Source organism: Frigoribacterium sp. UYMn621, from assembly GCF_040549525.1.
GTDB lineage: Bacteria > Actinomycetota > Actinomycetes > Actinomycetales > Microbacteriaceae > Lacisediminihabitans.
The window spans coordinates 609,519-666,552 of the sequence record NZ_JBEPTM010000001.1; the positions used below are offsets into that span (position 1 = coordinate 609,519).

The 57,034-nt window shown below is 64.3% G+C and carries 53 protein-coding genes (2 of these 53 only partly in view); 31 read left to right on the top strand and 22 right to left on the bottom strand.

The window, feature by feature from the left end; genetic code table 11:
* Together ABIB54_RS03230 and ABIB54_RS03235 are read left to right on the top strand one after the other, a co-directional pair.
* A protein-coding gene (locus tag ABIB54_RS03230; RefSeq protein WP_354574071.1) for a thymidine phosphorylase crosses the window boundary here: on the top strand, positions 1–779 show its 3' portion. 520 nt of this gene lie to the left of the window's left edge; the window shows 779 of its 1,299 coding nt (coding positions 521–1,299); its start codon lies beyond the left edge, outside the window; the stop codon is at positions 777–779.
* Positions 779–1,072 (top strand): hypothetical protein, encoded by a 294-nt coding sequence (locus ABIB54_RS03235; protein WP_354574072.1) that lies wholly within the window; start codon positions 779–781, stop codon positions 1,070–1,072. The genes ABIB54_RS03230 and ABIB54_RS03235 overlap by 1 nt, the downstream gene beginning before the upstream one ends.
* A 312-nt stretch (positions 1,073–1,384) precedes the next feature.
* Here ABIB54_RS03235 and uriH read toward each other — a convergent pair whose 3' ends face one another.
* The gene (gene uriH, locus ABIB54_RS03240) at positions 1,385–2,332 is read right to left on the bottom strand and encodes a uridine-preferring nucleoside hydrolase UriH (protein WP_354574073.1); all 948 of its coding nucleotides are present in this window, start codon (positions 2,330–2,332) and stop codon (positions 1,385–1,387) included.
* Positions 2,333–2,374: 42 nt separating this feature from the next.
* Between uriH and ABIB54_RS03245 the strand changes: the two genes are divergently transcribed.
* From ABIB54_RS03245 to ABIB54_RS03265, 5 genes are all read left to right on the top strand, one after another.
* On the top strand, positions 2,375–3,490 hold the full coding sequence (locus tag ABIB54_RS03245; protein ID WP_354574074.1) for an adenosine deaminase: 1,116 nt from the start codon (positions 2,375–2,377) through the stop codon (positions 3,488–3,490).
* On the top strand, positions 3,490–3,936 hold the full coding sequence (locus ABIB54_RS03250; RefSeq protein WP_354574075.1) for a PTS sugar transporter subunit IIA: 447 nt from the start codon (positions 3,490–3,492) through the stop codon (positions 3,934–3,936). The genes ABIB54_RS03245 and ABIB54_RS03250 overlap by 1 nt, the downstream gene beginning before the upstream one ends.
* Entirely contained in the window at positions 3,933–4,205 is a 273-nt protein-coding gene (locus ABIB54_RS03255) for a PTS sugar transporter subunit IIB (RefSeq protein ID WP_354574076.1), read from the top strand. The genes ABIB54_RS03250 and ABIB54_RS03255 overlap by 4 nt, the downstream gene beginning before the upstream one ends.
* Positions 4,206–4,278: 73 nt before the next feature.
* Entirely contained in the window at positions 4,279–5,457 is a 1,179-nt protein-coding gene (locus ABIB54_RS03260) for an adenosylhomocysteinase (RefSeq protein WP_354574077.1), read from the top strand.
* The gene (locus ABIB54_RS03265) at positions 5,454–6,242 is read left to right on the top strand and encodes an IclR family transcriptional regulator (protein WP_354574078.1); all 789 of its coding nucleotides are present in this window, start codon (positions 5,454–5,456) and stop codon (positions 6,240–6,242) included. Before ABIB54_RS03260 ends, ABIB54_RS03265 begins: the two co-directional genes overlap by 4 nt.
* Here the strand turns inward: ABIB54_RS03265 and ABIB54_RS03270 are convergent.
* On the bottom strand, positions 6,222–7,889 hold the full coding sequence (locus ABIB54_RS03270; protein WP_354574079.1) for a phospho-sugar mutase: 1,668 nt from the start codon (positions 7,887–7,889) through the stop codon (positions 6,222–6,224). The two genes, ABIB54_RS03265 and ABIB54_RS03270, sit on opposite strands and share 21 nt — an antisense overlap.
* Positions 7,889–8,710, bottom strand: coding sequence for a purine-nucleoside phosphorylase (locus tag ABIB54_RS03275; protein ID WP_354574080.1), 822 nt, complete (start codon positions 8,708–8,710; stop codon positions 7,889–7,891). Before ABIB54_RS03275 ends, ABIB54_RS03270 begins: the two co-directional genes overlap by 1 nt.
* 96 nt (positions 8,711–8,806) lie before the next feature.
* Here ABIB54_RS03275 and ABIB54_RS03280 point away from each other — a divergent pair, with 96 nt between their 5' ends.
* Together ABIB54_RS03280 and ABIB54_RS03285 are read left to right on the top strand one after the other, a co-directional pair.
* On the top strand, positions 8,807–10,243 hold the full coding sequence (locus tag ABIB54_RS03280; protein ID WP_354574081.1) for an NAD(P)H-quinone dehydrogenase: 1,437 nt from the start codon (positions 8,807–8,809) through the stop codon (positions 10,241–10,243).
* A gap of 211 nt (positions 10,244–10,454) precedes the next feature.
* Complete coding sequence (locus ABIB54_RS03285) at positions 10,455–11,348, top strand: DUF559 domain-containing protein (RefSeq protein ID WP_354574082.1); 894 nt, start codon at positions 10,455–10,457, stop codon at positions 11,346–11,348.
* A 224-nt stretch (positions 11,349–11,572) separates the two neighbouring features.
* Here the strand turns inward: ABIB54_RS03285 and ABIB54_RS03290 are convergent, their stop codons facing one another.
* Positions 11,573–13,333: an acetyl/propionyl/methylcrotonyl-CoA carboxylase subunit alpha gene (locus ABIB54_RS03290; RefSeq protein ID WP_354574083.1), complete on the bottom strand. Its 1,761-nt coding sequence runs from the start codon at positions 13,331–13,333 to the stop codon at positions 11,573–11,575.
* Between the two features lie 87 nt (positions 13,334–13,420).
* Positions 13,421–14,062 carry a Maf family protein gene (locus ABIB54_RS03295; RefSeq protein WP_354574084.1) on the bottom strand — a complete coding sequence of 214 codons (642 nt, stop codon included), beginning with the start codon at positions 14,060–14,062 and terminating at the stop codon, positions 13,421–13,423.
* Positions 14,063–14,088: 26 nt separating this feature from the next.
* On the opposite strand from ABIB54_RS03295, the gene ABIB54_RS03300 reads away from it, so the two are divergent.
* The 4 genes from ABIB54_RS03300 (at position 14,089) to ABIB54_RS03315 (ending at position 18,678) form a co-directional block, all read left to right on the top strand.
* Positions 14,089–15,363: a class I SAM-dependent RNA methyltransferase gene (locus tag ABIB54_RS03300; RefSeq protein WP_354574085.1), complete on the top strand. Its 1,275-nt coding sequence runs from the start codon at positions 14,089–14,091 to the stop codon at positions 15,361–15,363.
* A 201-nt stretch (positions 15,364–15,564) separates the two neighbouring features.
* On the top strand, positions 15,565–16,269 hold the full coding sequence (locus ABIB54_RS03305; RefSeq protein WP_502917046.1) for a response regulator transcription factor: 705 nt from the start codon (positions 15,565–15,567) through the stop codon (positions 16,267–16,269).
* On the top strand, positions 16,259–17,632 hold the full coding sequence (locus ABIB54_RS03310) for a sensor histidine kinase (protein ID WP_354574087.1): 1,374 nt from the start codon (positions 16,259–16,261) through the stop codon (positions 17,630–17,632). Before ABIB54_RS03305 ends, ABIB54_RS03310 begins: the two co-directional genes overlap by 11 nt.
* Complete coding sequence (locus ABIB54_RS03315) at positions 17,629–18,678, top strand: DUF8320 family protein (RefSeq protein WP_354574088.1); 1,050 nt, start codon at positions 17,629–17,631, stop codon at positions 18,676–18,678. The genes ABIB54_RS03310 and ABIB54_RS03315 overlap by 4 nt, the downstream gene beginning before the upstream one ends.
* Before the next feature lie 623 nt (positions 18,679–19,301).
* On the opposite strand, the gene ABIB54_RS03320 is transcribed toward ABIB54_RS03315, so the two are convergent.
* Positions 19,302–19,559: an acyl-CoA carboxylase subunit epsilon gene (locus tag ABIB54_RS03320; protein WP_354574089.1), complete on the bottom strand. Its 258-nt coding sequence runs from the start codon at positions 19,557–19,559 to the stop codon at positions 19,302–19,304.
* Positions 19,556–21,157 (bottom strand): acyl-CoA carboxylase subunit beta, encoded by a 1,602-nt coding sequence (locus tag ABIB54_RS03325; RefSeq protein ID WP_354574090.1) that lies wholly within the window; start codon positions 21,155–21,157, stop codon positions 19,556–19,558. The genes ABIB54_RS03320 and ABIB54_RS03325 overlap by 4 nt, the downstream gene beginning before the upstream one ends.
* 83 nt (positions 21,158–21,240) lie before the next feature.
* Between ABIB54_RS03325 and ABIB54_RS03330 the strand changes: the two genes are divergently transcribed.
* The 3 genes from ABIB54_RS03330 (at position 21,241) to ABIB54_RS03340 (ending at position 23,986) form a co-directional block, all read left to right on the top strand.
* Positions 21,241–22,053, top strand: coding sequence for a biotin--[acetyl-CoA-carboxylase] ligase (locus tag ABIB54_RS03330; protein WP_354574091.1), 813 nt, complete (start codon positions 21,241–21,243; stop codon positions 22,051–22,053).
* A gap of 3 nt (positions 22,054–22,056) precedes the next feature.
* Positions 22,057–22,608 carry a PH domain-containing protein gene (locus ABIB54_RS03335; protein WP_354574092.1) on the top strand — a complete coding sequence of 184 codons (552 nt, stop codon included), beginning with the start codon at positions 22,057–22,059 and terminating at the stop codon, positions 22,606–22,608.
* A 70-nt stretch (positions 22,609–22,678) separates the two neighbouring features.
* Positions 22,679–23,986 carry a UDP-glucose dehydrogenase family protein gene (locus tag ABIB54_RS03340; protein ID WP_354574093.1) on the top strand — a complete coding sequence of 436 codons (1,308 nt, stop codon included), beginning with the start codon at positions 22,679–22,681 and terminating at the stop codon, positions 23,984–23,986.
* A 2-nt stretch (positions 23,987–23,988) separates the two neighbouring features.
* On the opposite strand, the gene ABIB54_RS03345 is transcribed toward ABIB54_RS03340, so the two are convergent.
* The gene (locus tag ABIB54_RS03345; RefSeq protein ID WP_354574094.1) at positions 23,989–24,531 is read right to left on the bottom strand and encodes a GtrA family protein; all 543 of its coding nucleotides are present in this window, start codon (positions 24,529–24,531) and stop codon (positions 23,989–23,991) included.
* A gap of 91 nt (positions 24,532–24,622) precedes the next feature.
* Between ABIB54_RS03345 and ABIB54_RS03350 the strand changes: the two genes are divergently transcribed.
* Genes ABIB54_RS03350 through ABIB54_RS03360 form a run of 3 tightly spaced genes read left to right on the top strand, consistent with a single transcriptional unit; the run spans position 24,623 to position 27,611 of the window.
* The gene (locus tag ABIB54_RS03350) at positions 24,623–25,741 is read left to right on the top strand and encodes a 5-(carboxyamino)imidazole ribonucleotide synthase (protein ID WP_354574095.1); all 1,119 of its coding nucleotides are present in this window, start codon (positions 24,623–24,625) and stop codon (positions 25,739–25,741) included.
* A 17-nt stretch (positions 25,742–25,758) separates the two neighbouring features.
* Entirely contained in the window at positions 25,759–26,271 is a 513-nt protein-coding gene (purE, locus tag ABIB54_RS03355; protein ID WP_354574096.1) for a 5-(carboxyamino)imidazole ribonucleotide mutase, read from the top strand.
* A 5-nt stretch (positions 26,272–26,276) separates the two neighbouring features.
* Positions 26,277–27,611: an LCP family protein gene (locus ABIB54_RS03360; RefSeq protein WP_354574097.1), complete on the top strand. Its 1,335-nt coding sequence runs from the start codon at positions 26,277–26,279 to the stop codon at positions 27,609–27,611.
* 108 nt (positions 27,612–27,719) lie between these two features.
* Here the strand turns inward: ABIB54_RS03360 and ABIB54_RS03365 are convergent, their stop codons facing one another.
* Positions 27,720–28,862: a glycosyltransferase family 4 protein gene (locus ABIB54_RS03365; RefSeq protein ID WP_354574098.1), complete on the bottom strand. Its 1,143-nt coding sequence runs from the start codon at positions 28,860–28,862 to the stop codon at positions 27,720–27,722.
* Positions 28,863–29,052: 190 nt separating this feature from the next.
* Between ABIB54_RS03365 and ABIB54_RS03370 the strand changes: the two genes are divergently transcribed.
* Complete coding sequence (locus ABIB54_RS03370) at positions 29,053–29,796, top strand: class I SAM-dependent methyltransferase (RefSeq protein ID WP_354574099.1); 744 nt, start codon at positions 29,053–29,055, stop codon at positions 29,794–29,796.
* Between the two features lie 3 nt (positions 29,797–29,799).
* Here ABIB54_RS03370 and rfbD read toward each other — a convergent pair whose 3' ends face one another.
* From rfbD to ABIB54_RS03390, 4 genes are read right to left on the bottom strand one after another with little or no spacing between them, the layout of a single operon-like run.
* Positions 29,800–30,657, bottom strand: coding sequence for a dTDP-4-dehydrorhamnose reductase (rfbD, locus tag ABIB54_RS03375; protein ID WP_354574100.1), 858 nt, complete (start codon positions 30,655–30,657; stop codon positions 29,800–29,802).
* A complete protein-coding gene (gene rfbB / locus ABIB54_RS03380; protein WP_354574101.1) occupies positions 30,654–31,637 on the bottom strand; it encodes a dTDP-glucose 4,6-dehydratase in 984 nt (327 codons plus the stop codon). Before rfbB ends, rfbD begins: the two co-directional genes overlap by 4 nt.
* 35 nt (positions 31,638–31,672) lie before the next feature.
* Complete coding sequence (locus tag ABIB54_RS03385; RefSeq protein ID WP_354574102.1) at positions 31,673–32,575, bottom strand: glycosyltransferase family 2 protein; 903 nt, start codon at positions 32,573–32,575, stop codon at positions 31,673–31,675.
* Positions 32,576–32,602: 27 nt separating this feature from the next.
* Positions 32,603–33,094 carry a GtrA family protein gene (locus ABIB54_RS03390; protein WP_354574103.1) on the bottom strand — a complete coding sequence of 164 codons (492 nt, stop codon included), beginning with the start codon at positions 33,092–33,094 and terminating at the stop codon, positions 32,603–32,605.
* A 162-nt stretch (positions 33,095–33,256) separates the two neighbouring features.
* Here ABIB54_RS03390 and ABIB54_RS03395 point away from each other — a divergent pair, with 162 nt between their 5' ends.
* Together ABIB54_RS03395 and ABIB54_RS03400 are read left to right on the top strand one after the other, a co-directional pair.
* Complete coding sequence (locus ABIB54_RS03395; RefSeq protein WP_354574104.1) at positions 33,257–34,201, top strand: glycosyltransferase family 2 protein; 945 nt, start codon at positions 33,257–33,259, stop codon at positions 34,199–34,201.
* A gap of 96 nt (positions 34,202–34,297) precedes the next feature.
* On the top strand, positions 34,298–36,103 hold the full coding sequence (locus ABIB54_RS03400; protein ID WP_354574105.1) for a thiamine pyrophosphate-binding protein: 1,806 nt from the start codon (positions 34,298–34,300) through the stop codon (positions 36,101–36,103).
* Here ABIB54_RS03400 and ABIB54_RS03405 read toward each other — a convergent pair.
* Positions 36,087–37,049: an NAD-dependent epimerase/dehydratase family protein gene (locus tag ABIB54_RS03405; RefSeq protein WP_354574106.1), complete on the bottom strand. Its 963-nt coding sequence runs from the start codon at positions 37,047–37,049 to the stop codon at positions 36,087–36,089. The two genes, ABIB54_RS03400 and ABIB54_RS03405, sit on opposite strands and share 17 nt — an antisense overlap.
* A gap of 9 nt (positions 37,050–37,058) precedes the next feature.
* Positions 37,059–38,576: a hypothetical protein gene (locus ABIB54_RS03410; RefSeq protein WP_354574107.1), complete on the bottom strand. Its 1,518-nt coding sequence runs from the start codon at positions 38,574–38,576 to the stop codon at positions 37,059–37,061.
* A gap of 233 nt (positions 38,577–38,809) precedes the next feature.
* On the opposite strand from ABIB54_RS03410, the gene ABIB54_RS03415 reads away from it, so the two are divergent.
* The 6 genes from ABIB54_RS03415 (at position 38,810) to ABIB54_RS03440 (ending at position 45,418) form a co-directional block, all read left to right on the top strand.
* Positions 38,810–39,646: an ABC transporter permease gene (locus tag ABIB54_RS03415; protein WP_354574108.1), complete on the top strand. Its 837-nt coding sequence runs from the start codon at positions 38,810–38,812 to the stop codon at positions 39,644–39,646.
* Positions 39,643–40,380, top strand: a complete 738-nt coding sequence (locus tag ABIB54_RS03420; RefSeq protein ID WP_354574109.1) for an ABC transporter ATP-binding protein — start codon at positions 39,643–39,645, stop codon at positions 40,378–40,380. Before ABIB54_RS03415 ends, ABIB54_RS03420 begins: the two co-directional genes overlap by 4 nt.
* A 94-nt stretch (positions 40,381–40,474) precedes the next feature.
* A complete protein-coding gene (locus ABIB54_RS03425) occupies positions 40,475–41,083 on the top strand; it encodes a dTDP-4-dehydrorhamnose 3,5-epimerase family protein (protein ID WP_354574110.1) in 609 nt (202 codons plus the stop codon).
* The gene (gene rfbA, locus ABIB54_RS03430; RefSeq protein ID WP_354574111.1) at positions 41,083–41,946 is read left to right on the top strand and encodes a glucose-1-phosphate thymidylyltransferase RfbA; all 864 of its coding nucleotides are present in this window, start codon (positions 41,083–41,085) and stop codon (positions 41,944–41,946) included. Before ABIB54_RS03425 ends, rfbA begins: the two co-directional genes overlap by 1 nt.
* A 185-nt stretch (positions 41,947–42,131) precedes the next feature.
* Entirely contained in the window at positions 42,132–44,756 is a 2,625-nt protein-coding gene (locus ABIB54_RS03435) for a hypothetical protein (RefSeq protein WP_354574112.1), read from the top strand.
* Complete coding sequence (locus ABIB54_RS03440) at positions 44,753–45,418, top strand: LGFP repeat-containing protein (RefSeq protein WP_354574113.1); 666 nt, start codon at positions 44,753–44,755, stop codon at positions 45,416–45,418. Before ABIB54_RS03435 ends, ABIB54_RS03440 begins: the two co-directional genes overlap by 4 nt.
* Positions 45,419–45,467: 49 nt before the next feature.
* Here ABIB54_RS03440 and rfbG read toward each other — a convergent pair whose 3' ends face one another.
* Positions 45,468–46,484, bottom strand: coding sequence for a CDP-glucose 4,6-dehydratase (gene rfbG / locus ABIB54_RS03445; protein WP_354574114.1), 1,017 nt, complete (start codon positions 46,482–46,484; stop codon positions 45,468–45,470).
* A 3-nt stretch (positions 46,485–46,487) separates the two neighbouring features.
* Complete coding sequence (gene rfbH, locus ABIB54_RS03450) at positions 46,488–47,801, bottom strand: lipopolysaccharide biosynthesis protein RfbH (RefSeq protein WP_354574115.1); 1,314 nt, start codon at positions 47,799–47,801, stop codon at positions 46,488–46,490.
* A gap of 131 nt (positions 47,802–47,932) precedes the next feature.
* Between rfbH and rfbF the strand changes: the two genes are divergently transcribed.
* Complete coding sequence (gene rfbF, locus ABIB54_RS03455; RefSeq protein WP_354574116.1) at positions 47,933–48,703, top strand: glucose-1-phosphate cytidylyltransferase; 771 nt, start codon at positions 47,933–47,935, stop codon at positions 48,701–48,703.
* Positions 48,704–48,711: 8 nt separating this feature from the next.
* Here rfbF and ABIB54_RS03460 read toward each other — a convergent pair whose 3' ends face one another.
* From ABIB54_RS03460 to ABIB54_RS03480, 5 genes are all read right to left on the bottom strand, one after another.
* Positions 48,712–50,676, bottom strand: coding sequence for a glycosyltransferase family 61 protein (locus ABIB54_RS03460; protein ID WP_354574117.1), 1,965 nt, complete (start codon positions 50,674–50,676; stop codon positions 48,712–48,714).
* 266 nt (positions 50,677–50,942) lie between these two features.
* Entirely contained in the window at positions 50,943–52,784 is a 1,842-nt protein-coding gene (locus tag ABIB54_RS03465) for a glycosyltransferase family 61 protein (protein WP_354574118.1), read from the bottom strand.
* Positions 52,781–53,383: an acyltransferase gene (locus ABIB54_RS03470; RefSeq protein WP_354574119.1), complete on the bottom strand. Its 603-nt coding sequence runs from the start codon at positions 53,381–53,383 to the stop codon at positions 52,781–52,783. Before ABIB54_RS03470 ends, ABIB54_RS03465 begins: the two co-directional genes overlap by 4 nt.
* A complete protein-coding gene (locus ABIB54_RS03475; protein ID WP_354574120.1) occupies positions 53,380–54,423 on the bottom strand; it encodes a glycosyltransferase family 2 protein in 1,044 nt (347 codons plus the stop codon). The genes ABIB54_RS03470 and ABIB54_RS03475 overlap by 4 nt, the downstream gene beginning before the upstream one ends.
* Positions 54,423–55,862, bottom strand: coding sequence for a hypothetical protein (locus ABIB54_RS03480; protein WP_354574121.1), 1,440 nt, complete (start codon positions 55,860–55,862; stop codon positions 54,423–54,425). Before ABIB54_RS03480 ends, ABIB54_RS03475 begins: the two co-directional genes overlap by 1 nt.
* A gap of 120 nt (positions 55,863–55,982) precedes the next feature.
* Here ABIB54_RS03480 and ABIB54_RS03485 point away from each other — a divergent pair, with 120 nt between their 5' ends.
* Together ABIB54_RS03485 and ABIB54_RS03490 are read left to right on the top strand one after the other, a co-directional pair.
* Positions 55,983–56,393: a sugar 3,4-ketoisomerase gene (locus ABIB54_RS03485; RefSeq protein ID WP_354574122.1), complete on the top strand. Its 411-nt coding sequence runs from the start codon at positions 55,983–55,985 to the stop codon at positions 56,391–56,393.
* A protein-coding gene (locus tag ABIB54_RS03490; RefSeq protein ID WP_354574123.1) for a DegT/DnrJ/EryC1/StrS family aminotransferase crosses the window boundary here: on the top strand, positions 56,390–57,034 show its 5' portion. The gene runs 492 nt beyond the window's last position; 645 of the gene's 1,137 nt are visible here — the first part of the coding sequence; it begins with the start codon at positions 56,390–56,392; the stop codon falls past the right edge of the window. Before ABIB54_RS03485 ends, ABIB54_RS03490 begins: the two co-directional genes overlap by 4 nt.

The window sequence follows — 57,034 nt, forward strand, 5'->3', positions numbered from 1 at the left end:
ACATCACCGGAACCGTCGAGTCGATCCCCCTCATCGCATCGTCGATCATGTCCAAGAAGATCGCCGAAGGCACATCCGCACTCGTGCTCGATGTGAAGTTCGGCTCCGGGGCATTCCTCAAGGACATCGCCCAGTCGCGCGAGCTCGCCCAGACGATGGTGGCGCTCGGTGAGGATGCCGGGGTCGCGACATCCGCTCTTCTCACGAACATGAACGTGCCACTCGGTCTGGCCATCGGCAATGCCAACGAGGTGCGTGAATCGGTGGAGGTGCTCGCCGGTGGTGGCCCATCGGACATCGTCGCGCTCACCGTGGCACTCGCCCGCGAGATGCTCAGGCACGCCGGGCAGCCGGACGCCGATGTGGAAGCGGCACTCGCCGACGGACGCGCCATGGACAGCTGGAACCGGATGATCCGCGCGCAGGGTGGGGACCCAGCGGCCGCACTGCCGGTGGCGCGAGAGACTCATGTGGTGAGCGCAGAACGCGACGGCGTGCTCGTCGAGCAGCAGGCGCTTCCATTCGGAATCGCGGCCTGGCGGCTGGGAGCGGGGCGAGCGCGAAAGCAGGATCCGGTGCAGCACGCCGCAGGCATCGACCTTCACGCAAAGCCGGGAGACCGGGTCACCGCTGGGCAGCCGCTCTTCACCCTCAGTGCCGACGAGCCGGAGCGATTCGCCCGGGCGCTCGAGGCCCTGGAAGGGGCGTACCGTGTGGGAGAGGCGGGCGAGGAGATCCTTGATGGAGGCCCGCTGATCGCCGAACGAATTGGAGCCTGATGTCACGCCGTAAGGACCGCCTGGACTGGATGTTCCGCAGCCGCGAGAACGGCAGGATCACCATCGGCCAGGCCGCGAACCTCGAGCAGAAGATCTTCTCGGGGGCGACACTCGTTGGCGTGATGCTGCCCGCATCCAAGTTGCGCACCGGAGTCGGCGTCGTCGCGGTGCTCGCGCTGGTCGTCTGGGCGGTCGACGAAATCGCTCGAGGAGTCAACCCGTTCCGGCGCATCCTCGGCGGGGCGGCCCTCGGCGGGCTGACCTTGCTCGCCGTGCGTCGGCCCCGCGACTGAGGCATCCGTCCCGCCCTTCCGCGCGCCCGCCTGTTCGCCCTGTTCGCCCTGTTCATCATTCAGGAACATGCGGGGCGGGAGTGACTGGAGTTGCTGGAGTGACACTCATTGCTCCCGCTGGGCACTTCCGTCACAGAAGTTCCTGAATGATGAGGTTGCGCGCTCGTGATGGGACTGCGCGATCGTGGTTTTCATCATTCAGGAACACGTGGGGCTGGAGTGAATGGAGTGTCAGATCGATGCCTCACCGGTCTCGGTATTCACTCCCGTCCCGGATGTTCCTGAATGATGCGAACCGGAGGGCAACGGTCGCTACCGGGACGGGTCGCCGATGCGCACCAGGGCATCCACGATCAGGTCCCAGAAGCGCGGGACATCCAGTGCGGTCGCCGCATGGGTGGTGCACTCCTCCGGCGCCTCGGAGCGGAAGTCGGCGACCGTCATGCCGAGGGTCAGCATGCCGGCCAGCTCGATGTCCAGCGGAACGCGCACCACGGTCATCACGCTCGGGTCGATGACGAGGGCGACGGCGCAGGGATCGTGCACGGGCGGGTGCTCGAAGCCCTGGGCGTTGCGATAGGTGGTGCCGAAGAAGTCGAGCAGCTCGACGACGAACCGTGCCGGCGCGGTGTCGACGGCGGCGATGGCCGCGACGACCTCCGGGGTCGCGAGGGCCTGGTGCGTGACATCCAGCCCCACCATCGTGAGCTTCCACCTCTCGTTGAAGACGATGTGAGCCGCCTCCGGATCGATCACGATGTTGAACTCCGCCGCGGCGCTCCAGTTGCCGACGTGATAACCGCCGCCCATCAGCACGACCTCCTTCACGAGCGAGGCGATGCGCGGCTCCTTCCGCACGGCGAGGGCGATGTTGGTGAGCGCGCCGGTCGGCACGAGGGTGATGGTCTGGGCAGGCGCAGCCATGACCGTGTCGATGATGAGATCGACGGCGTGCCGTGGATCGGGCGCGAACAGGGGCTGCGGGAGCTCCGGTCCGTCGAGGCCGGATGCGCCGTGGATCGACTCTGCAACCTCCGCGGTGCGCACCAGGGGCCGGTGGGCGCCGGCGGCAAACGGGATACCGGTGATTCCGGCGATCCGGGCGATTGCGAGCGCGTTGCGGGTGACCTTCTCGATGGTCTGGTTTCCGTGCACCGTCGTCACCGCGACCAGCTCGATCTCGGGGCTACCGTGAGCAAGGATCAGAGCGATCGCGTCATCGTGCCCCGGGTCACAATCGAGAATGATCTTCTTGGCCATTCCGTCAGGTTAGCGGCCGGTGGCACCCGATAGATTTGGGGCATGACCTCCTCAGACTTCTTCATGCCCGGCGGCGGCGCGAACATCACCGCGCTGCCCAAGGTCTCACTCCACGACCACCTCGACGGGGGCCTCCGTCCACAGACCATCATCGAACTCGCCGGCGAGATCGGCTTCGAGCTTCCCGAGACGGATGCCGTGGCGCTCGCCGACTGGTTCGCCGAGAAGGCGGATTCCGGCTCACTCGTCGAGTACCTCAAGACCTTCGATATCACCACCGCCGTCATGCAGACGGCAGCGGGGCTCACGCGCGTCGCCCGCGAGTTCGTCGAGGACCTCGATGCCGACGGCGTGATCTACGGCGAGATCCGGTGGGCTCCCGAGCAGCACCTTTCCGGCGGTCTCACCCTCGACGAGGCCGTCGAGGCGGTGCAGGAAGGCATCGAGGAGGGCATCGACGCCGTCTCCGAGGCGGGACGCAGCATCCGGATCGGGCAGTTGGTCACTGCCATGCGTCACGCCGATCGCGGGCTCGAGATCGCCGAACTCGCTGTGCGACACCGCAACAACGGGGTCGTCGGCTTCGACATCGCGGGCGCCGAGGCCGGATTCCCTGCTGGCAACCACCGCGAGGCCTTCGACTACCTCGCGTCACACTACTTTCCCACGACGGTGCATGCGGGCGAGGCCGACGGCCTCGAGAGTATTCGTGGAGCGCTGTTCGACGGCCGTGCGCTGCGCCTCGGGCACGGCGTGCGCCTCGCCGAGGACATCACGGTGGACCGTTCCGACGACGAGAACACCTACGTCGAGCTCGGGCGGTTGTCGCAATGGGTGAAGGATCGGGAGATCGCCCTCGAGTTGAGTCCCTCGTCGAACCTCCAGACGGGCGCGATCGCGAAATGGGGCGACGAGCTCATCGATCACCCCTTCGACCTGCTCTACCAGCTCGGCTTCCGAGTGACGGTCAACACCGATAACCGCCTGATGAGCCGTACGTCGCTGAGTCGCGAGCTCGCACTGCTCGCGGAGACCTTCGACTACGACCTGACCGACCTCGAGGTGTTCCAACTCAATGCCGCCGGATCTACCTTCCTTCCGTTCGAAGAGCGTGAAGAGCTGGCCGATCGCATCAGCGCCGGTTTCGAGCGGGCCTGATGCCCCTTCCCCTTCTCGCCGAGTCGGCGATCATCGTGGGAGCCGAGGCCGGTGACTGGCGGGAGGCGGTGCGGCTGGCCGGCCGCGCCCTCACGGCCTCCGGTGCCACCCGACCGGGCTATGCCGATGAGATGATCCGCATGATCGACGAACACGGACCTTACGTCGTGATCGCGCCGGGGCTCGCGCTCGCGCACGCACGCCCCGGGCCGGATGTGCTCACCGACGGCCTCGCCGTGGTGACGCTCGCCACTCCGGTGTCCTTCGGGCATCCGCACAACGACCCGGTGAGTGTGGTGCTCGGCCTTGCGATCAAGTCGGCTGACACGCACATCGAGGCGGTCGCCGAGCTCGCGAACGTCTTCAACGACTCGAGCGCGATCGCCCAGCTGGCGGCCGCGACCTCAGCCTCCCAGGTGCTGCAGATCATGGGGAACCGCTCGTGAAGATCGTTGCGATCTGCGGGGCGGGGATCGGCAGCTCCGGCATCCTCAAGGTGAACGCGGAGCGGGTGCTCGCGCGGCTCGGCCTGGAGGCGGATGTCACGGCCGCCCATCTCTCGAGCCTCAGCGGCGATGCGGCGGACGCCCAGGTCATCCTCACCTCCGCCGAATTCGTGGACGCGATCGGACCGACGAACGCCGATGTGATCGTGATCGAGAACTACTTCGACACCGCGGAACTGGCTCGGAAGCTCGAAGTGGCACTCGGCTAAAGTTTCATATATAAAAACTGCTTTCATAGGCGTATGCTCGGCGGTAGTCATCCCGTCCGAGTGAGGAACGCCCATGTCCAGTGAACTCGTCGAACGCGGCCATCAGCGGCTGGAATGGATCCGGTCGCGGATGTCGCTGCTCGCGGCCGCACGGAAGGAATTCGCAGCTTCCCAGCCCTTCGCCGGGCGCCGGATCGGCGTCGCGATCCACCTCGATCCGAAGACCGCAGTGTTGCTCGAAGTGCTCGCTGCTGGCGGGGCGGAGGTCGTGGCGACCGGCAACCATGGATCGACCCAGGACGACATGGTTGCCGTCCTGCGCGAGCAGGGTCTCGTCGTGTTCGGCCGACGGGACGACACCATCGAACAGCACCGGTCCAATGTCGCGAGTGTGCTCGATGCGAACCCCGACATGATCCTCGACAACGGGGCGGACCTCATCGCGGGAGTGGTGGAGCGCGGTATCGCCACGCGCATCATCGGCGCGACCGAAGAGACGACATCGGGTGCCGACCGGCTGCGAGGCGAACTCGTCGAGCACATCCCCTTTCCCGTCATCGTCATCAACGACAGCCCCCTCAAGGCGATCGGCGAGAATCGGCACGCCGTCGGTCAGTCCGTCGTCGAGAGCCTCATGCGTATCACCGGGCTCATGCTGCCCGGTCGCCGCTTCGTCGTCGTGGGTTACGGCTGGTGCGGCCGCGGTATCGCCCAGTACCTTCGAGCGCTCGGCGGCCGGGTCGCGATCGCCGAAGTGGATGACCTCAAGGCATTCGAGGCGGCGTTGGACGGCTATCGGGTGGCACCGATCGCCGAACTCGCGGGATGGGCGCAGACGGTCATCACGGCCACCGGGCGCCCGGCGGTGATCGGAGCATCCGAGTTCCCCCTGCTCGAATCCGGCACCGTGCTCGCCAACAGCGGGCACTTCGACTGGGAGATCGACGTGCCGACCCTCACCGCCACCGCCAGTCGGGTCGTGCCGGTGGATGACGCGATCGAGCGGGTGGAATTCGCCGACGGGCGTCACGTCGTGCTTCTCGCCGGTGGGCGCATGGTCAACCTGGCCGGTCGCGAACCCCGTGGGAATTCGCTCGAATCGATGGACCTCGGCTTCCTCCTCCAGGCGCTCTCCCTCGAACGGATCGCCGGATCCGCCGCCGGGCTCCCGTCCGGCGCCCAGCCCGTGCCCGACGACCTCAATCGCCTCATCGCACGCCGGATGGTCGCGGCGATGTCGGCATCCCGATGAGCGGGCCAGCGCTACCGGGTTCCGGGGCTCAGACACTCGACTCCCGGAAGTCCGAGTCGCAGGCTCCCGAGTACTCGGTTCCCGCGCTGGACAAGGCCCTCGACATCCTCGAACTCCTGGCCGCACGATCCGGCGGGCTCAGCCAGGCTGCCATCGCCGAGGCCGTCGGTCGATCGGTCAGCCAGGTCTTCCGGGTGCTTCAGACGCTCGAGGCGCGTGGATACCTCGTGCGCGAGGAGGGATCGGGGCTCTATGCGTTGTCGGTCCAGATGTTCATGCTCGCCCATCGGCAGGAGCCGCTTCGCGGTCTCGAGGCCGCCGCGCTTCCGGCGATGCGGTCTTTCGTTGACGAGGTGCAGCAGTCCTGCAACCTCGGGGTTCTCTCGGCCGGCCGGGTTCTGGTGCTCGCGCAGGTGGAGAGTCCCGCGAACTTCGGGTTTCGCGTGCGGGTCGGATCGGACTTCCCGATCGAGGGCACCGCGACCGGTGCCGTCCTCGCGGCGTTCGGCGCTGAGTCGGTGATGGAGCCCTGGCTGCGCGGCCTTTCCGGCAGCGCTCGCGAGCGGGTCGAACGCGTGCGACTCCGGGGCTTCGAACGCGCGCACGACAGCCTCCAGCCGGGCATCACCGACATCGTCTTTCCGGTCTTCGCGCGTGGAGACTCGGCCGTGGCGGCACTCACCGTTCCCTACGTCGCCACGAGCTTCAGCGCGGCGCGCACCCAGGAGGTGGAGGACCGGGCGCGGGCGGCGTCCGAAAGGATCTCAGGCGCGCTCGGCCATTAACTGGCGCAGGGCAGATTCGAGCCGGTCGACAGCGCCCTGGGCGACCGCCTGCCGGTGCGCCGCGGTGCCATCGTCGCTCGACGCGTCGATGTAGACCTTCACCTTCGGTTCGGTGCCGCTCGGACGCACGATCACCCGCGATCCATCATCGAGCTGGTAGCGCAGGATGTCGCTGGCGGGCAGACCGGCGAAGCCGTCCACGAAATCGTCGACCTGTCGAACGGCCACCGCGCCGATCCGCTCCGGCGGGGACTGCCGGAGCGAGGACATCAGTCGGGGGATGTCGGCGAGATCCGTCATCCGGATCGAGACCTGCGACGAGGCGAACGCACCGAACCGCTCGGCGAAGTCGGTGAGGTGATCGGTGACGGTGCGGCCGACGGCCTTGAGGTCCGACACGAGCCCCAGGAACTCGACCGCCGCCGAGATGCCATCCTTGTCGCGCACCTTCTCGGGGTCGACGAGGTAGCCGAGGGCCTCTTCGTAGCCGTAGGAGAGGCCGGGCACACGCGACACCCACTTGAATCCCGTGAGCGTGTCGACATAGTCGAGTCCGTAGTGGCGCGCCACCTCGGCGAGGGCGGGGGAGGAGACGATCGACGCCGCGAGGGTGCCGGAGGTGCCCGCCGCGGCGAGCCGCTCGGCCGCGCGCCAGCCCAGTAGCGCTCCGACCTGATTGCCGCTCAGCCGCTGCCACTCGCCGTCCACGTCGGGGATCCCGATGGCGAGGCGGTCGGCATCCGGGTCGTTGGCGATCACCAGTTCGGCGTCGGCGGAGATGGCCGCATCGAACGCGAGATCCATCGCCCCCGGCTCCTCGGGGTTGGGAAAGGCGACGGTGGGGAAGGCCGCATCCGGCTCGATCTGCGCCGTCACGACTGTGGGTTCACCGAAACCGGCGTCGAGGAAGACGCGATGCGCCGTCTCCCAGCCGACCCCGTGCATCGCGGTGTACACGTAGCGCACCGCAGCCCGGGGACGACCAGCGATGGCTGCCGTGCGACGGACGTATTCGTCGATCACCCGTTCGTCTGCGGTCTCATACTCAGAGGAGCGGGGCAGGCGCAGGACGCTCGTTTCGGCCGCGATGGCCAGGATGTGCGCGGCGATCTCACCATCCAGTGGCGGGACGATCTGGGAGCCCTGGTCGGCGTCACCGAGGTAGACCTTGTAGCCGTTGTCCTGGGGCGGATTGTGGCTTGCCGTGACCATCACTCCGGCGCTGACGCCGAGCTCGCGCACGGCGAAGGCGAGCACGGGAGTGGGCAGCAATCGGGGCAGCAGCACCGCGCGAACTCCGGCGCCGGCCATCAACTCCGCCGTGTCGGTGGCGAAGACCCTCGAGTTCTTGCGCCCGTCGTATCCGATCACCACGCTCGGTGTGCCCCCGCGGGAGACCAGGAAGCTCGCGAATCCGGCGGCAGCCTGGCTGACCAGCACCCGGTTCATCCGGTTCGAGCCGGCTTCGATCCGGCCGCGAAGCCCCGCGGTGCCGAACTCGAGCCGGGTATCGAAGCGGTCGTGCAACTGCGCGATCGCGACCTTGGAACCAGCCTCGGCATCCGTCAGGAGCAGGGCGAGTTCGGTGCGGGTCTCGTCATCCGGGTCCTGATCGTGCCAGGCTCGTGCGACGTCGATGATGCTCACTACAGCTCCTGCACAATCCGTGCCAGCAGCGCCGAGATCACCGGTTCGGCATCCCGACCGGCTTCGAGCACCTCGGCGTGGCTCAATGGAGACTTCTGGATGCCCGCAGCGAGGTTGGTGATCAATGACAGTCCGAGGATCTCCATGCCGGCCTGGCGGGCCGCGATCGCCTCGAGCGCGGTGGACATCCCCACGATGTGGCCGCCGATGGTCTTCGCCATCTGCACCTCTGCGGGAGTCTCGTAGTGCGGCCCGCGGAACTGGGTGTACACGCCCTCGTCGAGGCTGGGATCGACGGTCTTCGCGATCGCGCGCAGGCGCGCGCTGTAGAGGTCCGTGAGGTCGATGAAGGTCGCGCCCTCGAGCGGTGAGTCAGCGGTGAGGTTGATGTGGTCGCTGATGAGCACCGGCGTGCCGGGCTTCCAGGTCTCGCGGATGCCACCGGCACCGTTGGTGAGGATCATGATCTTGGCGCCGGTGGCCGCCGCGGTCCGCACGCTGTGAACGACCCGACGCACGCCGTGGTTCTCGTAGTAGTGGGTGCGCGCCCCGATCACGAGGGCATTCCTGCCGTCGGCGAGACGGATGGATCGCAGCGTCCCCACGTGGCCTTCGAGCGCGGGAGCGCTGAACCCGGTGATCTCCGCCGCGGGAATCGTCGTGGTCGTCACACCGATGAGATCGGCCGCCTTGCCCCAGCCGCTACCGAGTGTCAGGGCGATGTCATGGTGGTCGACGCCGGTTCGTTCGGCGATCTCGGCGGCTGCGAGAGCGGCGATCTCGAAGGGGTCGGCAGCATTGTCGTCGAGAGGATTCGGCATCCGCCCAGCCTATGGGAGAGCCGCCTCGGTTGCGCGGATGCCGGCCGACGCCGCCCTGATTCGCCGCGTCACCGCTCTCTACGGGAGAATGGGCGCATGGCCTATGAATTCGAGCGAAAGCAACGTATCGCCGTCGTTGGGGGCGGTCCCGGGGGATACGAAGCTGCGATCACCGGAGCCCAGATGGGCGCCGAGGTCACGGTCGTCGAGCGCGTGGGTGTCGGCGGATCGGCCGTACTCACCGATGTCGTCCCCTCGAAGACGCTCATCGCGACAGCCGAGGCGGCGAATGCCATCGGCGAAGCGGCCGACCTCGGAGTGCAGTTCTTCGTGCGCGGAGAGTCCGGCAGACCCGTGCGGCCCGAAGTCACCGTCAATCTCGCCGCCGTCAACCAGCGCCTCTTGCGCCTGGCCCGCCAGCAATCGGAAGACATGAAGTCCCAGCTCATCAAGGCTGGCGTCACCGTGATCCAGGGGGACGGCCGCCTGGACGGACCGAATCGCGTCATCGTATCGACCGGCAAGGGAAAGACCAGCACCGACTTCGACGAGATCAACGCCGACACGATCGTCGTCTCGGTTGGCGCGAGTCCCCGCATCCTCCCTTCCGCCATTCCCGACGGGGAACGCATCTTCACGTGGACGCAGTTGTACACGCTGAAGGAGACGCCGGAGCACCTGATCGTGGTCGGATCCGGTGTCACCGGCGCGGAATTCGCCTCGGCTTTCACCGCGCTCGGCTCCAAAGTCACGCTAATCTCCTCCCGCGATCAGGTGCTTCCGGGCGAGGACGCCGATGCCGCCCGCGTGATCGAGGACGTCTTCAGACGCAACGGCATGACCGTGCTCTCCAAGTCCCGGGCCGATTCCATCCTGCGAACCGCGGATGGCGTCATCGCGACCCTCTCGGACGGCCGCACCGTTGAGGGCAGTCACTGCCTCATGGCGGTCGGTTCGGTGCCGAATACTTCCGGTATCGGGCTGGAGGAGGCGGGCGTTCAGCTCACCGACTCCGGGCACATCCGGGTAAACCGGGTGGCGCGCACGTCGATGCCCTCCATCTACGCGGCCGGCGACTGCTCGGACTTCCTGCCCCTGGCATCCGTCGCGTCCATGCAGGGCCGCACGGCAGTCTTCCACGCCATGGGTGATGCGGTGAACCCCACGGAGCTCCGCAACGTCACCTCGAACATCTTCACGCAGCCGGAGATCGCAACCGTCGGCTGGTCGCAGAAGCAGATCGAGGACGGCATCGCGCAGGGCGTCATCTACAAGCTCCCGCTGGCCTCGAATCCGCGCGCGAAGATGATGGGGATCAAGGACGGCTTCGTCAAGCTATTCGCCCGCACCGGCTCCGGTACCGTCATCGGCGGCGTGATCGTTGCACCCCGGGCATCCGAGCTCATCCTCCCGATCGCGATCGCGGTCGAACACCGGCTGACCGTCGATCAGGTGGCTCGCGCCTTCGCCGTCTACCCCTCGCTCTCCGACAGCATCACCGATGCTGCGCGCGCACTGCACATCGTCAACTAGCTCCGTCACCCGTCGCGCGTCACCCGTCCCGACTGCGGTTCGTGCGGCCTTCATCATTCAGGAAGGTTTGTGACGGGAGTGGCGGGAGTGCACGGTGGGGTGGTCTCGCGCCTCCATAGCCCCTTCCCTCACAGGGTTTCCTGAATGATGCTTCTCCACCGGGTGCTGAGGTGGGGGAGCGGGGCGGATGCTGGCAGCCCACGCTGGCGCGATGACAGACCTTGCTCACGCCATCGACATCCTCGGCGGCATCGCGACCAGGCAGCAGCTCCTCGCGATCGGCTTCACGGGCACCGAACTCACCCGTGCCGTGCGAGGCGGCGGGATAAGACGCGTCCGGCAAGCGCGCTATGCCTCACCCTCGGCCCACATCGACCGTGTCGCCGCTGCACGGGTCGGTGGCCTGCTCGCCGGGCTGAGTGCCGCTGCGACATACGGACTGTGGGCGGGCCTCGATCCCCGACTCCATATCAGCGTCGGCCGCAATTCGGCACGTCTGCGCACCAATGTCGCTCCCTCATTCAGCGACCGGATAACGCTCACTCCGGACTCGTCGGGACGACCGATCGCGCTGCATTGGATTGGCGGAGGGGCCGTTCCCGAACGCGGTCCGGAATGCTGGCGGACACCCTTCGACCGGTGCCTTCGCCAGACTGTCGCCTGGTGCGACACCGAGACCGCGGTCGCGTGCCTCGACACCGCCCTCGCCGTGGCGAACTACACGCCCGCCCGGATCGCCGAGATCTTCGCTTCCGCGTCGGCATCCGATCGGCTCACGGCATCTTGCTGCCGGTTGGGGAGCGATTCCGGCAGTGAGTCGCTCGTGCGCCAGCGGCTCGACCGACTCGGCATTCCCTACCGCCAGCAGGTGGAGATAGCCTCGGTCGGTCGGGTCGACTTCGGGCTGGTTGGCACGCGCATCGTCATCGAGGTCGACAGCTGGCTCTATCACGGCGACCGAATCGCGTTCGAACGCGACCGCCGGCGCGACGCCGAACTCGTGGCTCGCGGGTATACCGTCATCCGACTCACCTATCAGCGGATCATGAACGACTGGCCGTGGTGCGAGCGCATGATCCTCGCCGCGCTCGCTGCGGGGCGCTGACGATCCTCCGCCCGCTCGTCGGGCGACGATGCTGCCTCGCATCATTCAGGAACATGTGGGGCCAGTGAGGCTGAAGAGTCGCGTGTATGCCTCGGGCGTCACTCCTTCCCCGGGAATCACAGGAGTTCCTGAATGATGCGGGGGTGCGAAGATGCGGAGATGCGGCGGGGGTGCGGAGGCGGGGAGGCGGTAGGCGGGTTAGAGCGGCGGGGCGTCGTCGCCGCTCAGGACACGATGTCGAGCAGCAGGAAGCCCGACGACACAGTCTCGCCGACGGCAGCGCTCACGTTGGCGATGACCCCGTCTTTGTGGGCGGCGATCGGCTGCTCCATCTTCATCGCCTCGAGCACCAGGATGAGGTCGCCCTTCACCACGGAGTCACCCTCGGCGACGGCGAGTTTCACGATGGTCGCCTGCATCGGTGCCTTGACCGAGTCGCCGGTGGCTGTCACGACGGCTCCCGCGCCACCGCGGCGCTTGGGAGCGGCACCGAGCGTGGCAGAGGCGCCCCCGGATGCCGCGGCGAGGCGAGCCGGGAGCGACACCTCGATGCGCTTGCCGTCAACCTCGACGACGATGGTCTGGCGTGCGGCTGCTGCCGCCGCATCCGGGAGGGATCCGCTCCACGGCTCGATGTCGTTGACGAAGTCGGTCTCGATCCAGCGGGTGTAGATCGAGAAGGGCGACGACGTGAAGGCCGGGTCGCGCACGATCTTGCGGTGGAACGGCAACACGGTCGGCAGTCCGGCGATCTCGAACTCGTCGAGGGCGCGGCGGGAGCGTTCGAGGGCATCCTCGCGGGACGACCCGGTGACGATCAGCTTGGCGAGCAGCGAGTCGAATGCGCCGCTGATCACGTCGCCGGTGGTCACGCCGCTATCGACACGCACACCAGGACCGCCGGGGAAGCGCAACGCGTGCACGGGGCCCGGAGCAGGGAAGAAGTTGCGTCCGGGGTCTTCGCCGTTGATGCGGAACTCGAAGGAATGCCCCTCGGCGACCGGGTCGTCGTAGTCGAGGGCGCCCCCCTCGGCGAGGCGGAACTGCTCGCGAACGAGATCGATGCCGGTCACCTCTTCGGAGACGGGATGCTCGACCTGGAGGCGGGTGTTGACCTCGAGGAAGGAGATGGTGCCGTCCTTCGCGACGAGGAACTCGCAGGTGCCGGCGCCGAGGTAGCCGACCTCCTGCAGGATGGCCTTCGACGCCGAGTAGAGCAGCGCGTTCTGTTCTTCGGTGAGGAAGGGCGCGGGCGCCTCTTCCACGAGCTTCTGGTGACGTCGCTGCAGCGAGCAGTCCCGGGTGGAGATCACGACGACCTTGCCGAAGGCGTCGGCGAGGCACTGGGTCTCGACGTGTCGCGGCTGGTCGAGGTATTTCTCGACGAAGCACTCTCCCCGACCGAAGGCGGCGATCGCCTCGCGCGTCGCGGACTCGAACAGCTCCGGAATCTCTTCGCGGGTGCGCGCGACCTTGAGCCCGCGCCCTCCTCCACCGAAGGCCGCCTTGATGGCGACGGGAAGGCCGTGGATGTCGACGAAGTCCAGTACCTCCTGGGCGCCGGAGACGGGGTTGAGGGTCCCTGGTGCGAGCGGGGCGCCCACCTTCTCCGCGATGTGACGGGCGGAGACCTTGTCGCCGAGCTTCTCGATGGCATCCGGCGACGGCCCGATCCAGGTGAGTCCGGCATCGATGATGGCGCGGGCGAACTCGGCGTTCTCGGCCAGGAATCCGTATCCCGGGTGAACGGCATCCGCCCCGGAACGGCGGGCGATCGACAGCACCTTGTCGATGCGCAGGTAGGTGTCCGCGCTGGTCGCCCCGTCGAGGGCGTAGGCCTCATCGGCGAGCTTCACGTGGCGGGCATCCCGATCCTGGTCGGCGTAGACGGCCACGGAGGTGATTCCCGAGTCCTTCGCGGCCCGGATGACTCGAACGGCGATTTCGCCGCGATTGGCGACCAGGACCTTCGTGATGCGGGGCATAGTCCTTTAGCCTATGGGGCGAAGACGGGCACCCTTTGGTGGTGGGCTACAAAAAAGACCGATGACTCCGGAACGGGTTCCACAAGGTCACCGGTTCCACAGAGACGGCCAGCCCACGTCGAACTGGAGCAGCAGCGACCGCAGTGTCGACAGGGATAGCCCGACGACCGCGTGGGGATCACCGTCCACCGTGGTGATGAAGGGCGCACCGAGACTGTCGATCGTGAACGCGCCGGCGACTTCGAGCGGTTCTCCGGTGGCGACATAGGCATCGATCTCGTGATCGGAGATGTCGGCGGCGAAAGTCACCCCTGCCGTCGCGACCTCGCCGATCGCTCCCCGAAGTCGTCCGCCCCGGTGATCGATGAGCCAGTGTCCGGAGTGGAGGTGTCCGGTGCGTCCGCGCTGGAGCATCCAGCGTTCACGGGCCACCTCCGGCAGATGCGGCTTGCCATAGACGACACCGTCGAGCTCGAAGACCGAATCCCCGCCCAGCACGAACCCATCCACCTCCGGGCCGAGCACAGCGGATGCCTTGAGCCGGGCGAGCAGGAGGACCATATCGACCGGGGCGATCGGCGCTGCGGCCTCCACGGCGGCATCCTCGTCGACATGCGAGGGCATGACCACCGGCTCGATCCCCGCCGCGCGAAGCGTGGCCAACCGGGCCGGCGAAGTGGACGCGAGGTAGAGGCGCGTGGGTGATCGGGGCACGGATGAGTGGGGCACGGCGCCTCCTGTGGCAAGCTCGGGGGATGGGTGAATTGCTGGGCACAGAGGTCGAGATCGACGTAACCAACGTAGCCCACGGGGGTGTTGCGGTGGCGAGGCACGAGGGCCGCGTGATCTTCGTGAGCGACGCCATCCCCGGAGAGCGGGTGCTGGCCCGCATCACGGATGACTCTAAGAAGTCCTTCTGGCGGGCCGAGACGGTGGCCGTGGTGACGGCATCCGAGCACCGCCAGCCACACATCTGGGGCGCGGCATCCATCGATCGTGCACCGGAAGAGCGCGCCGGCGGTGCCGAGTTCGGCCACATCGAGATCGGTCACCAGCGCGAGCTCAAGCGCCAGGTGCTCGCCGATTCCCTGCAGCGCATGGCCGGTATCGAGAGCGACGTCACCGTCGACGCGATTCCCGGCACTCCGGATGGCACGGGATGGCGCACCCGCCTCAGACTGCACGTCGCGGCCGATGGCACGCCCGGCCCGTATGCCGCGCGCTCGCACCACGTCGTCGAGGTCACGGACCTTCCGCTCGCGACCGCAGAGGTCGCGGCGATCACTCCCCTCGATGAGCGGTTCCCCGGTTTCGACCACGTGGACGTGGTCGTGCCGAGCGTGGGCAATCCCTTCGTTCTCACCGGCAACGCCCCGAAGCCCAGCCGAGAGCGGGGAAAGGGCGAGAAGGCCGAGCGACCGAAGCCGCAACGCATTGTCGAGCGGGTGGGCGACCGGGAGTTCCGCCTGGATGCCCGCGGCTTCTGGCAGGTGCACCGTCACGCTGCGGAGACCCTCACTCTCGCCGTCCAGGAGGCGATCGATGCGAGCCTGTTCGATCCTCGTGCGGCCAACCTCGACCTCTACGGCGGAGTCGGACTGCTCGCGGCCGCCGTCGGGGACCGTTTCGGAAACCACCTGCGCATCACCACCGTGGAGAGCGACCCACTGGCGACCGACCACGCCGCCGAGAATCTCTCAGAGTGGGTGGGCGCCGCTGCCGTCACCGCACGGGTCGACAACTTCCTGCGGCAGCTTCGATCCACCGCGAGCCCGAGCGAACGCACCAGGCTCGGTGCCGGAACGGTGATCCTCGATCCGCCGCGTGCGGGGGCAGGCAAGGCCGTCGTCGACGAACTGCTCACCCTCGACCCGGCGCAGGTCGTCTACGTGGCGTGCGATCCGGTGGCCCTGGCGCGGGATGTCGCGCTGTTCGCCGCCGGAGGCTACGCGCTCACCCGGCTGCGGGCTTTCGACCTGTTCCCGAACACGCACCACGTCGAAGCGGTGGCGACCCTCACGAAGGCGTAGACACCGACCATCCCGCCGTGCGGAGAGGATGCGCCGCCGCATCCCTCATATCCGCAGGCGGAGGGCGTGAGCTCGTCGGCCAATTGCGACACACGTGCCCCGATGCCGCCTCTCTCGCCTCCGGGCGCCCTGGCGGCCGGTACCATGGTCTCCGGGGGAATGACTGAATGAGCAGCAACACGGGGGCAGACGGGATCGACCATGGCGCAGACCACAACTGAGGAACCCACACCCCGAATGCACCAGAGTGCAGTGCGGGTGTCGGTCGTAGACGACCATGAATCGGTGAGACTGGGGCTCAAGGCCGCCTGTATCGAAGCCGGATTCGACTTCATTCTCGCCGCGGCATCCGTGCAGGAATTCGTCGACAACCTCGCCGGTCGGGAGAACGACGTCGTCGTGCTCGACCTGTCGCTCGGCGATGGTTCGACGGTCACCGAGAACGTCAAGCGGGTGCAGGCCACCGGCTCGGCCGTGCTGATCCATTCGATCGCCGATCGGGTCGCCTCGGTTCGTGAGGCGCTTGCCGCCGGAGCGGCCGGAGTCATCCCCAAATCATCAGCGACGAAGACCGTCATGTCGGCGGTCGAGACCGTCGCGCGCGGCGAGGTGCTCAACAACCTCGAATGGGCGACAGCGATCGACGCGGACCGCGATTTCGCCAAGGCCCAGCTCGGGCGTCGCGAGCGCGAGATCCTGCACCTGTATGCGTCTGGCCTTCCTCTGAAGCTTGCGGCGCAGCAGCTGGGCATCGGGTACTCGACCGCTCGGGAATACCTCGACCGCATCCGCGTGAAGTACGTGGAGGTGGGTCGACCGGCGCCGACGAAGGTCGATCTGCTGCGTCGAGCCGTGGAAGACGGAATCCTGCCGGGTCTCGACCCGGATGGTGGTGATGGCCGCTAAGGGAGGTTCGCCGCCGCCCGGATCACTGGCCCGGCAACCACACAATCCGATCAGCCGACCGCAGATCGAGACCGTCGTGTCTCGATCCGTGGCCATCTTCGGGTTGGTGTTCGGCGCCCAGGCCGTGCCCTCTGCGCTTCAGCAGCTGCCGACCGCGTCGACAGTCTGGGCGATCGCCTTCGGTGTCGGCATCTACGGCGGCATCGTCGCGACGCTGGTGGCGTCCTTCGCGAAGCGATGGGTGCGCGGAGTCAATGCGTACGTCTCCTTCGCCTACCTCGTCGCCCTCGCGGGATGGCCATTCGTCGTCAACCAGCCGCTCACCGCAACGACCGAGCGACCGTGGCTCTGGCTCTTGTGCACGGTCGCCACGTCCACAGCGGCCATCGCCTTCACCACCTGGGAGGCGACCGCCTACCTCTTCGTCACACCGGTGATCTACGGCCTCGTGCGGATCACCCCGGCCGGTGGCGGCGCGAGCGTCGCCTCTGCGATCCTCGACATCGCCTACGCCATCATCCTTGGCGGTGCCGTTCTGATCCTGATCACCCTCTTGCGACAGGCCGCTGCCTCAGTGGACAACGCGCAGGGCACCGCCCTCGACCGCTACGCGCACGCCGTGAGGCAGCATGCGACGGAGGTAGAGCGGGTGCAGGTGGATTCCATCGTGCACGACAGCGTTCTCACCACCCTGCTGTCGGCAGCCCGCGCCTACACACCGGAGGCGAAGGAACTCGCCACGCGCATGGCCCGCAACGCCATGGGCCATCTGAAGGATGCCGCGGCCGCATCACCCGACGACGACGCGACGGTCACCCTCGATCAGCTCGCGGGGCGGATCGTGGATTCGATGAGCACCCTCTCCGGGCCCTTCGAGTTGCGGACGCGGCCCGTCGGGACGGCAACCATCCCGGTCCAGTCCTCGGAAGCCGTCCACTCGGCCGCGATGCAGGCGATGGTCAACAGCCTCCAGCACGCCGGCACCGGCGCCGACGTGCATCGCTGGCTCGTCGTCGAGGGGGCGGCGGAGGGAGGCATCCGGATCGGGGTCGGTGATGATGGAGCGGGATTCGTTTTCGACAGCGTTCCGAGCGAGCGCCTCGGGCTTCGGGTGTCGATCATCGAGCGTGTCGCGAACGCCGGCGGATCCGTCGAGGTGGATGCGGGCATCGACCGGGGCGCCGTGATCTGGATCACCTGGCCCCAGGTGAGTTCTCCCTCGGGCGGGCAGGGGCACCTGGATAGCGAGGCCTCGACGGTCGCGGGTGCCACTCTGGGAACCGGCGCCGTCACGACGGGTTCTGTCACGCCCGGTTCTGTCACGACCACTTCTGCGACGACCGGGGAAGGCCAGACCCCGTGATCGTCTCCGTGCCCCGCCTCCTCATCGTCTCCCTCGCGGCGATATTCTCCGCGTACCACCTCGTGCTCGCCGTGGTGTCAATCGATGTGCCCCACCAGAAGGCCCCCTACATCGCCGCGATGGTGCTGTTCGGGGTGGCGACCCTGCTCAGCCTCCTGCTCTCGCGCACCCAGCGGATGCCGACGTGGGTCGCCGCATTCAATGTCGCCGTCGCCGTCGTGGTGCCACTGCTCGTGACCAGCCAGTTCGACCAGGCTGAGGCGAAGGGCACGTATGCCGCCTGGCACACGGCCGCCATCGGCACGCTGATGGTCATCACGTCCACGCGGCGACGTCACACCTTCGCCTGGATCGGCACCGCCGCCCTCGTGGTGCAGACGGTGGCCTGGGCCGGCCCCGGGGGACTCGTCGCGTACGGAGTGATCGGCAGCGTCAGCTGGGTCGCCGTCTCGCAGGCGTTGTCCCTCTCGCTCGCGAAGGCGGGCAGGGACACCCGGCAGTATGCGCTCGCCGAGCGTGAGGCCGTGGAGTGGCGAGCGGCCCAGGAGGCTCATGTCTCCGAGAGGCAGTTCCGTCTCGGCCAGACGAGCCGGATGTCGCTGCCGATGTTGCGTCAGATCGTGGCGGTCGGAGGCGAACTCACCGATTCGCAGCGCCTCGAATGCCTCTACCTCGAGGGCGCGATCCGCGATGAGATCCGCGGCCGAAAGCTCTTGAACGACCGAGTGCGTGAGCAGATCATGATCGCCCGCCGCAACGGGACCATCGTCACCCTTCTCGACGAGGGAGGCATCGACGACCTCTCCGACGCGGACCTCGAACGGGTGCTGAATCGGCTGGCAGATGCGATCCGCGACACGAAGACCGGCAAGCTCATCGCGCGCACCGTGCCCGAGGGCTCCGACATCGCGGTGACCGTGGTGGGGCTCTCGTCGTTCGACGAGGGACATTCCAGTGCGCTCGGCAGCCAGGGAATCGATGATGAAGAGGATCGGGTGGATCTCTGGCTCGAGATTCCGCGCGCCGGGGCGGCAGTCCCGGCCTGAGTCGGCATCACCGGCAGCCCCATCGCGGCGCCGAGCGACGCCCGCCCTGCAAGCGCAGCCCTGAAAGCGCAGCCCGGAAAGCCCGGAGCGGCCCTGCAAACCCGGAGCGGCACAGGCGAGGTTGTGAACGCGGGGCTGCGAGAACTCGGCTGCGAAAACCGGTACCGCGGCCCCGGACATGGAAAACGGGACCGGCCCCCGAAGGCCGATCCCGTTTCAAGCTCCGGGTCAGGGCAATAACCCGAATATTGCCCTGACCCGCCCCCAAGCCATGAACCCGCTTACCCTAGTCGGTCCATGGTTGGCGGTGTAACTCGAAGAGCAACACCTAGCAAGATCAATACTGCGTCCCCGAGGTACTCCCGCAAAGTCGACACTTCGGGGGACATTCGGGGGACAGTTTTGTCCCCCGATTTATAAAAGGGCCCCGTCAGACGCAATATATCGTTGTCCCCCTCGACGGATCCCGGGGTACATGCGGTCATTCCGTGAGCTATAGAGCGGTGGCTGCGCTACAACGATGCTGATTCCGTCGCAAACACCGCGGAATCCGGATATTTCGCGCTCGGATTTGCGCGATACCGAAGTATCACCCCCGAAGGGGTCACAATATCGCCTGCGATCTATCCAGAGAAGGAGCGCCAGGCTCCCGCACCGCGAATGAGCGGTCTACGGATGCTGCGCTGGCTGCGCTGCCAGGCACTGACGGTGAGACCCTCGGCGCGCTGCCCGTCCTCGAGTTCCTCGATCATCGACGTGAGCACTGCGGTCACCGCGGCCAGCTCTGCCGGTGTGGGCCGCCCCGCGATCACCTCGAACCCCGGTCCCTCGTTCGACTCGAGAGGCTCCACATCGTCCCTCCCCGGCTGCTGGAGGGTCACAGCGGGATGTTCCCGTGCTTCTTGGGCGGCAGGGTGGCCCGCTTCGTCCTGAGCGCCCTGAGGGCCTTCACGACCACCACCCGGGTGGCGGCGGGTTCGATCACCCCGTCGAGCTCACCGCGCTCCGCAGCCAGGAAGGGAGATGCCACGTTGTAGGTGTACTCGTTGGCGAGCTTCGTGCGTACCGCCGCGACATCCTCTCCCGCCGCTTCGGCTGCCTTGATCTCGTTGCGGTAGAGGATGTTCACGGCCCCCTGCCCGCCCATGACCGCGATCTCGGCGGTCGGCCAGGCGTAGTTGAGGTCAGCTCCGAGCTGCTTGGAGCCCATCACGATGTAGGCCCCTCCGTAGGCCTTGCGGGTGATGACGGTCACGAGCGGCACGGTGGCCTCGGCGTAGGCGTAGAGCAGCTTCGCACCGCGGCGGATGACACCGGTCCATTCCTGGTCGGTGCCCGGCAGGTAACCGGGAACGTCGACGAGGGTCAGGATCGGGATCGAGAAGGCATCGCAGAACCGCACGAAGCGGCTCGCCTTCTCGCCGGCCTCGATGTTGAGGGTTCCCGCCATGGCGTTCGGCTGGTTAGCCACGACCCCCACCGCGCGCCCCTCGACCCGGCCGAAGCCGACGACGATGTTGGGGGCGAAGAGCGGCTGGGTCTCGAGGAAGTCGCCGTTATCGACGATGTGCTCGATGATCGTCTTCATGTCGTAGGGCTGGTTCGGGCTGTCCGGGATCACCGTGTTGAGCTTGCGGTCCGCATCCGTCGTCTCGAGTTCGACGTCGCTCTCGTAGACCGGATGCTCGGCGAGATTGTTGTCGGGCAGGAAGCTGAGCAGCGTGCGGGCGTAGTCGAGCGCGTCATCCTCATCGCTGGCGAGCCAGTGCGCGACGCCTGAGATCTTGTTGTGGGTGAGGGCTCCGCCGAGCTCCTCCATGCCGACGTCCTCGCCGGTGACGGTCTTGATCACGTCGGGCCCGGTCACGAACATCTGGCTGGTCTTGTCGACCATGATCACGAAGTCGGTGAGCGCGGGGGAGTAGACGGCGCCACCGGCTGCCGGTCCCATGATGATCGAGATCTGGGGGATGACACCGGAGGCGGCGGTGTTGCGGCGGAAGATCTCGCCGTACTTGCCGAGCGCGACGACGCCCTCCTGGATGCGAGCGCCTCCCGAGTCCAGCATTCCGATGATCGGCACGCCGGTCTTGAGGGCGAGATCCATCACCTTGATGATCTTCTCTCCGGCCACCTCGCCGAGCGATCCGCCGAAGATGGTGAAGTCCTGGCTGTAGACCGCGACCTGGCGGCCGTGGATCGTGCCGGTGCCGGTGACGACCGCGTCGCCGTAGGGCCGCTTCTTCTCCATGCCGAAGGCGTGGGTGCGGTGGCGCACAAACTCGTCGAGTTCGACGAAGGATCCGTGATCGAGAAGCTGCTCGATGCGCTCCCGCGCGGTCTTCTTGCCCTTGGAGTGTTGCTTCTCGATGGCCGCCTCACCGCTCGCGGTCACAGCTTCGTGATAACGAACCTTCAGGTCGGCGAGCTTGCCCGCGGTGGTGTACAGGTCATTCGTGGCGTTCGTATCAGCAGTCACGCGTTCACTTTACCGTCGGGCTTCCGCGCGACCCGGTGGTGGGATCCTACAAAGCTCATCGATGGTGCCCGTAGCCTTGGGGGATGCAGCTTCCCCGCAGCGCCGCATTCGCCTCCCGCCTCGAGATCCTCGACGAGTGCGGCTCGACCAACACCGAGCTGGCATCCCGGGCATCCGGTGCCGAGCGGGACGACTGGCCCGACTTCTCCGTTCTCGTCACAGGAAGCCAGACGGATGGACGGGGACGACTCGGCCGTGTCTGGGTCGCGCCGCCGGGCCAGACTCTCGCGATCTCCGTGCTGCTTCGGCCGCGACTTCCCGCCGGAGAGCCCCTCGAGATCGACCACTACGGGTGGTTGTCCCTCATCGCGGGGATCGCCATGACGAACGCGCTCGCGCCACTCGTTCCGGCGCATTCCGTGCGGTTGAAGTGGCCCAACGACGTGCAGATCGATGGGCGGAAGGTTTCGGGGCTGCTCGCCGAGCTGCTCCCCGGCGGGCGTTCCGTCGTGATGGGCGCCGGTCTCAACCTCAGCATCGGCGAGGCGGACCTGCCGACGCCGACCGCGACATCCCTGGGCCTCAACGATCCGGTCGTTCCGGATGCCGAACTCGCCGACCGCGCGCTCGCCGGCTATCTCGGCGAGCTGGGAAGGCTGTACGCCGAATTCCTGAAGTTCGGAGCCGACCCGGAGGCCAGCGGCATCGGGGAGCAGCTGCGCGAGCTGTGCAGCACTCTCGGTAGCCAGGTGCGGGTGCTCCTGCCCGGCGGTGATGAGCTTCTCGGCACCGCGGTCGGCATCGACGGCAGTGGTCGGCTGAGGGTGAAGAAGTCTTCGGATGGCCGGGTAGTGGCTGTCGCCGCCGGCGACGTGACCCATCTGCGGTATGAATAGGTGATGAGCGACGCACAGGACACCGAGCGGGTGGTGGCCCGGCTGAGGCCGCATGGCCGCGTCCTGTTCTGGCCGAGCGTGCTATTCATCGCGGTCGCGGCCGCCGTCGGCTACTTCCAGGGGAGTTTTGCCGAGTCCTGGCAGAACATCGCCCTGCTGGCCGGCGCCGCCCTCGTGGTCGTGCTCCTGTGGCTGCTCCCGCTCGTGGCCTGGCTGGGAAAGCGATACGTCATCACGACTCGCCGAATCATCCTGCGCACCGGCTTCTTCGTGCGCATCCGCCAGGAGCTGCTTCACAGCCGGGGCTACGACGTGACGGTGCGCCAGAACGGCTTGCAGACCATGTTCCGCAGCGGCAACATCCTCATCAACACCGGGCTCGACCAGCCCGTCGTACTTCGAGACGTGCCAGGGGCCGACCTCGTGCAGGCCGCGCTTCACGACCTCATGGAGAAGAGCCTCAACCCGATAGCGGCCAGGCGCCAGGCCGAGGCCTCGCGTTCGGGGCGGGATGCGGCACCCAGTGACGAGACGACCGCGTGGGGACAGCGCTGAGTTCAGTATCGTTCGTCTCACCTGATCGTGTGTCTCACCTGATCGTGTGTCTACCTGCCCGAGGGATGTCATGAAAATATCTGTGATCGGTTGCGGCTATCTCGGCGTGGTGCACGCCGCCTGCATGACCGAATTGGGGCACGAGGTCATCGGCATCGACGTCGACTCGGACAGAATCGCTCTTCTGGCAGCGGGTACCCCGCCCTTCTTCGAACCCGGCCTTGCGGAGCTTCTCTCGCGGTCGATGCAGACCGGCCGCCTGAGGTTCAGCACCGATATCTCGGAGGTGAGTGGCTCCGAGGTCCATTTCGTGGCGGTGGGAACGCCCCAGCTCGCGGGCAGTGACGCGGCGGATCTCCGTTTCGTGCGTGCGGCGGTCGACTCCCTCCTTCCGCAGCTCGCAGCGGGCGACCTCGTCGTGGGGAAGTCCACGGTGCCGGTGGGAACCGCCCGGGGGCTGGCCGATGTCATCACCGCCCACGGTTCCGGCGCGACGCTCGCGTGGAATCCAGAGTTCCTTCGCGAGGGTTTCGCCGTGAAGGACACCCTCGCTCCGGATCGTCTCGTCTACGGACTCGACCCGGGCGATGGTCGGGGAGAAGGCACCCTCGACGCGGTCTACGCCCGGGCGCTGGCCGGGGGTACCCCGAAGGTCGTCACGGATTTCGCCACCGCGGAGCTGGTGAAAGTAGCCGCCAATGCCTTCCTCGCCACGAAGATCTCCTTCATCAATGCGATGGCCGAGGTCGCGGAGGCGACCGGGGCCGACGTGACACAGCTGGCTGATGCGATCGGCTACGACGCGCGGATCGGACGCCGTTTTCTCAACGCCGGCCTCGGTTTCGGGGGCGGATGTCTCCCCAAGGACATCCGCGGATTCATGGCGCGGGCGAAGGAACTCGGCGTCGACCAGGCGCTCACCTTCCTCGGCGAGGTAGACCAGATCAACAACCGGCGTCGCGAGCGCATGGTCGACCTGGCGAAGGAAGTCGTCGGGGGTTCGCTCGCGGGCAAACGCATCGCTGTGCTCGGGCTCGCGTTCAAGCCCGACTCCGACGATGTGCGTGACTCGCCGGCCCTCGATGTGACACTCCGGCTGATCGAATCCGGAGCGACGGTGCGCGCCACCGACCCCCAGGCCGTCGAGACGGCGCGACGCCGCTTCCCCGACGTGGACTACGTCGCATCCGCCGCCGATGCGGCGGAGGGCGCGGACGCGGTGCTCCTGCTGACGGAGTGGCGCGAATACCGTGACCTCGACCCGGCGGCTTTCGGCGAAGTGGTCGGCACGACGGCGATCCTCGACGGCCGCAATTGCCTCGACCCGGTCGCCTGGCGTTCCGCGGGCTGGAGCTATCGCGCCCTCGGTCGGCCGTAGCCTCAGCTCGCGGCGGCTTCGCTCGCGCTCTGCTCGTCTTCGAAGATCGCCATGCGCGCCGCCTCGGCCTTGTGCTCGCGAGCGGTCAGGCCGTCGGCACGGTGGTGTCCGTAGACCCAGAAGCGGTAGAGCAGGAAGCGGAACGAGGTGCCGAGCACGAGTCCGACGAGGTTCGAGGAGATGTTGTCGGCGAGCAGCGAGGTGAAGCCGAGGAGGTAGTGGGAGACCCACAGGCAGGCGAGCCCGATGAGGATGCCTCCCACCGACACCGCGCTGAACTCGGCAAGCTCGAGCAGGTAGTTCTGGCGGCGGTGCTCCCGGAAGGTCCAGTAGCGGTTTCCGAACCACGTGACGACGGTCGCGATACCGGCCGAGAGGATCTTGGCTCCGATCGGGCCTTGGAAGAAGTGGCCGTCGCCCGCGACGCCCAACCGCAGAAGATTAAAGATGGACACGTCGATGAAGTACCCGGCCAAGCCGATCACTCCGAACTTGAGAGCGTATCTCAGCAGCTTGGAGTAAAGCGCCCGCGTGAGAGAAATCAATCTAGCGAGCACAGAATCCCCTCGACGTGGTAAAAGTAAATCCTATCTCAGAGGCGCAGTTGCGCCGGTCAGCCATCGTTAGGCTGGCAGCGTGACTCTTCGGGTAGGTGTGATCGGTGGCGGACAGCTCGCGCGGATGATGATCCCCGCGGCGGTGAACCTCGGCATCGAGTTGAGTGTGTTCGCCGAAACCGCGGGCGAGTCGGCGTCCCTCGCGGTGACTACGCTCGGCGACTTCCGGGATGCCGCCGCCGTCCTCCCCTTCGCCCGCACGGTGGACGTCGTGACCTTCGACCACGAGCATGTGCCGCAGGAGGTGCTCGCGGCCCTCCTCGAGGCTGGCGTGACGGTGCGGCCCGGCCCCGAGGCCCTGCTCTACGCCCAGGACAAGCTCCTCATGCGAGGGCGCCTGTCGGCTCTCGGCCTCCCGGTGCCCGACTGGGCGCGAATCGACGAGGAAGCTCAGCTCGCCCAATTCCTCTCCGACCACGGCGGCCGCGCCGTGGTGAAGACCGCCACCGGCGGTTACGACGGAAAAGGGGTGCGGGTGGTCCGCACCGCGGCCGAGGCTTCCGATTGGCTCGCCCTCGGGCATCCGCTGCTCGCCGAGGAGTTGGTGGAGTTCCGACGCGAACTCGCCCAGTCGGTGGCGCGCCGCCCGTCGGGGGAGATCGCCTGTTGGCCGGTCGTGGAGAGCATCCAGCGCGACGGCGTGTGCTCGGAAGTGATCGCGCCAGCCCCATCCTCCCGCGGCCGCCTCGCGGATGTCGCGGAGGAGATCGCCCGCTCCGTCGCCGAGAATCTCGGGGTCACGGGCGTGCTCGCCGTCGAGCTCTTCGAGACGACCGACGAACGGTTGCTCGTCAACGAGCTCGCGATGCGCCCCCACAACACCGGGCACTGGACGATCGACGGCTCCACCACGAGCCAGTTCGAGCAGCACCTGCGCGCGGTGCTCGACCTGCCGCTCGGCGCGACCGGATGCCGTGACGAGTGGTCGGTGATGGTCAACATCCTCGGTGGTCCGGCAACAGGCGACCTCGACGACCGCTATCCGCACGCCTTCTCCGATGAGCCCTCGGTGAAGGTGCACAATTACGGCAAGTCTCCCCGGCCCGGGCGCAAGGTGGGTCATGTCACGGCAGCGGGAGCCGACCTCGACGAGGTCGTGTTCCAGGCGCGTGCCGCTGCAGAGCATTATCAGAACTGACCTTTAGGCTGATCGCTATGCCCGAGCCCCTGTCTTCTTCGCGGCCCATCGTGGCCGTCGTCATGGGATCCGACTCCGACTGGACCGTCATGAAAGACGCGGCAGCGGTCCTCGCCGAGTTCGACGTGCCCCACGAGGTGGAGGTGGTCTCGGCCCATCGGACCCCCGAGAAGATGATCTCCTTCGGGCGGGATGCAGCGGACCGCGGCATCCGTGTGATCATCGCCGGTGCCGGTGGCGCCGCCCACCTTCCGGGAATGCTCGCGGCCGTCACCACCCTTCCCGTGGTCGGAGTGCCGGTCGCCCTGGCGAAACTCGACGGGCTCGATTCCCTGCTCTCGATCGTGCAGATGCCCGCCGGAGTTCCCGTGGCGACGGTGTCGATCGGCGGCGCACGAAATGCCGGGCTTCTGGCGATCCGGATGCTGGCGATCTCCGATCCCGCTCTCTCTGCCGCGCTCGCCGGCTTCGCTCGCGATCTCGAAGAATCCGTCACGGAGAAGAACACCGCGCTGAAGTCGAGCCTGTGAGCGCGATGACCGCGACCAGCCCGATTCGAACCCCGGATCTGCGCTCTACCCCGACCATGACCAAGCGGGCCTGGTGGCTCGTCGGTCTCAACCTGCTCATCCCCGGCTCGGCGCAGATTCTCGCCGGCAATCGTCGTCTCGGACGTTTCGGTGTCGCCACCACGTTCCTGCTCTGGGGCATCGGCATCGTCGGCATCATCACGTGGATCGTCGCCCATGCCGTGATCCTCGGCATCGTGACCAACCCGATCGGGCTCACCGTCATCCAGGTCGTCCTTGCCGCCTACGCCGCGCTCTGGATCGTGCTCACCCTCGACACCCTGCGCCTCACCAGGCTCATCGCCACCGCGCCGGCGATGCGTCCCGCGATCGCCGCCCTGTCGATCCTCGCCCTCGTCGCCACTGCCGGGGTCGCCGGCTACGGAGCCGTCAGCGCCGGCAGCGCGCGCAATGCGGTCAGTGCGATCTTCGCCGGAAGCGACATGGCCGCGCCGGTCGATGGGCGCTACAACATCCTGCTGCTGGGCGGCGATGCCGGGCCCGACCGCACCGGCCTCCGACCCGACAGCACCTCGGTGGCGAGCATCGACGCGCAAACCGGAGCCACGACGATCATCGGTATCCCGCGCAACATGGAGCAGATCCAGTTCGCCAAAGGTTCGCCGCTCTACGGTCCGTTCCCCAACGGCTACGACTGTGGCGACCAGTGCCTCATCGACTACCTGTACACCTACGCAGAAGAGCACAAGTCCCTCTACCCGAATGCTGCATCGAAGGGCAGCTCGGCCGGCATCGAGGCGATGAAGGATGCTGCCGAGGGTGTCACCGGCCTCAAGATCCAGTACTACGGCCTGATCGACATGCAGGGCTTCGCCGACCTGATCGACGCGCTCGGCGGGGTGACGATCGACGTGCCCGCCAAGCTCCCCTACGGACCAGTGACCGCGACGAAGCCCTACGGCACCTTCCCGGCCGGCCCTCAGCACCTGGATGGCGCGCTCGCCCTCTGGTACGGGCGATCCCGCTACATGGGCAACGACTATGAGCGGATGGCCCGCCAGCGGGTGGTGCAAGAGGCGATCGTGAAGCAGTTCCAGCCCAATATCGTCGTCACCAAGTTCCAGGACATCGCGGCGGCCGGCGCCCAGGTCGTCAAGACGGATGTGCCGTCGGTGGCTCTGCCCGGCTTCGTCGACCTCGCGGAGAAGGCGCGAAAGCTGCCGATCACCCATCTCGAGCTGGTGCCGCCCACGTTCAATCCGGCCAAGCCGGACTACGAACAGCTGCATGCGGCGGTGAAGGCCGCGACAAGCCCGAAGACGGCGACGCCGGCCCCGTAAGTCCTGCTGGTCGAGTAGGGCGCTCAGCGCCCGGACCAGCTTGTCGAGTAGGGCGCTCAGCGCCCGGACCTGCTGGTCGAGTAGGGCGCTCAGCGCCCGTGTCGAGACCTACAGGTCAGCGTGCAACTGCCACACCTTCTCGGCCGAGTCCGCCCAGCTGAAGGTGCGTGCCCGATCCCTTCCGGCAAATCCCATTCGCGCGGCAAGCGCGGGATCCGCCAGGACCCGGCCGATCGCCTCGGCGAGCCGCTCGCCGTATGAATCGGTGGGGTCGCGAGCGACGGCGAGCCCGGCTCCGGCAGATACCTCGAGTACGGCTGGATCGTCCGAGTGCACGACCGGTGTTCCGAAGTTGAAAGCCTCGATCACCGGCAGCCCGAACCCCTCGGCCAGGCTCGGGAAGGCGAAGACTGCTGCGCGATCGAGGGCCACAGCGAGGTCGGCATCGGCCAGGAAGCCGAGGGCGCGCACCCGGCCCTCGGCCAGTCCCGCTTCGGCGGAAATGCCGGCGATGTCGAGGCCCTGTGACCCCTCAGGCCCGGCGATCAGGAGGGTGTAGCCCTCGAGCTCGGGGAGTGCCATCGCCTGGATCAGCTGTGCGATGCCCTTGTGGGCCTGGAGCGTCCCGACGCTGAGAATGTACCGCTCCGGCAGTTCGAGGCGCGCAGCACGAACGTCTGGATCCACGGGAAGGGTGAGCTTCGAGCTCACCGCTCCGCCGATCACTCGCACCCTGTCGCCGAAATCGTGGATCTCGGCGAGCTGGGACGCCACCGTATGGGTCGGCACGACCACGGCATCCGCGTACCGGTGGGCGCGCTTCACCATCGCCTTGTACCAGCCGAGGCGTCGCGAAGAGAGGGCCTCCGGGTTGGTCCACGGGATGGTGTCGTGGATGGTCACTGCGATCTGCTCGCCGACGCTGTTCACTCGATCGTGCTTGAACAGCGGAGCGAAAAGTCCGGTCGCGTGGATCATTCCGCTCCCCGGCAGGCGGGTGAATCCGTGTTGCCAGGCCAACTCCAGCTCACGGCGAGCGAGGGCACTCTTGAACAGTCCCTCGAGGCCGGGGAGCACCGTTTCGATCAGTTCGTAGTCCGATTCGGGAGACGACGAGACGATACCGCTCACGTGACAGCCCCTCGGCGCGGTGCGGATCAGTTCGCGGGTGAGTTCTTCCGTGTAGCGACCGATGCCGCCGGGGATGGGGGCGACGATCTGGTCAACGATCACGCGCAGGGTCGTCGTCATGCCACTCCAATGAAGTTGTCGGGGATCGCCGATTCCCCCGCATCGACATTACCAGCGAGCCGCGGACCCCGCGAATGGGGGCCAGCCTCCATCGCTAGTTCCGTCATCATCCCGCGGCTCCGATCCCCCCAAACACCGTGCAATCATGGGAGTGCAATCTCGAAGCAGCTCTCGAACCGAAAGTCCTCACGTGTCGAATGACGAACCAGGCTCCGGCAGCTCCGACTATGTGGAGTGGAAAGGGTGGGTCGACCAGACGCCGTTCGGTCTCCTTTCGGCTGGCGAAGCGGCCTATTTCGCCAGCGAGCTGAAGGACATGCGGGCTGGGCGGGACGGTATCCAGGATGTACTCGAAATCGGCTACGGCAATGGATCGTTTCTCGCGTATTGCAGGTCGAAAGGCTGGAATGTCATGGGAACGGAACTGGATCCCGGTCTGGTCCAGGCGGGGATTGATTCTGGCTATGAGGTTTTTGCCGCCGATCGAATGGATCAACTCGCCGGCCGCACCTTCGACCTGATCGCGGTCTTCGACGTGCTCGAGCACATACCGCAGGAGTCGGTGCCGGCATTTCTCACCGAGTTGTCCAGCTCTCTACGCGAGGGGGGCAGGATGATCTTCCGTTTCCCGAATGCCGACAGTTGGCTGGGCAATCCTCTCCAGAATGGTGATCCGACGCACGTCACCGCCATCGGATATCTCAAAATGACGTTCTTCGCACTCCAGTCCGGACTCGAGGTTGTCGCCTTCCGTGGTGCGCGTCGCCATGGCTTCGCGACTTCCGTCGCCAATGGGATCTACTCTCTCGTCGCGGGACCGGTTATCGCAGTTTCAGCCGCTATCAAGCGAGCGTTGTATTTTCCCGGGCTTCCCGTCGTGCTGTCAACATCCAACGTCGTGTGCATAGTTCGTCGTGCCGGGGCATCGCGCTAGAAGTCAACGAGCGAGATCCAGAGCTCCGGCGGAAAAAGCCGCAGAAAGAGCGGCCTTCCAATTCCTCATAGGCGAGAGGCCTGCGGCCGCCCAGCCATCATGCCCGAGCACCGAGTAGTCCGGACGTGGCGCCGGGCGCACGAACTCCGAGCTCGTGGTCTTCGTCACCCGCTCCGGATCGAGTCCGACGACCCGGAAGATCTCGCGGGTGAAGTCGTACCAGCTCGCTTCGCCGGAATTGGTGGCGTGATAGATGCCCGGAGCGGCATCCGCGTCGAGCAGTTCCACGATCTGGCGGGCGAGATCGCCGGTCCAGGTGGGCTGTCCCAGTTGGTCGGTCACGACGCTCACAGTCTCGTGGCTTGCCGCGAGTCGCAGCATGGTCTTGGTGAAGTTGGGGCCCCCGGCGCCGTAGAGCCACGCGGTGCGCACAATGTAGGAGCCGTTGCGGTACGCCGATAGCACTCGCTGTTCACCCGCGGCCTTGGTGCGACCATATGCCGAGATCGGGTGCAGCGGTGCGGATTCCCCGTAGGGGGACTTCGCCGTGCCATCGAAAACGTAGTCGGTGGACAGCTGCACAAGCCGTGCACTTGTTTGCGATGCCGCGATTGCAAGATTCTCGGCCCCCGTCGCGTTGATCTCGAAGGCTTCGTCTTCGTGCTCTTCCGCGTCATCGACCTTGGTGTAGGCAGCAGCGTTGATGACCACGTCATGACCATCGACCGCATCGCGAACGGCATCGAAATCGGTGATGTCGAGGTCCGCCCTTCTGAGCGCCGTGATCTCCCGGCCGGACAGGGCTTGCTGTAGATCCTGGCCAACCATGCCGGCCGCTCCGGTAATGAGGTATCGAGTCACAGCGCCGCACGCTCCTTGAGGGGCTCCCACCAGGCGCGGTTTTCGCGGTACCACTGCACCACATCCGCGAGTCCCTGCTCGAACGGCACCTGCGGCGCGTACCCGAGTTCGGTCTGGATCTTGCTGATGTCGACGCTGTAGCGCAGGTCGTGGCCGAGGCGATCGGTGACCCGGTCGACGTACGACCAGTCCTTGCCCGTGGCATCCAGAAGCAGCTGCGTCAGCTCCTTGTTGGTGAGCTCGGTGCCGCCGCCGATGTTGTAGATCTCGCCCGCGCGGCCGCCGACGAGCACCATCGCGATTCCGCGGCAGTGGTCGTCTACATGCAGCCAGTCGCGGATGTTGTTGCCCTCGCCATAGAGCGGAACGTGCTTGTCGTCGATGAGGTTCGTGACGAACAGCGGGATGACCTTCTCGGGGAAGTGATACGGGCCGTAGTTGTTCGAGCAGCGCGTGATCGACAGGTTGAGGCCGTGCGTGCGGAAGTAGCTGCGGGCCAGCAGGTCGCTTCCGGCCTTCGATGCAGAGTAGGGGGAATTAGGCTCGAGCGGCCGTGACTCGTCCCACGAGCCTTCGGCGATGGATCCGTAGACCTCATCGGTCGATACATGCACGAATCTCTGGAGATCGGCGCGCAGGGCCGCATCGAGCAACCGCTGGGTGCCGAGCACATTGGTCTCAACGAAAATGCCGGAGTCGCGCACTGACCTGTCGACGTGGGATTCCGCGGCGAAATGCACGACGGCATCCACGGTCGGAAGCAAGGTGTCGAGAAGTTCGGAGTCGCGGATGTCCCCGTGCACGAACTCATAGCGCGGGGAGCCTGCGATCGGGGCGAGGTTCTCGAGATTTCCAGAGTAGGTGAGCGCGTCGAGCACGATTACCTCGGCGCCTTCGAGACCGGCATAGGCGTCTTGCAGGGTGCGTCGAACGAAGTTCGAGCCGATGAAACCGGCGCCGCCGGTGACGAGGATTTTCATGGGGAGGATGCCTCCTTGGCACGGTCGTGACGATTCTAGTGATGGCCGGATCGACGTTTCAGCACAGCCGAGCGTATGGAGAGCCCGATTCCGAGCACAAAGCGCACCGGCCATAGGAGCGGACCGCTGTACTTCTTGCCGAGAAACCGCAGCGCACTTTCGTGATGCACCGCGATCATCCGAGCGGACTCGGAGGGCGACTCAGTGGAGTGAGCGCCGGAGTGCTCGACCACGGCTGCGGGCTCGTAGACGTTTCGGAACCCTGATTTTCCGAGGCGATAGCCGAGGTCGACGTCTTCGAAGTACATGAAGAACATCTCATCGAATCCACCGAGGCTCTCGAAGGCGCTCCGTCTCACGAGCACGCAGGCACCGGAAAGCCACCCGGCGTCACGACGGATTGCTTCGTACTGGGAGTCTTTGCGGTAGGCCTTCGTCCACGGATTTCCGAGCCAAACGTTGGCGAAAAGGGCGTGTCCAATTCCATTTCGCAGCGACGGGATCGAACGCGCCGATGGGTACACCTCGTTTTTCGTCACGATCGCTGGCCCGACAGCAGCGATTGTCGGGTTGGAGTCTCCCGTCGTGAGGAGGAAGTCGATGCTGCCGGCCCCGAGCACAAGGTCAGGATTGCTGACCAGGATCCACTCCACCGTCGGCGGGAGGTTCTTCACGGCGGCATTGATAGCGCCGCCATAACCAGGGTTGCCAGCGAGGGGCAGGTACTCCGCTCCGTTCGCCACGGCCAGGTCGCGAACACCGTCCGCGCCTTCCGGCTTGTTGTCTGCGATAACGACGGCGACCGGACTCGCGCTCGCAGCGGGAACACTCGCCAAGAAGCCATCAAGCACACCTGATGAGCCGTAACTGACGGTGATGACCGCGACGCGGCTCACCGGGAGTCCGGTGTCGTGAGCTGGCGATTCAGGGGCAGGCATAGCGACACCAATCCTACTTCGGTGGGGCTACAGGACATCGTGGGCTTCGCCAGTGCTCTTCTGCCTTCGGAACGAGAAAAATTTGTGCCCGATGTAGCTGACTACGGTGGTCACGATCACGATTAGCGCCTGGGCGAGCAGTGGATTTAGTCCGCCTAGCTCGACGAGCAGCGGAAGGGCGATGGTGTTGATCACCAGCGAGACGCTATTCACGCTTGCGAACTTAAAGAATTCGACAACTATGTTGCGTCGCCCGGCAATCCTGAACGTGAACCTACGGTGGCTGAGAAACGCGACCATCGTGCCCAGGAAGGTGGCGACATACAGACTCAGCAGGTAGCTGGTGTGTCTGCCTACAGTGAGCTGGACTAGTACGAAGATGCCGTAGCCGACCACGGTATTGAACCCGCCGACGACTAGGAATCGCACACGCTCGTCCCGAAGGAGCCTTCGAACGAATCGAATCGGCCCCCGTGGCCGCCCGTCGGCTGCCGCGTCAGCCGGGGTGTTATCGCTCATGGCCAGACTCCGCGGTGCTCATCGAGTGATTAATTTCCCCGTGCGACGGTAGCACCCCATCCTAAGGATCCGCCCGGCCCGTGCCCGGTCATGGCATCGCCACGGACGCGTCAGTGACCGACGAGGCGACCGATAGTCTTGGGCGGTGGATGTGCGCGAGCGATGACCAGACAGAAGATTTCGATCATTACCCCCTGCTACAACGAAGAGGGAAACGTCGCCGCCTGTGCGGCCGAGGTCGCGCGGGTGATGGAGATCGAGCTTGGCGAGTTCGATTACGAACATATCTTTTGCGACAACGCGAGCACGGATGGCACTCTGTCCGCTCTCCGGGAATTGGCCGCCGCTGATCCCCACGTGAAGGTGATAGTCAATTCGCGAAATGTCGGACCGTTCCGCAGCATGGCGAACGGCCTGAAGAGTGTCACCGGCGACATCATCGTCCCGATGATCCCCGCTGACCTCCAAGACCCTCCGTCGGCCATCCCCGGGATGATCGCGCTCCTGACCCCCGCTGTCGAGGTTGTCTATGGCATCCGCGCAAACCGTCGGGAGAGCATCCTGATGCGTGCTGCCCGCAATTCCTACTATCTAGCGCTTCGGTCGAGCGGGGGAGCGACCCCGCCTCCACACGCGGGTGAATTCATGGTCGCTCGTCGTGAGGTGATCGACGCGATTTCCGAGGTCGGCGGGAGCTACCCCTACATTCGCGGTCTTGTGGCGCAGACCAACCCACGCTTCGAGACCTACACCTACGAATGGGCCCGACGTGATGTCGGCAAGTCGAAGAACTCGATTCCCGATCTCATCGACCAGGCGCTCAACGGAATCGTCACGACAGCGCGAACTCCCATCAGGTGGGCTCTGTTTCTTGGGCTCGTCTTCGCCTTTGTCGGGGTGGTGATAGGCATCGTCAACCTGTTGATTTTCCTCGTAGGCGGCTCGTCGGCCGCTCCAGGAATCCCGACGCTCATCGTGGCGACTTTTCTGTTTGGTGGGGTCAATCTTTTTTTCCTCGGGCTCATCGGTGAGTACATCCTGAGCATTCATTCGAGCGTGAGACCGGAACCGCCGATGTTCGAACGCGAGCGAATTAACTTCGATTAGCTGGAAGCCGTTGGATACTTGTCGAGAGACACTGGTATCTGACCTCTCCAACCGACTACGGGACCGCGGGTCGACTCCCTGGAAGAACTGGTGAAAATGAACGCGCACGTATGGGCCTCGCATAAGACCGGCTCCGATCTGATCGCAGACTTCATTGCAGCGCGCTGTCACGAGAATGTCTTCGTGGTCAATGGCGGTGCGTGCGTCTTCATGATCGACGCGCTCGGACGCAACAGCGCGACCGACTACGTCTGTGTACAGCACGAGCAGGCCGCGGCGATGTCCGCTGACGCCATCTGGCGCACTACAGGCAAGATCGGCGTAACGATGGTCACCAGCGGCCCGGGCGCGACAAACCTCATCACCGGTATCGCGTCGTCGTGGTTCGACTCGATTCCGGCGCTTCACATAACCGGGCAGGTCAACGACCGGGAGAGCAAGACGACTATCGGTGCGGATGTGCGCCAGGCCGGATTCCAGGAGACCGACATCGTGTCCATGGTTTCCACGATCACCAAGATGGCCGTGAAGGTCTCAACGACAGCCGAGCTCGCGGTGGCGCTGCGTGACGCCGTCGCGATCGCCACTTCGGGACGGATGGGCCCTGTCGTAGTGGACGTCCCGATGAACGTGCAGCAGGACCCCGTGTCGGAGCAGGATTACCTGAATGCCCTCTCCGACGTCGACGTCCAGCCATTACTCGGGGCGATCGACGCCCGGGAGATCGGGCTTCAGATCGAGAGCTTTCTCGAGAACGCCCAGCGCCCGCTCGTCATCATGGGTGGAGGGTTGGGCCTTGCGGGAACAGCGAAGATCGCCCAGGACTGGTGTGAGGCGCACGGCATCCCTTACATTGCGAGTTGGGCCGGACTCACCTATCTCGACCGTTCACGCCCGGGCTACCAAGGGTCACAGGGCGTCTACGGCTCGCGCCATGCGAACTGGAGCGTGCAGGGTGCCGACAGGATCCTTTCCCTCGGCAGCCGGCTCGACAACCGGCAACGAACAGGGAACCCTCGTGCTTACGCGCCGTTCGCCGACATCTTTGTCGTCGACGTCGACGAGGAAGAGATACGTAAGTTCCACGCGAACCCGCGCTATACCGGACGCGCATTCGACCTGACCGATTTGGCGCCCGTGCTCGGAAGTGTTTCGTTCGAGTACGACTCCCAGCCATGGCTCGAGCTCGTGCAGGCCGATAAGGAGTCCAACTCTTCCGGTTGGGAAGCATCCGTCGAGCCAGGGGAGTTGAACCCCTACGACGCCGTCCAGGAGTTCCAGAAGTACCTGCCGAAGGGAGCAATAGTCGTCTCGGATACCGGCGCCAATCTCTGTTGGCTCTTTCAGGCCTATGCTCCAGACGATTCTTACCTGTTCACTTCCGGCGGTAACTCGCCTATGGGTTACAGCCTTCCCGCGGCAATCGGCGCTCAGATCGCCCGACCTGAAACGCCAGTCGTATGCGTTATCGGCGATGGCGGACTCCAGATGAACATCCAGGAGCTTCAGACCGCGGTCAACTATGAGCTTCCGATCACCATTGTGGTGTTCAACAACTCCGGATACGGAATCATCAAGCAATTCCAGGATTCGAACACGAGCAGTCGTTATCACGCGAGCGGCGAGGGCTATTCGACCCCCGACCTCAGGAAGATCGCGGCGGCGTATGAAATTCCGTTCAGCCGCGTGTCCGCTGTCCAGGACATCGAGTCGGGAATGTTCGAGCGTGGACTCAAGTTGGTCGAGTTCGTCGTCCCGCCGCAGGCCCTCATCACGCCGAAGGTCGAGGGTGGGCACTTCATCCACGACCAGTTCCCGTATGTGAGCCGTTCCGGCCAGCAGCCGCTTCCCTTCGACTACCCCGCGAGCCCCAGTGACCTTGCGGTCAGTTCTGCTCTCTAGCGCCTGCCGGGCGCGGTAGTTGGAGGCTGGCGAAATACGGATCGGTGACTCCGTGTCCTGTGAGCCAGTCCGCAGTGGTTGACAGCCCGTGTGCCTGAGAAACCTCGGGCGTCCAGCCGAGCGCTAGAAGTCGCAGCGTGGCGGGTTCCAGATGGGCGATCTCGCTGGGATCTGCGGGCGCCGGGGCGAACAAGAGCCGGCCGCCACTGTCGAAATTGCTGGCGAATTGCTCGACTATCTCCCTGAGCGGCGGGGCGATCGGGTGGCCGACGTTCACGATGCCACCCGCTTGAGCAGCGGTCGCCAATGTCGCGAGCGCGGCCCCGGCGTCAGACGCATAGAGGTAGCTCCAGCGCTGCTGCCCCGAGGACAGGGCGACGTCCACGTTCGAGCCGAGGCTCCCCGCGATGCTGGCGAGCAGCATCCCCGCGTTGTCCATTGGCCCATACACCGAGAACACCCGCGCCCACACCCACGCGAGTCCGAGTAATTCGCACTGGTTTCGCAACTGCAGCATCGCCGCGACCTTCGCCTCGCCGTATGTCGTCTCCGGATTCGTGGGCGACTCTTCGTCGGAGCGGTTCGTGCGCGCTCCGTACTCGGCCTGGCTACCTAACCCGACGACTCGACGCACGCCCGCTTCAGCTGCCGCCTCGACCAGCAATCGATGACGCTCGAGGTTGCTCCACTGGATCTCGTCGTTTCGGGTGGAGGATGCGACGCCTTCCCAGTCGAGGAGCATGACGATCTCGAAGCGCCCGCGTTCAACGATCGACGGCCACTCCTCGCTGGCTTGGGAGATGAGAGTGAGGGCCGGCAACCCGCCTACGCGCCAGAGGTCGGTTGTCGGGCGCACTACGCCGACGACGTCATGACCTGCCGCCAGCAGCGCCCGCACAGTCCATGCACCGAGGAATCCGCCGGCGCCGAATACAGCTACGCGCACGAGTATCGGCTATGTCGCGGAGACGCGTTCATCGGTGTCTTCCGAGCGCTCAGCCACCGGAAGGCCCGTCGGCAAATTGGAGCTGCGCCTCGCGATAAAGCGACCCCAAAGCCTTCGCTCGCGCGGAATGGCGTACAAAGCGACTACGAGGATGGACATCGCCTGCAGGGGCACGACGTAGCGGGTTTCAAAATGGGTGAGCCAAACCACAGCGATGTTCGCTCCGAGGATGAAGAAGATCATGAGCGGTCCCGCCGCCCGCCGTTTGATACTGTCTCTCAAGAGAATCGCTAACGCTCCAATGAAGGCGATGAGGGTCAATATTCCGAAACCGATGTTGTCGAACCGACCAACGGACCCACCCGGGATAGTGAGCCAGGTCTGCACTGTGTAGACCGTTCGATTGCCAACGAATGGAAGAGGGTTCGTGAGAGCCGCCTTGAACGATTCCTTTTCGAAGAACCCGAAGGTGTTCGGCGCGATCCCAGCGAAGGGGAATTCTCGGGCTGACTCTTGTTTATTCAGAGCGGCGCATTTCAGGGGCTCGAGGTGGCACGGCCAGTTTCCGCCGCCCGTGACGATGAATCCTCCACCGATGTTCGTCAGACGCTTGTCGGTCATCCACTCCTGAGCCCACTGGTAGTCGCTTTGTGACCAAGAGAAACTCCCGGGATGAAGTACACGCTCCCCGTAGATCGTCCATGGCGCGCACAAGATGATGAAGGTGAGACCGAGCGCGCCCCACTCGATGAGACCGCGACGCGATTCCGGAGAGGCTGCTTTCCGGGATTGGTTCCGGAGGCGGACGCGGTTGACGATGTAGCGCACGCCGACCACAACCACCAGCCCGATGAGAGCAGCCGGAACCGCGTTTAACCACATGATGCGGAGGTACGCGAGCGCTGCGAGCGCGATACCCAACAGGATGAACAACCAGACGCGAGGTTTGCGTGGCGCGGTCTGGCTTGCCCAGAGAACGCCGAGCGCCACCAGAGTGCCGAGCGCCGTAGCGAGTCCGTCACTGCCCAGTACGCCAGCGTGGATCGTCCAACCAGTGAAGATGGGGCTGGCGACCCAGAAGATCGCAAACACCGCGAAGCTAATGTAACCGCGGCGGGGGATGAAGATGAGCGCGGAGAAGGTGAGCACAAGCGACCAGAGCGCGCACAGCAAAAGAACCATCGGGATGACCGGTGATGCTCCGTTGCCCAGCTTGACCAAAACGGCCAACAGGTACGGCATCCCGGGTGGCCACAGGTTGAGCACCCAGATGTGCGCCTGCGACATCACCCCGTCTTGAAGATCGACGGCAGCGTTCAGGTAGCTGCCTGCATCGGTGCCGCCGAGCACCGGGGATAATTTCGAGATTGGCACGGTGGCCGAGAGGCCGAAGAACTTGGTTTTCGTCCATTCCGGAAGCGCAATCCAGACTTCGATAATGAAGGAGAGGACAAGAACACTGACGCCCAGGATCGCGCGTTTCCACCACGACATCGTGACTTCATGGCCCAACCCGGTGATCGACAATTGGTTTCCTTCGAAAATGGCGAAGTCTTTCGGAGAATTCGCGGGGTCTGCATGCCGGTCCTGAGAATTCGGCTCTCCGACTCACGGTACCCGATGTATCGTCGGCAGGCCGAACGGAGCCGTCCTGTCCTCGCGCGCAGCGGCTGGCTCTGCCGGGATTGCCGACCGTTTAGGCTAGATTGTTCGAGAATTAGCGCGCCTTACGTCTTCAGCGCGCTCAACTAAGAGGATGTATGAAATACCTGCAGGAAGTCTGGGGCTCCCGAGAGCTGCTCCTCAACCTGACCTCCCGAGAGGTACGCGGCAAGTACAAGCGCACGATTTTCGGGCAGCTCTGGTCGCTGGCGAACCCGCTCGCGCTCATGCTCATCTACAGCCTGGTGTTCGGTGTGCTCTTCAAGAGCAACCCTCTTCCCGGGGATCCGAGCGGGCTCGACGTCTTCGCGCTGTGGCTTCTCTGCGGACTTCTTCCCTGGACTTTCTTCTCGGCAGTTGTCAGTACCGCCGCGTCATCTCTCGTCGGCAATGCCAACCTCATCCAGAAGGTGTCGTTCAGCCGGATTGTGCTTCCGCTGTCAACAGTCGGTTCGTCAGCGTACAACTGGGGATTCGAGATGGTCGTCCTTCTTGTGGCGGTGTCGATTGCAGGTGGCTTCGTTCTCCCGTGGATCCCCCTTCTTCTCATAGTGATGGTGCTGCTCGCCGTGTTCGCCGCTGGCGTTGGCCTGATCTTTTCCATCGCGAACGTGTACTTTCGCGATACCCAATACCTTCTCGGAATCGTGCTTCAACTCTGGATCTATCTCACCCCGATCATCTATCCGATCCAGCTCGTGGAGGCGGCATCCCACACCCACGGCGGACTGTTGGGAACTCCCGTGACGATTCTCGGTCTCTACGACCTCAACCCGATGGTCCACTTCGTGGCACTGTTTCGTGAGCTGATTTATGACAACCGTTGGCCGGACGGCGTCGAATGGCTCATTTGCGTGTGCTGGGCCCTCGCGGCGCTCGTGATCGGAATGATCGTTTTCCGAAAGAACGAGCGAAACCTGGCGGAGGCGCTGTGACGCCGGCTGCGGTGCGGGTCGACCATGTCACTAAGTCGTTCCGCCTGTATCACGAGCGAAACCAGAGCCTCAAGTCTGCGGTGATGCGCGGACGACGTTCAGTGCACGATGACTTCCTCGCGCTCGACGACGTGAGCTTCGATGTGCCAACCGGATCGACCTTCGGTCTCATCGGCAGCAACGGTTCGGGGAAGTCGACACTCTTGAAGTGTCTGGCGAACATCTATCACCCGAATGCCGGCAGCATCACGCACTTCGGCAAGATCGCGGCGATGCTCGAGGTGGGCTCGGGCTTCCACCATGAACTCTCCGGCCGGGAGAACATCTTTCTCAACGGATCGATCCTCGGGATGTCCAGAAAAGAAGTCACTCGCAAGTTCGATGAGATCGTGGACTTCTCCGGAGTCGAGCAGTTTATCGATCAGCCGGTGAAGAACTACTCATCCGGTATGTATGTGCGCCTCGGTTTCGCGATCGCTATCAACGTGGAGCCGGACATCCTCGTTGTGGACGAGGTCCTCGCCGTCGGCGACGCGGAGTTCCAAGAGAAGTGCTTCCACAAGTTCGAAGACTTCAAGAGAGACGGCAAGACCGTCATCCTCGTCAGCCACTCGATGGATACCGTCAAGCAGATGTGCGATCATGCCGCGTGGCTCAGTCATGGAAAACTGATTTCTGCCGGCGCGGCAGTCCCGACGATCAACGCCTACCTTCACTCCCTCTCCGCAGGCTAGCCGGAAAGTTCTTCGGAGATTCGCGCCCACAATCCCCAAACCGCTCTCTCGCCTGCTCATCTGCCCCGACGTGTGTCCCGGATAGGATCTACCCGTGCAACTTCGCCAGCTCTCGATCCCTGACGCTTACGAACTGACCCCGACAAAGCGGGAAGACGATCGCGGTGTCTTTCTCGAGTGGTACCGGTTCGACGATCTCGAGGCTGCTATCGGGCACCCGTTCACACTCCGCCAGGCGAACCTGTCCGTGTCCAAACGCGGCGTCGTTCGCGGAATTCACTACGCCGACATTCCGCCGAGCCAAGCCAAGTACGTCACAGTCACCCACGGTGCGGTACTCGATTATGTAATCGACATCAGGGTCGGATCACCCGCGTTCGGCAAGTGGGAAGCTGTGCGCCTCGACACGGAGACGCACCGAGCCGTCTACCTCAGCGAAGGACTCGGCCACGCTTTTGTCGCTCTCACGGATGAAGCAACAGTGGCCTACCTCGTCTCGGACGTCTACAACCCCGGTATCGAGCACGGCATCAACCCGCTCGATTCGGAAATCGGTCTCGTCTTCCCTGCGGAGGCCGGGGAGTTGCTGTTTTCCGAGAAAGACCGAGAAGCGCCGTCCCTTGCAGAGGCTCTCGCGATCGAGGCACTTCCGAGGTGGAACGAAGCGGTCGATTACTACCAGTCGCTAGTGGAAGGAAGCTGATGCGCGGAATCATTCTGGCGGGTGGCTCCGGCTCCCGCCTGTGGCCGATAACCAAGGGCATCTCGAAGCAGCTGATGCCGATCTATGACAAACCGATGATTTACTATCCGCTTTCGACGCTTATGAGCGCTGGTATCCGCGAGATCCTGATCATCACGACACCCTCGGATCAGGCACAGTTCCAACGGCTGCTGGGTGACGGCAGCGCGTGGGGGATCGAACTCTCGTATGCGGTGCAGCCCTCGCCAGATGGACTCGCGCAGGCCTTTGTCATCGGCGAAGAATTCATCGGTGAAGAAAAGGTCGCTCTCGTTCTCGGCGACAACATCTTCCATGGTGCCGGACTCGGATCCAACCTCAGGACGCACGCCGACGTCGAAGGAGCACTGATCTTCGCCTACCAGGTGGCAAACCCCCGCGCCTATGGCGTCGTGGAGTTCGATGCGGACGGCAAGGCGATATCGATCGAAGAGAAGCCGGAAAACCCCAAGAGTCGCTACGCCGTTCCGGGCCTGTATTTCTACGACAACTCAGTGGTTGAAGTCGCCAAGGCCATCAAACCGTCCGCACGTGGCGAAGTCGAGATCTCCGCCGTCAATGACCACTACCTGGCAAACAAGTCGCTCCAGGTGCGCGTGCTTGACCGGGGCACGGCATGGCTCGATACCGGAACCTTCGAATCGATGATCCAGGCGACCGAGTTCGTGCGGGTCGTTGAGGATCGCCAAGGCTACAAGATTGGATGCGTTGAAGAGATTGCCTGGCGCGCCGGTTGGCTCTCAGACGATCAGCTCGCCGAGCTTGCCACACCCTTGGAGAAGAGCGGGTACGGGGTCTATCTCGCGGGACTTCTCGACGCATAGGGGCGAATGTCTTGTGGCAGCCTATTGTCGAGGTGGAATTCCTACTCGTTCGCGGAAACGTGACGCGCCTCATTCCCGGCGTGACGGTGTCGGATCTCGTCAAAGTACCTGAAAACGCATATTCTTAAGCTCGCGAGCACCCGTATGTCGGGCTGCGCTACGCCGAATCATGGGTGGATGAGTCGATGGGAACTCGATCTTGGGGACGTTCGCGTCCGGTATCGCTAGTCATTGGGTGTTTCCTCGCCCTGACCATCGCCACGTCCGCGGTTGTATTCAATTCCCCAGAACCGGCGGCGGCACTCTCCGGCACCGACTTCCACGCGGGTCGAATCATTGATGATTCGAAATTTTATGACGGCAACGCGATGTCGGAGAGCCAAATTCAAAGCTTCCTGTCCGGGATGGGAAGTGGGCTCGCGTCGATGAATTTCGCGGTCGCCAGCCGTGGACTTTCGGTCTCCGACTCGACAGGGAACCTACGTTGCAACGCTTTCCAAGGCGGTACCCTCGCGGCATCGACGATCATATTCCGAGCGCAGGTCGCTTGTAACTTGAGCGCGAAGGTCATCCTGGTAACGCTCCAGAAAGAACAGGGGCTGATTACGAAGGCGGCACCATCGCAGGCAGCGCTCGACCGAGCGATGGGGATGGCCTGTCCCGACACCGCTCCCTGCGCGGTCGACACGTTGGGGTTCGGCAATCAGATTTATGCAGGTAGTCGGCAGCTTGTAACTTATAAGGCCAGTCGATTTGGAGTTCAGCCCGGAGTGCGCAATGTGCTGTGGAACCCGAATGCGGGCTGTGGCAGCGGCTCAGTGAACATTCAGAACTACGCAACGGCGGCCCTCTATAACTACACTCCCTACCAACCGAACCCTGCCGCGCTCGCCAACGTCACCGGCCTCGGCGACGGATGTTCGTCATACGGAAATCGCAATTTCTGGGTCTATTACAGCACCTGGTTCGGGCCAACTACGACAGCGGCAGCGGCCGGACAGGAGCAAATCGCCGCCTTCTATGCAGCCCAGGGGGGAGCGGCAGGCGCTCTGGGCGCCTCCACCAGCACGGTCCAAGCCGCGAGCACGTTCGGCGGCGGTCTGTTTCAAACCTTCGCCAACGGATCGATCTATTGGACTTCCAGCTACGGGACGTATTCCGTCACGGGATCTGTTCTCACGGCATATAACAACATCGGTGCCTTCAATGGATCCTTGGGGTGGCCTACCACTGGCACTGTTGCCGAGAGTGCGCAAGGAATCAGCGGCGTCGTACAGTCGTTCCAGTTCGGAACGATCTATTCGTCGAGCACAACCGGTGCTCGGGCGATCATCGGCCCTCTTTCGGAGCTATTTGAATCGACTGGCGGCCCGCCCGGAACGCTCGGGTGGCCGACAACCCCCGGATACTACGACTCTGCCAACGGCTCGGGAACACAACAACAGTTTCAGAAGGGGACAATATTCTGGTCGGCCTCTGGCGGCGCGCACGCGCTCTATGCCCCGATGCTGACCTCGTATCAGAGTTTGGGAGGCCAGCAGGGTGCGCTTGGATGGCCAATCAGTGACGAGTACGCGGTCACCGCAAACGATGGTGGGAAGGCCCAGGGGTTTCAGAACGGCTCTCTTTACTGGAGTCCTTCGGCAGGCGGATTTGCAGTGTCCGGCGCGATTCGGGACAAGTACTGGTCCGTTCTCGGCGAGGGCGGATTCTTAGGATTCCCGATCTCAGCTCAGACTTGCGCCTCAGGAACCTGCACTCAGGTGTTCAAGAACGGCACCATTGTTTGGACAGCCTCAGGAGGGGCGCAGGTAATTCAGCCTCCCTCGCCTGAAATCCAGACCGTCTACTCGAGTCTTGGGGGAGCGTCAGGCTCTCTTGGGCCCATCATCAGTCCGGTTTTCGTCGAGTCGGTGAATGGTGGGGGTAAGGCGCAGGGGTTCCAGAACGGGTCGATTTATTGGTCGGCAGCGTCCGGCGGGTGGGCCGTTTCCGGCGCAATCCGTGACGCGTATTGGTCGGTGTTGGGCGAGGGGGGAGCTCTCGGATGGCCAACGGGTGCCGCGGTGCCGTCCTCGGCCAACGGTGGCGGTAGCGTCCAGACTTTCCAGGGAGGGTCGATCTATTCGTCCGGATCGGGTGGAGCGCGAGTGATGATGTCTGGTGCCATCCTGACGGCATACGGCGTTGCTGGGGGGCCGGCTGGTGCGTTGGGTTGGCCGATTAGTGGCCCGTATCAGCTCACAGTCAATGGTGGGGGAAAGTCGCAGGGGTTCCAGAACGGGTCGATATACCAGTCGAGCCTCGGGGCTTTCGCAGTGTCCGGCGTGTTCCGCTCCGTGTACTGGTCGGTGCTGGGCGAGGGGGGGCCGTTGGGCTGGCCGACCGCGGCGCCGACCTGTGCGGGGGGACAGTGCACCCAGACGTTCCAGAACGCGAACATCATCTCGACCGGTGCGTCGACCGCGCGTGTCGCGTCGACATCTCCGGAGATCGATGCCGTCCATCAGAGTCTCGGTGGAGCAAGTGGTTCACTTGGCCAGATCGGAAGTCCGGTTTTCGTCGAGTCGGTGAATGGTGGGGGCAAGGCGCAGGGGTTCCAGAACGGGTCGATTTATTGGTCGGCAGCGTCCGGCGGGTGGGCTGTTTCCGGCGCAATCCGTGACGCGTATTGGTCGGTGTTGGGCGAGGGGGGAGCTCTCGGATGGCCAACGGGTGCCGCGGTGCCGTCCTCGGCTAACGGCGGCGGGAGTGTCCAGACTTTCCAGGGGGGGCGATCTATTCGTCCGCATCGGGTGGTGCGCGAGTGATGCTGCCCGGCCCCATCCTGACGGCTTACGGCGTCGCTGGGGGGCCGGCGGGTGCGTTGGGTTGGCCGATTAGTGGGCCCTACCAGCTCACGGTCAATGGTGGTGGAAAGTCGCAGGGGTTCCAGAACGGGTCGATATATCAGTCCAGCCTCGGGGCTTTCGCGGTGTCCGGTGTGTTCCGGTCCGTGTATTGGTCGGTGCTGGGTGAGGGGGGATCGTTGGGCTGGCCGACGGCGGCGCCGACGTGCGCGGCGGGACAGTGCACTCAGACGTTCCAGAATGCCAACATCATCTCGACCGGTGCAGCGACCGCGCGTGTCGCGTCCACGTCTCCGGAGATCGATGCTGTCCATCAGAGTCTCGGTGGAGCAAGCGGTTCACTAGGCCAGATCGGAAGTCCGGTTTTCGTCGAGTCGGTGAATGGTGGCGGTAAAGCGCAGGGTTTCCAGAATGGGTCGATTTATTGGTCGGCAGCTTCGGGGGGATGGGCTGTTTCCGGCGCGATTCGTGACGCGTACTGGTCGGTGTTGGGCGAGGGCGGAATTCTCGGATGGCCAACCGGAGCAGCGGTCTGCACTTCTCCAGCGGCCAGTTGCGTCCAAGCCTTTCAGCATGGGGCGATCTCATGGTCGGCCAGCGGTGGAGCAGTGGTAACCCACTAGGGACCAACGGCTCGATGGAGCCCAGACGCGGGGCCGCGCCGGGATCGTTTCAGTGCAATTCGCCAAACGCGCGGATTTGGGCAGCCGAGACGTCACGTGCGTCATGCCCGTCCGCCACCGCGCGGTACCAGTCGATCGTCCACTCGACACTTCGGGGAAAGAGAAGTCGATTCGACCACCCGAGCTGTTGAATCGCCTTCGCAGAGTCGAGCGCGAGGAGGTTCGCCTCGTGCAAGTACTCACCGCCGGGTGCGTTCCAACTCGCCCCGTCGCCCCACAGTCGGGCGGTGATGTCAGCGACCTCGCCGACCGGAACGAAGCTCTCGTCGCCTGGCCCGAAGTTCCACTCGCCTCTGCCTGAACCCGCGAGGAGCGCGTCACTGAGCGCGAGATAGCCGTTGAGACAGTCCAATACGTGCTGCCACGGCCGAACTGCGAGTGGGTAACGCAGCGATGCCGGATCCCCTTGCGAGTAAGAGTTCAACAGGTCGGGCAGTAGTCGATCTGGGCTGACGTCGCCGCCGCCGATGACGTTTCCTGCCCGAGCGATCGCTGTCGGAACGCCGGGAAAACTCTTCACCCAGGACTGGGTGAGGAGGTCTGCCATCGCCTTCGATGAGCTGTACGGGTCATCACCGCCGAGCGGATCGGACTCGCGGTATCCCGCACGTTGATCGACATTTCGGTAGACCTTGTCGGTGGTGATGATCACCTGTGCTGCGACCGAGGGGGTCATCGAGACGGCCTCGAGCACGTTGAAGGTCCCCATGACGTTGGTCTCGAATGTCTCGCGCGGATTCAAGTACGAACGTCTCACTAGCGGCTGCGCGGCAAGATGAAGGACAACGTCTGGAGCGATCTCTCGGATCGCTGCAGTGGTGGCGGGGGCATCGCGAATGTCCACTCGCCGATCCGCCTCGATCAATTCGGTCAGTCGAGCCGTCTCGAATAGCGACCCTTCGAGAGGTTCGAGTGCAAGTCCGGACACCGTGTGCCCGCGAGACCGGAGTAGGAGAACGAGCCATGCCCCCTTGAAACCGGTATGTCCGGTGACGAGATAGTGCACGGTCTACCTGGCGGCGTTCTCTACGAACTCGATGATCGAATCGGCGATGTAGTCGAGCATCGGAGCTGTGAGCCCGGGATAGACGCCCACCCAGAAGGTGCGGTTCATCACGATGTCGGTGTTGGTGAGATCTCCCACGACCCGGAAGTCCACATTGCGATAGGCCGGCTGCTTGGTGAGATTGCCGGCGAACAGCAGGCGGGTGCCGATCTTCCGGTCATCCAGGAAGCGCATGAGAGCATTGCGGTCGACTGGATGCTCGGGATCGAGGGTGATAGGGAAGCCGAACCACGACGGATCCGATTTCGGCGTAGCGAACGGAAGAATCAGGCCGTCTACACCGGTGAACCGTTCGTGAAGGTGGGTGAAATTCTTCTTTCGTGCGTCGACGAAACGATCGATCTTGGTCAATTGCGAGGATCCGAGTGCGGCCTGCATATCGGTTGCCTTGAGGTTGTATCCGATGTGACTGTAAATGTACTTGTGGTCGTAGCCGACGGGCAGATCCCCGAGCTGCCATTCGAAGCGCTTGAAGCACGTGTTGTCGTGGCCGGTCTCGCAATAGCAGTCCCGACCCCAGTCGCGGAATGATTCGACCTGCTTACGCACGAGAGGCGACTTCACGAAGACCGCTCCGCCCTCGCCGGTGGTGATGTGGTGAGCAGGGTAGAAGCTGAGCGTGGCGGTGTCGCCGAAACTACCGGTTCGTTTGCCGTCGTAGGTCGATCCGAGCGCGTCGCACGAATCTTCGACCAGCCAGAGGTCGTGTTCGCGGCACAACTCTTGTACCGTGTCGAGGTCGAACGGGTTGCCGAGTGTGTGGGCCATCATGATGGCGCGCGTCTTCGGGCTGACCGCTTCGCGCAATCGCTCCGAGATCGCGTCATAGGTACCCAGCTCGACGTCGACGACCACAGGGCGAAGTCCGTTCTGGATGATCGGGTTCACGGTTGTGGGAAAGCCTGCAGCGACGGTGAGGACCTCGTCGCCCGGCTTGAGTGCCCGTGCACCGAGCTTGGGACTCGTCAGGCCGCTTAGCGCGACGAGATTCGCACTCGATCCGCTATTCACGAACATCGCGCTGCGACTGCCGACGTAACGGGCGAGTTCGCGCTCGAATTGCGTGTGGAATCGACCGGCCGTGAGCCAGCCGTCGAGCGACGCATCCACTAGGGCCTCGAAGTCCTCTGGCCCCAGCACCTTGCCCGAGACGGGAACGGAAGTCTCTCCTGGGACGAATTCGGCTTTTGCGAGTGCCTTTTCGGCGTAGGCCCGAACCTGGTCGAGGATCTGCTGGCGTTCTAGGTCTTCAGCCACGATGTATGTGCTCCGTAAAAATGTAGTCCGACCAACCATTCTAGGAGGAGTCAAGCAGGCCTAAGGCTAGGGTTGTCTGTCGGTGGGTCCGCCACGGAGCGGCCCGTCCCCCCAGTACGACAGGAAATCACATGAAGGCAGTACTACTTGCCGGTGGGCTCGGAACGCGCATGCGTGAAGAAACTGAGTTCAGGCCGAAGCCGATGGTCGAAATCGGCGGCAGGCCCGTCCTCTGGCACATCATGAAGGTTCTCAGCCAGCAGGGCATCAAGGACTTCGTGATCTGCACCGGCTACAAGAGCGAGATCATCAAGAACTATTTCACCAACTACGGCGCGGTGAACCAAGACTTCACCGTGACCCTCGGCGACCAGGCCGGAATCACGTACCACGGTGCGCACGACGAGTTCGACTGGACCGTCACCGTCGCCGACACCGGTCCGAACGCTCCAACCGGCAGCCGGATCAAGCAGATCGAGAAGTATGTCAAGGGTGAGCGTTTCCTCTGCACGTACGGAGACGGCCTCGCCGATATCGACCTCAAAGCGCTCACCGAATATCACGAGTCGCACGGCAAGATCGCGACGATGACGTCGATTCAGCCGCTGAGCCGCTTCGGAGTTCTCGATCTCGAACCGGACGGTGCGGTTAAGCAGTTCAAGGAGAAGCCGCAGGTTGAAGGCTGGATCAACATCGGGTATTTTCTCTTCGAGCCAAAGATCTTCGATTACCTCGACGACGACTCAATGCTCGAAGAGAAGCCGTTGAAAAGTCTGGCTGCCGATGCGCAGATCGCCGCGCATCCCCATGATGGGTTTTGGCAGCCGATGGACACCTATCGCGAGTCAAAGATGCTCAACGACCTCTGGGATTCCGGCGACGCACCGTGGAAGACCTGGTAGCTGCCAGTTCAGCGCCTTGTGCGCGACCACGGGGAGTGGGCGCGAAATGCCCCGAGGTGTCGGGTCCTTTGTCCCCCGTCCCTCTGCTTTCCGGCCAGAGTGGGCTGGCTGTCGATTGAGTCCGGCTCTTCCAGGGCACGCCCCAGCACCGACCTGAAAGTGTTTGGATCAACAGTGAAATCAGAGTGCAACCAGTTGTTCCGGGTGCCGCTCTCCGCCAAGGGCCTCACCGGTGGCCCAGAGAGGTAGCTGAAGTGGACCCCTGCTACTGCGGCGATCGCGGCCGGCAAAATGAAATCGGTAAGCGCATCTGAGGTGAGCGCAATGATCGTGCTGCCCGGGGACATCATGAGATAATTGGCCATAACTGCGCCGCTGGCACCCACGAGCAACGACGCGTGAGAAAAGACCTGAAGTTGCTCTTCGAAAGACATCGATCCTGGCTCGTGAGTCTCAAATCCGAGTTCAACTGCAATGTCGGCGAGATGTTGTTCGTTGATCAGGCCCCGATGGCCAGACCTGCGACTAAGGAAGATTCTCCGGCTCGGCGTTTGCGGTGAAGAGTTGTCTAGCGCCCATGCCGCACGCATGGCTCGTAGTGGCGCCGGATTGAGGCTCAGGCCCTCGCGCCAGGGTGTTCTGGTCGTATCGAGAATTTGCACCGGAGGAGCGACCAGGTGAAGCGTGTTTACAAGTTGAGCCACCTCCGGATCGATCACCAGGACGGGACGGGCGGTGAGGCTGCGAAGGGCCGCAAGTCCGTTCACAGGCGTGCGATTTGTGACAAGGAGCGGGACCGTCGAATCGATCGACGGGTCGATCTGCATAACTCGAGGCAAGTACTCGATCATCCAGTGAAACCAGTTGGAATCGTTCCGACCGCTGAGCAAGATTCCTTCATCGATCGACTCGACGGAGCTGGGTTTGAGTTCCACCAACGCGGCTTCCGGATGGGTGGGAGAGCCATACACGCTGTCCCACTGCCCGGCGACAAAATCTCGGCGGGGGTCGGCGGCCTCCTCATACAACACGAGGGCGTTGTCGGCAAGCACAGTGCCGCCGCTCTGAACACGCGCATCGCGCAGTCGTATCCATCGGGTGTCCGGGACCGGAAGCATCCGTTCTCCGGGCACGGCTCGATGAACTGCTCCGACCTTTCGGAGCAGAGGAATGGGAATCGAGTGCTTAACGATCACGCGTGAGCTCTCAGCAACGGCATCCACCCGCATGGGCGTGTAGTCCGAATGGAACGCTCCATCGGCCCCGTGTGCAGCCAGAGCGAATCGATCCGACCATCGGGCCTGCGACGGGAAGAGCGTCAGGAGTTCGGCGACGATAGGGGCGAGGAACCGCGCGAAACGCGACTCGACAAGTTCGAGCATTTCGGCGGGGAAGAGATGGGCGAGCGTGCTGAGCCAGGTACTGGGATTGTCGTCGATTCCCAATGACGATTGCACGATGGAGTCAATGTATCCGTGGGAGTACTCGAACAGGTCGAGAGGACCATCGTCTATCAAGTGGGGGAAGAACCTCGCTTGATAGAGGGCGTCAGAGTTCGAGAGGGGAAGGAGGTGCGAATCGCCATAAGCGTCCGCGATGGAGAAGTCGAATGGCGGAAGGGATCGCGGGCCTAGCGCGGTTACTCGGAACCCAGCAGGGGGGAGATTCCTGCTGCGCCGGAACTCAACCCGAACGTAGCGTTCAATTTTTATGCGATAGCCAGGGTTCAACTTTCGAAGGTGGGTCATCCGAATCCGATAGCCATTTTTTGAAAGGAGCCAACCCTCGATCGTGACCAATTGGACGTCTGATGCCGTGTGGCGCGAACGAACTCTTTTGTCCAGATGTCGAAGGAGGTCTGCCGAGCGCCGCAGATGCTTCTCATCGTTGTCAAGCCAGTAAAGGTGGATCGCAGCGACGACGGCCGTTTCGAATGCGGCGTACTTGGAGCCGCCTCGCGCAAAACGAATCACGGGACCGCGTCGGCAAGGACCATAGCCGAAATTGCCATCGCTCCGTCATCTCCCCACCGGCCGATACGCGACTGTCCCGGCTTTGACCTGATATCAAGGATCCTGAGACTTGCCTTGATCGAGGATAGTGGTGGAAAACTCATTTGACTCGCCGTTTCGCAAGGTGTCTCGATGTATCCCGGCGGCCAGGCCGCAACGAAGAACTGACCGTCGGGCTGCGTTGTGAACTGCCCACCACGCTTCGGGCGAGGCCCGCCTACAGATGCTTAATGATCTGTCAGAGCTGCGGAGAACGTTGCGGGCTCGATCGAGAAGTCCGAGTGCATCCAGTCGTTCCGCGTCTTACTTTCAGAGAGTGTCACGTTGGTCGGCCCGGAGACATACGTGAAACCAACGCCAGCGACCGCGGCGATTGCTGCGGGGAGCACGAATTCGGTGAGCGCTTCAGAAGTCAGGGCGATCACCCTGGAGCCCCTGCTCATCATCAAGTAGTTTGCCATTACTGCCCCGCTCGCTCCGGCGACCAGGGACGAGGAGGAGAACAACTCGAGTTGGTCTTCGAACGTCATGGTTCCTGGCTCGACGATCTCGAGCCCGTTCGCGACCGCGAGATCCACGAGTTCCGCCTCGTTGAGCAGGCCGCGGTGAGCGGACTTACGGCTGAGGAAGATTTTGCGACCCCCGATGATCGGCTCGTTGGTGAGACCCCAGGCTGAGCGCAGAAGACGAAGTGGCTCCGGGTTGAGGCTGAGCCCCTCGCTCCAGGGCACCCGAGTGGTATCCAGAACCTGGACCGGCGGAGCGACCACATGGAGCGTTTCGACACGTTGAAGCCGACCGGGATCGATGGAGACGAGAGGACGATCGGTGATCGCTCGAAGTGCTGCAAGGCCCGATGCTGGAGTTCGAGGCGTGATTAGGAGGGGGATGTCTGGCGAGATCTCCGGATCAATCATCAACACGCGAGGCAGGTACTCGATCAGCCAGTGATACCAGTTAGCGTCACTTCGTCCGGCCAGCAGGATTCCTTCGGGGATGATGTCGCCCGCCAGCTCCTTGAGGTTTACGAGCGCAGCCTCGGGATGGGCTTGGGAGCCGAACACCGAGTCCCACTGTCCCGCAACGAAATCGTTTTGGGGATCAGACGCCGATTCGTAGAGCACGAGAGATTCGCCCACAAGGACGGTTCCGCCATCCTGTACCGAGGCGTTCTCGAGCCGCAACCAGTCGGTAGAGGGGATTCTCAAATTGACCGGTCCCGGCACGGCTCGGTGAATGCGCCGCGACTCGTCGAATACGGGAAGAGCAACGCCATCTCCCGACTTCTCCTCGATCAGCGCTGGAGGGCGATCAACTCGTACCAATCGAAAATCGGAGTGAAAACGCCCTGCAGCTCCCCGGCCGGTCAAATTGAAGCGATCGGCCCAGCGGGCCTCCGAAGAGAACACCCCGAGGAGATCGGCGAAAGTCTCGCGCCAGGGCTCCCCCTGCGGTGCGTCGACGACGGTCAGCAACTCCGTCGGCACCCGGTGGGCAAGAACGCCGAGCCAGGTTGATCGATCGCCGTCGATCGGCCAGGGCGACTGACGGATCGAGTCGAGATATCCGAGCGGCTGATCGGGAGACTGTTGGCCGTCATCGTCGATCAGGTGCGGATAAAAGCTGGCCTGGAAGGCCGCGTCCGAGTTGGAGGTCGGCAGAAGGTAGGTCCGGCCTGACGAGTCGCTAACGCGGAAATCAAAGAGCGGCGACTCGACAGCACTTCTCGCATTGATGATGAAACCCGCGGGGGTCGGCCGCTGGTCCCGCTTGTCGATCTCCGGTCGCCGGTATCGCTTGACATGAATCGTGTAGTCGGGGTTGAGCGCTCGGAGCCGCCTCGACCGGATTCGGAAACCGCTGTTCGAGAGCATCCAGCCCGTGAGGGAAACGGTGCGCACGGGCGAGATCACATGCTGGTCATGGGTCTCGGCGCTGATCGAGGCGAGCAGCTGCGCGGCGAACTCGAGGTAGCGCTCGTCGTATTCCAGAGCGAAAGCATGAACAGCTTCGATGAACTTCTTCTCGAATGCTCGATAGGCACGAGTCTGCGAGGTGAACGAGCTCATGGGTGAAGTCGCACGAGTCGGGTGCCGTTCTCGGTTTCGTGGTAGCGCTCCGCGGTTGTGGGACACACCCAGTCCGTGCCTTCCTTGCGAAGTGGAAGTCCCGACCGACCTACCCAGCCGAGCCGTCGCGCGGGTACTCCTCCGACGACGGCATAGTCGGGCACGTCGGTCGTCACGACGGCCCCGGCAGCGACCGTCGCCCATTCTCCGATGCGAACCGGGGCGACGCAGATGGCACCAGCGCCAATGGCCGCGCCGTATTCGACCGTGACGCCGACGGCATCCCAGTCCTCTGCGCCCTTGTGCACTCCGCCTGGGGTAATGGCCCGAGGATGGCGATCGTTAGTGAAGACGACTCGCGGCCCGATGAACACACCATCGCCGATGACGGCCGGTTCATAGAGCAGCGCTGCGTTTTGGATCTTGCAATCGCGGCCGATGGTCGTCCCAGGCCCGACATAGGCATATTGGCCGATGGATGTGCGCGCGCCGATGATCGCGAACTCGCGGACGTGGGTTCCCGCCCAGATCGTCACACCGTCGCCCAGACGTGCCCGGGGATCGATGGACGCAGTCGGATCTATGGGCATTGCGGTCATTCCCTTGGTCTGCGTGCGGCTAAACGATCGATTGAACCGGCGGTGGCTAGCGCCCGGCCCACCTCGTCGAGATTCTCATGGTCGGCCGCGAGCGACAGCCGACCGAGGGCCGAGAGGTCCAGGCCCAACCGCGCGAGGCGGTTCTCGCCGTCGGATTCGCCCGCTGCCCCGAACAAGTATGCCAAGCCGCGCCTGAGGACGAGTTTGTCGGAATGGGCGAGCTCGATGAGGGCGACTTGTTCATCGTGCCTCAACGCACCGAAACGGTCGAGGTCGAGATCGCGGGCGGATGCCAGACGAGTGAGTGTTTCGGCCGATGCCGTCTCCACAAACCGGGTGCGAATCGACTCCCGCTCCGCCACGAGGCGACGCTGTTTCGGACCGTCGATTCCGACATACTCCCGGGACAGGTTCGAGCTGTGTTTTCGGTACTCGACGACGGGATCGGCCAGCGACACGAAACTTCCGCTTGCGGCGAGGTCCAGCCAGAGCGCGTAGTCCTGCAGGAGATCGAGCCCGGCGCGGAATCCACCGAACCGAACATAGTCGGCCCGCCGCACCGCAGCCGAAGGCGCACAGATGAAATTCGCCTCGAAGAAGAGGAACGCGAGCGGGTCGGCCGCATCCCGCCCGATGAGGAACTCTGCCGCCAGCTCGTCGGGCAAACGGCGGCCGGTTGCACTGATCACGTAGGGAAGACTGTAAACGAGTGAGACAGCGGGGTCGTCGAAGGCGGCCAGCTGGGCAGGCACACGCCCGGGAAGCGAGCGGTCGTCGCCGCCCTGGATCACGAGAATGTCAGCCGTGGAACGTGCAACAGCGATGTTGTACGACCGCGAGACACCCTGCTGGATATCATTTCGAATCGAGACAAGGTGAGGGATGTCGAGCCCTGCCATCACCAGCGGGGTGTTGTCGCTCGAACAGTCGTCGATCACGATGACCTCGTCGACCTGGTCCGCAATGCTCTCCACGGCTTCCGCGATGAAACCGTCTTGGTTGAAGGTGGCGATGATCGCCGCCGAGCGCGGTGCACTCATCAGAATTTCTCCGCGTGGTTGTCGCCGAACACTCTGATTTCGACGGAGAGGAAGGTTGCGACGAGCCCTGCGAGCGGCTCGCGACAGATTATTTGGTCCCGGGACTTCAGGGCGGGGAGCCATGGAGTGAGCCCGGAGGCTCCGACGACACAGACGAGCGCGCCGGCCGCAATCATCTGCTTTACCCCGGCGTCGACGAGCCGAAAGGCGAGCTCGTCGTCGGTGAAAACGAAAGCCGAGCGGGCGCCATCCTCGCTCGGCCCGGGTTGCCAGGCGTCGTAGCTGCGCGCTGCGGGTGGATATTCACGAAGGACCTCGGCGCTCTCGACACGCACCTGTCGACCGAAAGGAAGTATGTGCAGGCCGTCGATTCCGGAGTTGGCGACGATATCGACGAGGGACTCCTCCTGCGCGAAGGTGTATGGCGCAATCGCCGAACCCGGCGGAAGCGCCGACACCAGGGCGGCAAGCCGCGAATGCTCGAAATCCCCTTCCAGATTGAGCAGTCGCACCGCCTTCGTGGTCTCACCGGCACGGAGGCTGAGAATTTCCGTCGGCAGCCGCACAATCGTGGAGTCGGGGCTGAGCACCAGACTGGGCCTCGACCAGAGCACGCGCTTGTCGGCGCCGAGGAATGATCCTGGCACCACCGTGAACATCGATGCTTTTGTCGGCTCTTTGGAGGCCTCGAGCACTGCCCAAGTCTCGATAGACGCGAGTCGAGAGCGAGCGCCGGTGGTGCCGAGCAGAAATGCACCCCCGGTGAGCCTCGCGACCTGCTGCGACTGTGAGTCGGTGTCGACGAGCTGAAGGCGGGCGTGAACCCAGCTAGAGACGAGGTGCCCGGCGACGATCTGTAGCAGCGGATTCGTCACGCCGTCCCACGGGCCGTCGACCATGAACTTGCGGCAGTCTACGTAGGGGCCGGGGTCAGCGAGCCAATCATCCGAATCAGTGAGGTAGTGGTCGACGACATTCTTGCGAGGCACCCCTGGCATCCAGGCAGCGAGAAACTCTGTGTCAATAAGCGGATGTGGCGCTCGGCCCTCGGCTCGGCCATGAACCTGATAATGCAGCCACGGAACTATGCCAGCGCTTGCGACATCCGGGTTCGCCAGGGCATAGAACGCTTGGGAGAACAACGGATGCACAGTGACGGGGGTGCCATTCGAGGTTCCGCGCACGCGATCGAGCGCGCTTCGGGCGCTATCCGCGCCGCCGCCGCGGATCGACCCCGCGACGAGGAATCCGATCGGAAATCGGTCGAGGCCGTGTTCAGTGGCGATCGCCAGTAGCTGATCCGTGCGGATGTGCGGGTAGGAGCTCGCAAGTTCGACCCTCAGCGCCGAGAGACATGTGAGCTCGGCCTCGACGCTCACCAGCGGCAGAGGCTTGCGGACTCGACCTTTGGTAAGAAGGTTGATGAATCGAGAGTTCACAGGCTTCCCTACCTCACCTTAAAGCGACGACCGGAGTCACTCGGCACCGAACATCTTAGAGGCTGGCTCCCTGCGTGGCTGGTTGCCGGGGCCGAGAGCCCGCACTGTTACAGTTTTGCCATGACTAATTGGGATACCCCGGGCCTCGTCGATATCCCAGCAGTGAGAGATCACCTCGGCGCGCTCGGTGTCGTCGAGAAGGATCTCCCGTTTCCCTTTCCAATCAAGCGCGTCTACTTCCTCTATGGCGTTCCGGCAGACGCTGTGCGTGGATCCCACGCTCACAAGGCGCTCAATCAGCTCATCATCGCCGTATCGGGGAGCTTCGTAGTCGAGCTCGACAACGGTACGGAAAAGACCAGCTACGACTTACACAGCCCGGACAAAGGCCTGCGCGTGCCGCCGGGCTACTGGAGAACGCTGAGCAATTTCTCCAGTGGAGCCGCCGCCCTGGTCTTCGCGTCCGAAGAGTACGACCCGACCGACTACATCCGCGACTATGAGGAGTTCGTGTCCTGGAGCCAGAAGTGACGAAGATCGTTCCGTTCTTCGACCTCGGCCAGGCAATCCGGCCCGAGCGAGAGGCACTGCATCTCGCGCTCGACGAAGTTATCGACTCCGGGTACTTCATCGGCGGGGCGCTCACTGGCCGTTTCGAGACCGAGTTCGCGAAGTTCGTCGGCGCCGAGCATTGCGTCGGCACCGGCAACGGGCTCGACGCTATTCGCCTCATTCTCGAGGCCTACGACATCGGAGACGGCGACGAGGTCATCGTTCCGGCTTTTACTTTCTACGCCACCTGGCTCGGAGTTACTCAGACAGGAGCCACCCCGGTTCCGGTCGAAGTGTGCGGATCGTCGGCGAACATAGACGCATCGGACATCGAGCGAGCTATCACCCCACGCACAAAAGCGATCATCGCCGTGCACCTGTACGGGCAGGCTGCCGATCTGCGGGCGGTACGCGCGGTGGCTGACGCCCACGGTCTCGTCGTCGTCGAGGACGCAGCCCAGAGCCACGGCGCGATGTCGACGGCCGGGATGACCGGATCCGCGGGGCATGCCGCAGCATTCTCTTTCTATCCGACGAAGAATCTCGGAGCACTCGGAGACGCCGGTGCCGTCACCACGTCCGACCCGGAGATCGCTCGTCGCGTATCGAGCAGGCGTTCC

What these genes read in the sequence shown, in the direction of transcription:
- ABIB54_RS03250 (WP_354574075.1), top strand. Translation starts at nt 3,490, where the DNA reads ATGCCCCTTCCCCTTCTCGCCGAGTCGGCGATCATCGTGGGAGCCGAG.
- ABIB54_RS03305 (WP_502917046.1), top strand. Translation starts at nt 15,565, where the DNA reads ATGGCGCAGACCACAACTGAGGAACCCACACCCCGAATGCACCAGAGT.
- ABIB54_RS03290 (WP_354574083.1), bottom strand. Translation starts at nt 13,333, where the DNA reads ATGCCCCGCATCACGAAGGTCCTGGTCGCCAATCGCGGCGAAATCGCC.
- ABIB54_RS03485 (WP_354574122.1), top strand. Translation starts at nt 55,983, where the DNA reads ATGACTAATTGGGATACCCCGGGCCTCGTCGATATCCCAGCAGTGAGA.
- ABIB54_RS03245 (WP_354574074.1), top strand. Translation starts at nt 2,375, where the DNA reads ATGACCTCCTCAGACTTCTTCATGCCCGGCGGCGGCGCGAACATCACC.
- ABIB54_RS03395 (WP_354574104.1), top strand. Translation starts at nt 33,257, where the DNA reads ATGACCAGACAGAAGATTTCGATCATTACCCCCTGCTACAACGAAGAG.
- ABIB54_RS03385 (WP_354574102.1), bottom strand. Translation starts at nt 32,575, where the DNA reads ATGCCTGCCCCTGAATCGCCAGCTCACGACACCGGACTCCCGGTGAGC.
- ABIB54_RS03300 (WP_354574085.1), top strand. Translation starts at nt 14,089, where the DNA reads ATGGGTGAATTGCTGGGCACAGAGGTCGAGATCGACGTAACCAACGTA.
- ABIB54_RS03435 (WP_354574112.1), top strand. Translation starts at nt 42,132, where the DNA reads ATGGGAACTCGATCTTGGGGACGTTCGCGTCCGGTATCGCTAGTCATT.
- ABIB54_RS03310 (WP_354574087.1), top strand. Translation starts at nt 16,259, where the DNA reads ATGGCCGCTAAGGGAGGTTCGCCGCCGCCCGGATCACTGGCCCGGCAA.
- ABIB54_RS03285 (WP_354574082.1), top strand. Translation starts at nt 10,455, where the DNA reads ATGACAGACCTTGCTCACGCCATCGACATCCTCGGCGGCATCGCGACC.
- ABIB54_RS03275 (WP_354574080.1), bottom strand. Translation starts at nt 8,710, where the DNA reads ATGCCGAATCCTCTCGACGACAATGCTGCCGACCCCTTCGAGATCGCC.
- ABIB54_RS03340 (WP_354574093.1), top strand. Translation starts at nt 22,679, where the DNA reads ATGAAAATATCTGTGATCGGTTGCGGCTATCTCGGCGTGGTGCACGCC.
- ABIB54_RS03470 (WP_354574119.1), bottom strand. Translation starts at nt 53,383, where the DNA reads ATGACCGCAATGCCCATAGATCCGACTGCGTCCATCGATCCCCGGGCA.
- ABIB54_RS03335 (WP_354574092.1), top strand. Translation starts at nt 22,057, where the DNA reads ATGAGCGACGCACAGGACACCGAGCGGGTGGTGGCCCGGCTGAGGCCG.
- ABIB54_RS03360 (WP_354574097.1), top strand. Translation starts at nt 26,277, where the DNA reads ATGACCGCGACCAGCCCGATTCGAACCCCGGATCTGCGCTCTACCCCG.
- ABIB54_RS03260 (WP_354574077.1), top strand. Translation starts at nt 4,279, where the DNA reads ATGTCCAGTGAACTCGTCGAACGCGGCCATCAGCGGCTGGAATGGATC.
- ABIB54_RS03390 (WP_354574103.1), bottom strand. Translation starts at nt 33,094, where the DNA reads ATGAGCGATAACACCCCGGCTGACGCGGCAGCCGACGGGCGGCCACGG.
- purE (WP_354574096.1), top strand. Translation starts at nt 25,759, where the DNA reads ATGCCCGAGCCCCTGTCTTCTTCGCGGCCCATCGTGGCCGTCGTCATG.
- rfbF (WP_354574116.1), top strand. Translation starts at nt 47,933, where the DNA reads ATGAAGGCAGTACTACTTGCCGGTGGGCTCGGAACGCGCATGCGTGAA.
- ABIB54_RS03265 (WP_354574078.1), top strand. Translation starts at nt 5,454, where the DNA reads ATGAGCGGGCCAGCGCTACCGGGTTCCGGGGCTCAGACACTCGACTCC.
- ABIB54_RS03235 (WP_354574072.1), top strand. Translation starts at nt 779, where the DNA reads ATGTCACGCCGTAAGGACCGCCTGGACTGGATGTTCCGCAGCCGCGAG.
- ABIB54_RS03415 (WP_354574108.1), top strand. Translation starts at nt 38,810, where the DNA reads ATGAAATACCTGCAGGAAGTCTGGGGCTCCCGAGAGCTGCTCCTCAAC.
- ABIB54_RS03465 (WP_354574118.1), bottom strand. Translation starts at nt 52,784, where the DNA reads ATGAGCTCGTTCACCTCGCAGACTCGTGCCTATCGAGCATTCGAGAAG.
- rfbB (WP_354574101.1), bottom strand. Translation starts at nt 31,637, where the DNA reads ATGAAAATCCTCGTCACCGGCGGCGCCGGTTTCATCGGCTCGAACTTC.
- ABIB54_RS03280 (WP_354574081.1), top strand. Translation starts at nt 8,807, where the DNA reads ATGGCCTATGAATTCGAGCGAAAGCAACGTATCGCCGTCGTTGGGGGC.
- ABIB54_RS03475 (WP_354574120.1), bottom strand. Translation starts at nt 54,423, where the DNA reads ATGAGTGCACCGCGCTCGGCGGCGATCATCGCCACCTTCAACCAAGAC.
- ABIB54_RS03330 (WP_354574091.1), top strand. Translation starts at nt 21,241, where the DNA reads ATGCAGCTTCCCCGCAGCGCCGCATTCGCCTCCCGCCTCGAGATCCTC.
- rfbA (WP_354574111.1), top strand. Translation starts at nt 41,083, where the DNA reads ATGCGCGGAATCATTCTGGCGGGTGGCTCCGGCTCCCGCCTGTGGCCG.
- ABIB54_RS03365 (WP_354574098.1), bottom strand. Translation starts at nt 28,862, where the DNA reads ATGACGACGACCCTGCGCGTGATCGTTGACCAGATCGTCGCCCCCATC.
- ABIB54_RS03400 (WP_354574105.1), top strand. Translation starts at nt 34,298, where the DNA reads ATGAACGCGCACGTATGGGCCTCGCATAAGACCGGCTCCGATCTGATC.
- uriH (WP_354574073.1), bottom strand. Translation starts at nt 2,332, where the DNA reads ATGGCCAAGAAGATCATTCTCGATTGTGACCCGGGGCACGATGACGCG.